General features: G+C 41.8%; 51 protein-coding genes and 1 pseudogene (1 of these 52 running past the window's edge). 23 read left to right on the top strand and 29 right to left on the bottom strand.

Annotated features, from left to right (window positions below; genetic code table 11):
• Positions 1-172 precede the first annotated feature (172 nt).
• From NWP22_RS16050 to NWP22_RS16090, 9 genes are all read right to left on the bottom strand, one after another.
• Positions 173-373 (bottom strand): hypothetical protein, encoded by a 201-nt coding sequence (locus NWP22_RS16050; protein WP_280802100.1) that lies wholly within the window; start codon positions 371-373, stop codon positions 173-175.
• 750 nt (positions 374-1,123) lie between these two features.
• Positions 1,124-2,251, bottom strand: a complete 1,128-nt coding sequence (gene rffA / locus NWP22_RS16055; RefSeq protein ID WP_280802101.1) for a dTDP-4-amino-4,6-dideoxygalactose transaminase — start codon at positions 2,249-2,251, stop codon at positions 1,124-1,126.
• Between the two features lie 3 nt (positions 2,252-2,254).
• Positions 2,255-3,121, bottom strand: a complete 867-nt coding sequence (locus NWP22_RS16060; protein ID WP_271734830.1) for a class I SAM-dependent methyltransferase — start codon at positions 3,119-3,121, stop codon at positions 2,255-2,257.
• A 42-nt stretch (positions 3,122-3,163) separates the two neighbouring features.
• On the bottom strand, positions 3,164-3,793 hold the full coding sequence (locus tag NWP22_RS16065; protein ID WP_271734831.1) for a class I SAM-dependent methyltransferase: 630 nt from the start codon (positions 3,791-3,793) through the stop codon (positions 3,164-3,166).
• A 35-nt stretch (positions 3,794-3,828) separates the two neighbouring features.
• Positions 3,829-4,191, bottom strand: coding sequence for an EamA family transporter (locus tag NWP22_RS16070; RefSeq protein WP_271734833.1), 363 nt, complete (start codon positions 4,189-4,191; stop codon positions 3,829-3,831).
• 57 nt (positions 4,192-4,248) lie between these two features.
• A complete protein-coding gene (locus NWP22_RS16075) occupies positions 4,249-4,935 on the bottom strand; it encodes a GNAT family N-acetyltransferase (RefSeq protein ID WP_271734834.1) in 687 nt (228 codons plus the stop codon).
• Positions 4,928-5,905, bottom strand: a complete 978-nt coding sequence (locus tag NWP22_RS16080; RefSeq protein ID WP_280802102.1) for a glycosyltransferase family 2 protein — start codon at positions 5,903-5,905, stop codon at positions 4,928-4,930. Before NWP22_RS16080 ends, NWP22_RS16075 begins: the two co-directional genes overlap by 8 nt.
• Positions 5,906-5,959: 54 nt before the next feature.
• On the bottom strand, positions 5,960-8,107 hold the full coding sequence (locus NWP22_RS16085) for a hypothetical protein (protein WP_271734836.1): 2,148 nt from the start codon (positions 8,105-8,107) through the stop codon (positions 5,960-5,962).
• Positions 8,108-8,202: 95 nt separating this feature from the next.
• Complete coding sequence (locus tag NWP22_RS16090; RefSeq protein WP_280802103.1) at positions 8,203-9,348, bottom strand: cysteine desulfurase family protein; 1,146 nt, start codon at positions 9,346-9,348, stop codon at positions 8,203-8,205.
• A gap of 526 nt (positions 9,349-9,874) precedes the next feature.
• On the opposite strand from NWP22_RS16090, the gene NWP22_RS16095 reads away from it, so the two are divergent.
• The 3 genes from NWP22_RS16095 to atpC all read left to right on the top strand — a co-directional run bounded on the left by NWP22_RS16095 (position 9,875) and on the right by atpC (position 13,770).
• The gene (locus tag NWP22_RS16095; protein ID WP_280802104.1) at positions 9,875-11,503 is read left to right on the top strand and encodes a phospholipase D-like domain-containing protein; all 1,629 of its coding nucleotides are present in this window, start codon (positions 9,875-9,877) and stop codon (positions 11,501-11,503) included.
• Positions 11,504-11,819: 316 nt separating this feature from the next.
• Entirely contained in the window at positions 11,820-13,268 is a 1,449-nt protein-coding gene (gene atpD, locus NWP22_RS16100) for a F0F1 ATP synthase subunit beta (protein ID WP_271734842.1), read from the top strand.
• Positions 13,269-13,356: 88 nt separating this feature from the next.
• Positions 13,357-13,770, top strand: coding sequence for an ATP synthase F1 subunit epsilon (gene atpC / locus NWP22_RS16105; RefSeq protein WP_271734843.1), 414 nt, complete (start codon positions 13,357-13,359; stop codon positions 13,768-13,770).
• Between the two features lie 117 nt (positions 13,771-13,887).
• Here the strand turns inward: atpC and NWP22_RS16110 are convergent, their stop codons facing one another.
• On the bottom strand, positions 13,888-15,108 hold the full coding sequence (locus NWP22_RS16110; protein ID WP_271734844.1) for an acetate kinase: 1,221 nt from the start codon (positions 15,106-15,108) through the stop codon (positions 13,888-13,890).
• Between the two features lie 101 nt (positions 15,109-15,209).
• Between NWP22_RS16110 and NWP22_RS16115 the strand changes: the two genes are divergently transcribed.
• Entirely contained in the window at positions 15,210-15,530 is a 321-nt protein-coding gene (locus tag NWP22_RS16115; RefSeq protein ID WP_271734846.1) for a hypothetical protein, read from the top strand.
• Positions 15,531-15,574: 44 nt separating this feature from the next.
• On the opposite strand, the gene NWP22_RS16120 is transcribed toward NWP22_RS16115, so the two are convergent.
• The 6 genes and pseudogenes from NWP22_RS16120 to NWP22_RS16145 form a co-directional block, all read right to left on the bottom strand.
• On the bottom strand, positions 15,575-16,579 hold the full coding sequence (locus NWP22_RS16120; protein WP_271734847.1) for a transaldolase: 1,005 nt from the start codon (positions 16,577-16,579) through the stop codon (positions 15,575-15,577).
• A 235-nt stretch (positions 16,580-16,814) separates the two neighbouring features.
• Complete coding sequence (gene gap / locus NWP22_RS16125; RefSeq protein ID WP_280791897.1) at positions 16,815-17,831, bottom strand: type I glyceraldehyde-3-phosphate dehydrogenase; 1,017 nt, start codon at positions 17,829-17,831, stop codon at positions 16,815-16,817.
• Positions 17,832-18,043: 212 nt separating this feature from the next.
• Positions 18,044-18,289, bottom strand: coding sequence for a DUF7219 family protein (locus NWP22_RS16130; protein ID WP_271734849.1), 246 nt, complete (start codon positions 18,287-18,289; stop codon positions 18,044-18,046).
• A 12-nt stretch (positions 18,290-18,301) separates the two neighbouring features.
• The gene (locus NWP22_RS16135; protein WP_271734851.1) at positions 18,302-19,069 is read right to left on the bottom strand and encodes an alpha/beta fold hydrolase; all 768 of its coding nucleotides are present in this window, start codon (positions 19,067-19,069) and stop codon (positions 18,302-18,304) included.
• Positions 19,070-19,160: 91 nt separating this feature from the next.
• Entirely contained in the window at positions 19,161-19,673 is a 513-nt protein-coding gene (gene fldA, locus NWP22_RS16140) for a flavodoxin FldA (protein ID WP_271734852.1), read from the bottom strand.
• 412 nt (positions 19,674-20,085) lie between these two features.
• Positions 20,086-20,312, bottom strand: a pseudogene (locus NWP22_RS16145) (hypothetical protein).
• Positions 20,313-20,489: 177 nt separating this feature from the next.
• Here NWP22_RS16145 and NWP22_RS16150 point away from each other — a divergent pair.
• The 12 genes from NWP22_RS16150 (at position 20,490) to alaS (ending at position 33,840) form a co-directional block, all read left to right on the top strand.
• Positions 20,490-20,864 carry a DUF4870 domain-containing protein gene (locus tag NWP22_RS16150; RefSeq protein WP_271734854.1) on the top strand — a complete coding sequence of 125 codons (375 nt, stop codon included), beginning with the start codon at positions 20,490-20,492 and terminating at the stop codon, positions 20,862-20,864.
• A 251-nt stretch (positions 20,865-21,115) separates the two neighbouring features.
• Positions 21,116-21,958, top strand: a complete 843-nt coding sequence (locus NWP22_RS16155) for a DUF2382 domain-containing protein (protein ID WP_271734855.1) — start codon at positions 21,116-21,118, stop codon at positions 21,956-21,958.
• A 223-nt stretch (positions 21,959-22,181) separates the two neighbouring features.
• Positions 22,182-22,997, top strand: a complete 816-nt coding sequence (locus NWP22_RS16160) for a DUF2382 domain-containing protein (protein WP_271734857.1) — start codon at positions 22,182-22,184, stop codon at positions 22,995-22,997.
• Positions 22,998-23,168: 171 nt separating this feature from the next.
• A complete protein-coding gene (locus NWP22_RS16165) occupies positions 23,169-23,726 on the top strand; it encodes a DUF2382 domain-containing protein (RefSeq protein WP_271734858.1) in 558 nt (185 codons plus the stop codon).
• A gap of 94 nt (positions 23,727-23,820) precedes the next feature.
• The gene (locus NWP22_RS16170; RefSeq protein WP_271734860.1) at positions 23,821-25,476 is read left to right on the top strand and encodes an alpha/beta hydrolase; all 1,656 of its coding nucleotides are present in this window, start codon (positions 23,821-23,823) and stop codon (positions 25,474-25,476) included.
• A 263-nt stretch (positions 25,477-25,739) separates the two neighbouring features.
• On the top strand, positions 25,740-27,176 hold the full coding sequence (locus NWP22_RS16175) for a phosphoglucomutase/phosphomannomutase family protein (protein ID WP_271734861.1): 1,437 nt from the start codon (positions 25,740-25,742) through the stop codon (positions 27,174-27,176).
• Between the two features lie 16 nt (positions 27,177-27,192).
• A complete protein-coding gene (rdgB, locus tag NWP22_RS16180; RefSeq protein ID WP_271734862.1) occupies positions 27,193-27,771 on the top strand; it encodes an RdgB/HAM1 family non-canonical purine NTP pyrophosphatase in 579 nt (192 codons plus the stop codon).
• Positions 27,772-27,850: 79 nt separating this feature from the next.
• A complete protein-coding gene (locus tag NWP22_RS16185; protein WP_271734864.1) occupies positions 27,851-28,186 on the top strand; it encodes a hypothetical protein in 336 nt (111 codons plus the stop codon).
• A gap of 52 nt (positions 28,187-28,238) precedes the next feature.
• Entirely contained in the window at positions 28,239-29,822 is a 1,584-nt protein-coding gene (locus NWP22_RS16190) for a phytoene desaturase family protein (protein ID WP_271734866.1), read from the top strand.
• 37 nt (positions 29,823-29,859) lie between these two features.
• Positions 29,860-30,339, top strand: coding sequence for a hypothetical protein (locus NWP22_RS16195; RefSeq protein ID WP_271734867.1), 480 nt, complete (start codon positions 29,860-29,862; stop codon positions 30,337-30,339).
• Positions 30,336-31,031, top strand: a complete 696-nt coding sequence (locus NWP22_RS16200) for an ATP-dependent Zn protease (RefSeq protein ID WP_271734868.1) — start codon at positions 30,336-30,338, stop codon at positions 31,029-31,031. Before NWP22_RS16195 ends, NWP22_RS16200 begins: the two co-directional genes overlap by 4 nt.
• Positions 31,032-31,197: 166 nt before the next feature.
• Positions 31,198-33,840, top strand: coding sequence for an alanine--tRNA ligase (alaS, locus tag NWP22_RS16205; protein WP_271734869.1), 2,643 nt, complete (start codon positions 31,198-31,200; stop codon positions 33,838-33,840).
• A 184-nt stretch (positions 33,841-34,024) separates the two neighbouring features.
• Here the strand turns inward: alaS and NWP22_RS16210 are convergent, their stop codons facing one another.
• Positions 34,025-34,801, bottom strand: coding sequence for a Uma2 family endonuclease (locus NWP22_RS16210; protein ID WP_271734870.1), 777 nt, complete (start codon positions 34,799-34,801; stop codon positions 34,025-34,027).
• A 251-nt stretch (positions 34,802-35,052) separates the two neighbouring features.
• Here NWP22_RS16210 and NWP22_RS16215 point away from each other — a divergent pair, with 251 nt between their 5' ends.
• Positions 35,053-38,484: a DNA methyltransferase gene (locus NWP22_RS16215; RefSeq protein WP_280802105.1), complete on the top strand. Its 3,432-nt coding sequence runs from the start codon at positions 35,053-35,055 to the stop codon at positions 38,482-38,484.
• Here NWP22_RS16215 and NWP22_RS16220 read toward each other — a convergent pair.
• The 10 genes from NWP22_RS16220 to bicA form a co-directional block, all read right to left on the bottom strand.
• Positions 38,457-39,521 (bottom strand): L-histidine N(alpha)-methyltransferase, encoded by a 1,065-nt coding sequence (locus NWP22_RS16220; protein ID WP_280802106.1) that lies wholly within the window; start codon positions 39,519-39,521, stop codon positions 38,457-38,459. The genes NWP22_RS16215 and NWP22_RS16220 overlap by 28 nt on opposite strands.
• Before the next feature lie 215 nt (positions 39,522-39,736).
• Positions 39,737-40,399 (bottom strand): Na(+)/H(+) antiporter subunit B, encoded by a 663-nt coding sequence (locus NWP22_RS16225; protein ID WP_280802107.1) that lies wholly within the window; start codon positions 40,397-40,399, stop codon positions 39,737-39,739.
• Positions 40,400-40,412: 13 nt separating this feature from the next.
• Positions 40,413-40,943, bottom strand: a complete 531-nt coding sequence (locus NWP22_RS16230; RefSeq protein ID WP_280802108.1) for a DUF4040 domain-containing protein — start codon at positions 40,941-40,943, stop codon at positions 40,413-40,415.
• Positions 40,936-41,214, bottom strand: coding sequence for a monovalent cation/H(+) antiporter subunit G (locus NWP22_RS16235; RefSeq protein WP_271734875.1), 279 nt, complete (start codon positions 41,212-41,214; stop codon positions 40,936-40,938). The genes NWP22_RS16230 and NWP22_RS16235 overlap by 8 nt, the downstream gene beginning before the upstream one ends.
• A complete protein-coding gene (locus NWP22_RS16240; protein ID WP_271734876.1) occupies positions 41,211-41,462 on the bottom strand; it encodes a hypothetical protein in 252 nt (83 codons plus the stop codon). The genes NWP22_RS16235 and NWP22_RS16240 overlap by 4 nt, the downstream gene beginning before the upstream one ends.
• Positions 41,459-41,851 carry a Na+/H+ antiporter subunit E gene (locus NWP22_RS16245; RefSeq protein ID WP_271734878.1) on the bottom strand — a complete coding sequence of 131 codons (393 nt, stop codon included), beginning with the start codon at positions 41,849-41,851 and terminating at the stop codon, positions 41,459-41,461. The genes NWP22_RS16240 and NWP22_RS16245 overlap by 4 nt, the downstream gene beginning before the upstream one ends.
• Positions 41,848-43,275, bottom strand: coding sequence for a cation:proton antiporter (locus NWP22_RS16250; RefSeq protein ID WP_271734880.1), 1,428 nt, complete (start codon positions 43,273-43,275; stop codon positions 41,848-41,850). Before NWP22_RS16250 ends, NWP22_RS16245 begins: the two co-directional genes overlap by 4 nt.
• A complete protein-coding gene (locus tag NWP22_RS16255; RefSeq protein WP_271734882.1) occupies positions 43,272-43,607 on the bottom strand; it encodes a cation:proton antiporter subunit C in 336 nt (111 codons plus the stop codon). The genes NWP22_RS16250 and NWP22_RS16255 overlap by 4 nt, the downstream gene beginning before the upstream one ends.
• A gap of 38 nt (positions 43,608-43,645) precedes the next feature.
• Positions 43,646-45,031, bottom strand: coding sequence for a cation:proton antiporter (locus NWP22_RS16260; RefSeq protein ID WP_271734883.1), 1,386 nt, complete (start codon positions 45,029-45,031; stop codon positions 43,646-43,648).
• A 115-nt stretch (positions 45,032-45,146) separates the two neighbouring features.
• Positions 45,147-46,835, bottom strand: coding sequence for a bicarbonate transporter BicA (bicA, locus tag NWP22_RS16265; RefSeq protein WP_280802112.1), 1,689 nt, complete (start codon positions 46,833-46,835; stop codon positions 45,147-45,149).
• A 722-nt stretch (positions 46,836-47,557) separates the two neighbouring features.
• Here bicA and NWP22_RS16270 point away from each other — a divergent pair.
• Entirely contained in the window at positions 47,558-49,447 is a 1,890-nt protein-coding gene (locus tag NWP22_RS16270) for a transketolase (RefSeq protein ID WP_271734884.1), read from the top strand.
• Between the two features lie 88 nt (positions 49,448-49,535).
• Positions 49,536-49,769, top strand: coding sequence for a hypothetical protein (locus NWP22_RS16275; RefSeq protein ID WP_271734886.1), 234 nt, complete (start codon positions 49,536-49,538; stop codon positions 49,767-49,769).
• A 65-nt stretch (positions 49,770-49,834) separates the two neighbouring features.
• Here the strand turns inward: NWP22_RS16275 and galE are convergent, their stop codons facing one another.
• Both galE and NWP22_RS16285 read right to left on the bottom strand, forming a co-directional pair.
• Positions 49,835-50,839: a UDP-glucose 4-epimerase GalE gene (gene galE / locus NWP22_RS16280; protein WP_271734887.1), complete on the bottom strand. Its 1,005-nt coding sequence runs from the start codon at positions 50,837-50,839 to the stop codon at positions 49,835-49,837.
• Positions 50,836-52,227 carry a sugar transferase gene (locus NWP22_RS16285; RefSeq protein ID WP_271734888.1) on the bottom strand — a complete coding sequence of 464 codons (1,392 nt, stop codon included), beginning with the start codon at positions 52,225-52,227 and terminating at the stop codon, positions 50,836-50,838. Before NWP22_RS16285 ends, galE begins: the two co-directional genes overlap by 4 nt.
• Before the next feature lie 572 nt (positions 52,228-52,799).
• Between NWP22_RS16285 and NWP22_RS16290 the strand changes: the two genes are divergently transcribed.
• The 4 genes from NWP22_RS16290 to NWP22_RS16305 all read left to right on the top strand — a co-directional run.
• Complete coding sequence (locus tag NWP22_RS16290) at positions 52,800-54,995, top strand: GumC family protein (protein WP_271734889.1); 2,196 nt, start codon at positions 52,800-52,802, stop codon at positions 54,993-54,995.
• Positions 54,996-55,192: 197 nt separating this feature from the next.
• A complete protein-coding gene (locus tag NWP22_RS16295) occupies positions 55,193-55,582 on the top strand; it encodes a hypothetical protein (RefSeq protein WP_271734890.1) in 390 nt (129 codons plus the stop codon).
• A 90-nt stretch (positions 55,583-55,672) separates the two neighbouring features.
• Positions 55,673-56,989, top strand: a complete 1,317-nt coding sequence (locus NWP22_RS16300) for a flippase (RefSeq protein WP_271734892.1) — start codon at positions 55,673-55,675, stop codon at positions 56,987-56,989.
• Between the two features lie 28 nt (positions 56,990-57,017).
• Positions 57,018-57,671: the 5' portion of a polysaccharide pyruvyl transferase family protein gene (locus NWP22_RS16305; protein WP_271734893.1), read on the top strand. The gene runs 432 nt beyond the window's last position; the window shows 654 of its 1,086 coding nt (coding positions 1-654); the start codon lies at positions 57,018-57,020; the stop codon falls past the right edge of the window.

Genomic DNA, 57,671 nt, shown 5'->3' on the forward strand with positions numbered 1-57,671 from the left:
AAAAGCTTACCGTATAAGGGAAATAATGTTGGTTATTGAAGAAAATGCCTGAATATTCCTTCTTAATCTCTGTTCCCTGTTCCCTGTTCCCTGTTCCCTCGAACCAGTTGTTAAATTAGCATAACAAGTACGGTAGAGCCATAATTATTTGATAAAATAGGTAAATTGCTGGTCAAATTAATCGGACAATTCCATTATTCAGGGCGATCGCCCTGGGTGCGGGTGTATCCGGGTTGTATATATTATTGCATAGGGAGCCAGGGAATAAATTCCCTGTCTGAAAGCTCAAGTCGGTTAAAAACCGACTGGTTTTGGGGTGGGGTGGAGGTTGTTCTAAAAGTGGCTTAATTACCTTTGTGAGCGATCGCCCCACGATTACCGCTATGCTAGGGATTGAAAATCGCCTGTCCCGAATAAATTACCTACCAAAAACGGTGGATTACCCCAGAGCAACTAGCTGCGATCGCAGATCAATACGCCAAAAATAGTTATGGTGAATATTTATGTAAGTTATTAGGACAAATCCCTTGACCCTTTGATTTCGGTGGTTGAGCGAAGTCGAAACCACAATCCCGCCAATACCCCCTGATATTCCTTCGACTTCGCTGACGGGAACGTATTGATTTCGGTTTCGATCTTACTATCGAATATTATTATTTTACCCCACCCTAACCCTCCCCTTGTAAGGGGAGGGGACTGGATTTGATTGTTTTTTGTGTGTTCGGTGTGTTCCCCAATCCTTCAGTGTTCCCTGTTCCCTGTTCCCTTTACTCTGTATAGGACTATTATTTGATTCTTGAACAAGACTATGATTATATTATTGCCATAAAGCCATAATTAAATTGATAAATTAAATTAACAAATCACACGAAAATCCTGACACCCCTCCCTAGTCGGTTTTCAACCGACTTAAGCTTTTAGACAGGGAATTTATTCCCTGGCTCCCGTGTGGATAACTATAAATTATGGCTCCCGTATGGATAACTATAAATTATGGCTCCCGTATGGATAACTATAAATTATGGCTCCCGTGTGGATAACTATAAATTATGGCTCCCGTGTGGATAACTATAAATTATGGCTCCCGTGTGGATAACTATAAATTATGTCTCCCGTGTGGATATTAAAAACTCTTAACAGCCCCGACAATTATTTCTATTTGTGAACTTGTTAACTCTGGAAACATGGGTAGGCGCAATAAACAATCAGACAGAAGGTTAGTATGATCCATCTTCCCATTCACCCGTCCATAATGCTTACCAGCAGGAGAGCTATGTAAAGGTACATAGTGAAACACCGCATTAATACCCTGTTCTTTGAGGTATTTAATTAGCTGGGTACGGGTTTGTAAATCCTCTAGCAGGATATAGTACATATGTCCATTGTGCTGACACTCAGGGGGAATGATAGGACGGCGTAATTTACCGGATTTTTCTACAGGTTCTAGCAGTTGATGATAATGGTTCCATACTTTGAGGCGGTTGGTAATAATTTGTTGTGCTTCTTCAAGTTGCGCATAGAGAAAAGCGGCAATTAATTCTCCTGGTAAGTAACTAGAGCCTTTTTCTATCCAGGTATACTTATCTACCTGTCCCCGGAAGAATTGACTGCGGTTAGTGCCTTTTTCCCGAATGATTTCCGCTGATTCTGTGAATTGGGGATTATTGATAATTAAAGCACCGCCTTCACCGGCGATAATATTTTTGGTTTCATGGAAACTAAAGCAAGCCAAGTCACCAAAACTACCAAGGGGTTTTCCTTTATAGGATGACATCAGTCCCTGGGCTGCATCTTCAATTAACAATAGTTGATGTTTGGTGGCAATTTGTTGCAAGGTATCCATTTCACAACCAACCCCAGCATAATGGACGGGGACAATGGCGCGGGTGCGGTGTGTAATAGCTGTTTCTACTAGGGTTTCATCTAAATTGAGGGTGTCGGGGCGGATATCTACAAATACGGGAATAGCTCCCCTGAGAACAAAGGCGTTGGCGGTGGAAACGAAGGTATAACTGGGCATAATTACCTCGTCTCCTGGTTCCAAATCGGCTAAAATAGCTGACATTTCTAGGGCGGCGGTGCAGGAGTGAGTCAGGAGGGCTTTATGGGAGTGGGTATGGTTTTCTAGCCATTGATGGCATTTTTTGGTATAATTTCCATCCCCGGCGAGTTGTCCTGCGTGGTGAGCTTGGCTGATATACCATAGCTCTTTACCTGTCATGTAGGGTTTGTTAAAGGGTATTTTATTCATGGGTTATTGTTTGTAGGCAATTACTAACAAAGAGCCGCCCCAGGGAAAGGAAAAACCTAGTTTAATCAACCAGCGTTCTACATCTAAAATTTTCTCTAAGAGGTAATTTAAGCTGCCACTAATTTTTAACTCACTGGTGGGGTCATAATTCTTTGATGAGCGCTGATTGAGTCGAGAAAGTAGCATTAAGGGTAAGAGAAGAGAAACAAAAGAGGTAACTTTTACTACTTTAAATCCTGTTTGCTGTAACTTGGTGATTAAATCTTGTTTAATATAGCGCCGGACGTGGTGAGCGTAGGTATCAGCTTGACTCCATAACCAGGGATGTTGGGGGACAGTCAGTATTATACCCCCACTGAGTGGAATAGCTTGATACATTTGTATAAGTACATCTTCATCTTGTTCTATGTGTTCCAGAACGTCAAAAGCTCCAATAATATCAAATTCCTCGGCAAAGGGGATATTACGGGCATCCATTTGAAAAAGTGTTGTTTTACACAGGCGTTCTGTGGCAAATTGTAAGCCGGTAGTAAATATTTCACTACCGCAGGTGATGAGGTGGGGGAGGTGTTTTTCAATTCCCTGAAGGACAAAGCCAGTTCCGCAGCCGATTTCTAGGAAGGTTTGAGCGTGGGGGAAGTAATGTTTAATGGCGTAAATGATTAAGCGGTTGCGGGCGCGAAACCAGAAGTTTTTGGCTTCTAGTTTTGCTAGTATGGGGAAGGCTGAGTCCTCAAATCCTTCGCTAGCCGCTGCGAGTTGCGGTGCAAAGCTCTGGTGTCCATCTAATATTGGGGGTGTGTAACCACAGGCGGGACAATCCCAGTTAGGTTGGTTAAAATGATGGTGACATTGGGGGCAGATTTTCATCGAAAATTATTGTTTATTAAAAAAAATATGTGATTTTTCCGTTTAATCTGGTTTTATACATTCTATAATGATATGAGTATAGGGTATCCGTAATAAGTCATGACGAATGTTACAGGATGTATGTGGGGGGGGGAATAAATTATACCCTAGATTTAAGTAACCTTTTTCATCCCTTACATTTTGTCCCCGGTCTTTAGATATAATCCATCTGGCAATGGGGGATTGATTCTCTGTGTAGCAATTCTCGACAGCTACTAATCGGCCTCCGGGTTTCAAGGCAGTGTGAGCTAATTTAAACAGTTTTTCTGCTTCTATATCGTCAAGATGATGTAATACTCCAAACACTAGAACAATATCAAAATATTCCCTATATGTGAGGTTGTCAGATGTGACTAGTTGACAGATAAAGGTTCCCTGATTGCCATAACGCTTTTTGGCATCACTAATATACTTTTCACTGGCATCAAATCCTATATACTCCACTTGGGGTAAATAGGCTAATATATTAGCAGGTCCACAACCAATATCTAGTATGCGATCGCCGATACTGGGTCTGAGATAATTTTTAATCAGAATACTATAGACTCTATTCTGACCTAGGATTTTTTGAAATAAGCTATAAAAGAAAGGGATTGAAAGGATTGAGCGAATTCCTTGGGTAATTTGGGGCATATTAATTTTTTATGATTCTTTTGAGAAGTGGATTTCTACCCTTTGCTACCAATGATAATACCTAAGATAATGAATCCCAACCCCAGAGATTTGGGAATAGTTACGGGTTCTTTAAAGAAGATGGCGCTGAGGAAGAGGACTAGGACAAAGGCTAAACTCATGAATGGGTAAGCATAGCTGAGGTCAAATTTAGTCATGGCGGCCATCCAGCTAATTGCTGCTAGGAATGCACCAGCAAAGCCACTAATTACCCAGGGGTTGAGTAGTAGTTTAATGATGTATTCTAGTTTGGCTATATTGTCTGGGGGAAGTGCTCCCGCCAGTTGCACTTGCCATTTAATCACAATTTGTCCGTAGACTGTGAACAGGATGGTTAGGAGAATGTAAAGATGATTCATTAGTATTATTGAAAATTGTATGTAATTGGTATGTAATTGAGTTGAAATAGTAATTAATTATTCTACAAGTAAATGATATATATCTACCGGTTTTCTAAACCTAAATCCTAAAGATGAATAGAGATTTAGAACGGCCACATTAGATATAGATATTGAACTTGTTAATTCTTGATAACCTTTTTCTAATAATCTTTTACAAGCAATACTCCAAAAATATTTGGATAGTCCTTTTCCTCTATACCCTTTACTTAAAGCATGGAGTATAATTTTATTATCTGAATATGCCCAAAAACCTACTACAGAACCGTAAAACATTAAACTAAAAACTGTTTTGGACTGCCAAAGGTCTCTTAACCACAAATCATATCTTAGATCCGCAAGATTTTGATTTATATTAAAATCTCTATGGAAGCGACCATAAGTGAAAGCACCATAAACAATCTGACTTATTTCTTCTATGTTTAATGGTTCACAAATCTCTATACCCTCTCTTTTATATGTTAATAACCTCTCAGAAGTACAATAAGGTTCAATTAAGGTATCACAATAATAAAAACCGAACTCATGTAATGTTTTCTTTGGGGCTAATGGGTTAATTTTAATAGTATAGTGTCCCTCAGATTTTTGCTTTTTAATTTTCTCTAGCGTATTTCTTAGATCATTTTCAGATATATAGGGTATTTCAAATGTTTTGATTCCAAAAGCGCGAGAATCCCATGGAGTAAATACAATATCCTCAGACATATTCATCACATTTTTTTAGTTCATAACTGATATTTAAAGTTTCATGTACAGTATCAGTCTTATTCCTGACTAAATATAAAGGTCTTCTTTTTGTCTGATCAAAAGTTTTCCCTAAATAAATACCTAGTATTCCCAGAATAGAAATAATAATCCCACCTAGAAAATACAAAGACACAATCAGGCTACTCCAACCAGTTACAGGCGAACCATAAAACACAAACCTAACAGCAATATAAATACCATAAATAAATGACAAAGTGGAAATCAGAAAACCTAACTTAATAGACAGGCGTAGAGGCTTGTCTGAATAGGCGATAATTGTTTCACTAGCTAGTTTCCAGAGTTTAGCGAAAGTATAAGTGCTTTTACCCTCAAAACGCTGGTCATGGGTAATGTTAATACTAGCGGTGGGAAATCCCATCCAATCTACCAAACCACCAAAAAATCTCAGTTGTTCCCGCATTAAACAAAAGTTCTCGACAACTTGACGAGAGATAATGCGGAAGTTACCTACTTGTCCATCATATTGTAAATCTGTCAAGTAGTTAAAGATTTGATAAAACAACCATGAAGTAAGTCGCTTCAGCGGGGGATCTTTACGTTTACCTCTGCGAGCTAAGACAACATCATAACCCTGTTGAGCTTTGGCATACAGTCGGGGAATTTCTTCTGGTCTGTCTTGTAAATCACAATCCATAACAACTACCCAGTCAGCGTCACAATGATCTAACCCTGCTGTGATGCCATAATGTTGGCCAAAATTGCGACTAAATTGAATTCCTTTCACCCGTGGGTCAGTCTTACTTAACTCCACAATAATATCCCAAGAGCGATCGCCCCCACAATCCTCAACTAAAATGATTTCAAAATCCTGTGTAATCTCAGACAAGGAAACCTTAAGCCTCTCATAGAGAACATCAAGGCTTTTTTCTGCTTTATATACAGGGATGACAACGGATATATGAGACATTTGATGATGGTTGGAGTAAATGCAATTCTAGACTGGAGCTATCCCACAGAGAATTTACTTCTGGTCGAACCCCTGACAAGAATATAGTTGAATTTGTTTCCTGGTCACATTCAACACTTTGTCAAAACCTAATTTAGTGGACTTGGCGCAGATATCTTCCTGAGAAATTGGACGATTCCAAGACTCTGAACTATAGTCCTTCATACCAAAATCCTTAGTTAAATTACAGTTACTATTCTCACCTCTGACTCCATTCAGCAGGGGTAATCCGGTCATTGCAGGAACTACAAAAGATTTATCCCAACAACTTCTTGCACCACGGGGTTGCCAAAAGAATGGAAAGTCATGTGAAATATGAATAGCTAAGTTTTTGTCACCTGGTTCTAATTTCTTTGATTGAATTAATTGAGCAAGTCCGGTTTGGATGTAACCCAACTCTGTCTTGGTGTTGTAGATTTCCCAGTTAATACTGGGAGGAAAAAGTAACAAACCTAACTGACGTTGGAGTTTACTTAAACCTTTCAAATTAGTTAATGACTCTGAATCAGGTGATGAATTGGACTGAGCAGAAAACACATCTAGAGCAGTTACCAACTGATCAGCAAACCCGAACGCCCTATCCTTGTAGCTACCACGATAGACAATTCCCGTTCCACTGGACAATGAAAAAATTAAAACTAAGGCTATCAGTCCCCAACGAGTAGTTGGAGACAAGGGTTTGGTTTCATGGTCTAGGGGATCTACAATGAATAGAAAACCAGTTTTGCGGTTGACTGACCAATAGTCAGCTACAGCAGCCAAGGTAAACAATAAGGTGACTAACAGCGCTGGGTGCATAAAATGATATGCTGCGGTTCCGCCCATATCCAGTAAAGCTCCTGGTAGTTGAGATGCTAAAAATAGCACTGTGAGGATGATCACCTGCGATCGCCCCAGGAATTTTTCTTGATTCCTCTGCAACCAGGAAAATAGGACAATTAACGCTAAAAATACGATATTTGGCCAAATAAAATGAATTGTGTAGATGCGTGCAAAGTGAAAGGGATAGAAAATGTTAGTAAGATTTCCCCCACTAAAGCTAAAGGCTAAAGCTAAACATCCCACAAAAAAAGCGATCGCTAAAGCTAATAACAGTCCTACATATCGCCAATTCAGTTGATTTTTGTGCCAAATTTTAGGGATAAACCCACAGAGGATGAGAAACAAAGCCAGTATCACCCCGGTAGAAATCTTTGCAGCGCCACAAGCTAGGACTGCTACCACGGACAATGTTAGGGGTAAAGGGTCAACTGTGAACCAGCGATTACTTTCCCTAGCTTTGAACAACCATCTTTGCCCTACTGGTACCATGGCTATAAATATAGGAAGGCCAAAATTATAGGATTCACCGCCTAAAGCAGTCCAGATGCGAGTTCCGAACAACCATAAACCTAAAAAAGTAAACCCACAAGCCACTAGTGTAGAAAGTGGAGTTGATAGCAAACACATGAAGGCTAAAACTGTAGCAAAGAAAACCGCCGGTAGAAAAGCAACTTGTTGGCAAATACCTAATAGTAGAGGTACTTGTCCGCCTAAAATGTTGAAATTTGCCGCCACCCAACGATGTACGGCAACATGATAGCTTAAAGGTTGTACACCATCTAATCCTGTTGATGGTGTATTAAACTTAGCGATCATCTGCACAATAGCAGAATGAAACAGGGTATCTGGGTGAACAGTATTAGTATAAGCAGTGAGGTCTGCGAATATATTGGCATAACCATGACCATTGACCACAAAAAAATAAAATACCGCGAGAATCATTCCCGCCCCTGAAAGTTGCAGGGCTTTAATCACCGGTCGGTCTTGTTGGGATAAATATGTAAAGATAGTGGCGCTAATACCGAATATACCCAGAGGAATTAAACTCCATCCCCCTAGGAGGGTTACTAGAAATGGTAATCCCATAAACACCAGGGAACCTATTGGTAATATCCAGATGACATGGGAAACATATCGCCAAGCTAAAGCAACGCCACCAAATAATACACTGGGATAAACAAAGATACCCCACACCTGGCGAGTGATGGTAGGGTCCCAGGTGCGGAAGTGTAAAAATAATAGTGCGGTTACCAGAATATAAATAGTAAATAGCAAAGCTACTTCGCTAACTATTTTACTTTTGACGGCAAAATGTTCTACTCTAGGTTCGGACTGTGACATAGATGCTTATTTACCTGCGTACTATATGATTTTACATTAATAATGTATAATTAATGCAGTTGTATAATAAATTATTATAGTCAGCGAAGAATTTATCAGGAATAAATTCGGTGTAAAATTTGCTGAAATACCATGGCAGCCCAATCTACATCAGCAGGGGTAGTTTCACGCCCAAGGGTGAAACGTACCCCTCCTAAAGCTGCTGACTCTGAATACCCCATTGCTAAAAGTATGGGACTGGGACTAAGTTTACCACTATGACAGGCAGAACCAGCACTAATACCAATACCAGCCAGATTCATTTGTCTAACTAGGGCTTTACCACTGATTTTTTTACCATCCGCATCTTTTATACACAAACTCACATGGTGAGGTAACCGATTCACTAAATCACCCGTGGGGACTAAACCGGGAATATCTGCTAATTGGGCAAATAGGCGATCGCGCAACTTAATTAACCGGGGTATTTCTCTGGGTAATTCTACCGCTGCTAATTGTGCCGCAATTCCAAAACCCGCAATAGCGGGGACAGCTTGAGTACCGGAGCGTAAACCCATTTCTTGACCCCCACCACACAGTAGAGGAACTAATTCTATACCTGGACGCACATAGAGCGCCCCTGCTCCTTGGGGTCCATATATTTTATGACTAGAAATACTCAGTAAATCTATTGATAATTCTTGCACATTTATGGGTAAACGTCCCGCCGCTTGTACCGCGTCCGTGTGAAATAAAACCCCGTGTTCCCGCGTAATCTTTGCTAATTCTGCAATGGGTTGGACTGTACCAATCTCACTTTGTCCATAAATTACAGACACTAAAACAGTATTGTCTTGTAATGCTGCTTGCAACTCTTGGGGGTTAACTCTCCCCTTGCAATCTACACCCAAGCGGGTTACCTCCCAACCCCACTTTTCTAATAACCGCGCAGGTTCAGAAATAGCGGAATGTTCCACCTGAGAAATAATTATATGTTGGGGTAGATTATATAATCTGGCAATGCCAATGATAGCCAAATTATTGGACTCAGTACCACCAGCAGTAAAAACTATGGATTCTGGCGCACCATGAATTAATTCTGCGACTTGGATTCTTGCCTGTTCCACAATTGTAGCCGCCCGTTGTCCCCACTCATGTAAACTGGAAGGATTACCCCACTGTTGATTGAGGACTGCTTGCATCGCAGCCATGGCTTCAGGGCGAGTGGGAGTGGTGGCGCTGTAATCTAAATATATTTGCATATTAATAAATAGATAGGAAATACGGCGCTATGCGTCTGCTTCTCAAGGGTTTTCGGCATGATTGTTATAATGTGGCGTTAGAGGATGTCTGATAAGTTTTATAAGGTGATTTTAGACACTTCTTGATCCCCCCTAACCCCCCTTAAAAAGGGGGGAACTAGAGTCAAAGTCCCCCTTCTCAAGGGGGATTTAGGGGGATCTAAAAATATTAGATACACCATGAGGGACTTTCCAAACATCCTCTGAGGGAAGTCGAAGGAATATTAGGGGGAGGAAGTGAGGTTAAGAGAACCGCAAGAGATTTTAGAGATTATTGGGGGGATCGTGGTTTCGACTTCGCTCAACCACCGAAATCAATACAGACCACATATCGATTAAATCCAGTCCCCTCCCCTTACAAGGGGAGGGTTAGGGTGGGGTAAAACAATATTTGATACACTAATCATGACTTGACAAACATCCTCTTAGCCATAATTTTACCATATTGATTGTTGGTTTTTTCCCAATCCACTGTTAGTGAACTACCGTGCTGATTTTCCCACCACCAAAATACATCCTGATCTTTTTGCTGGTTTTGATGATCACGGCTTGTCAAAAACTACCAGATAAAACTCAGCTTTTACCAGCCCTACCACAAGACCCATTAGTTAAAGTTTACTTTAACCATTCCCCATCAGCAAAATATCCAGAACCCTATCGCCTACAAACTCGCCTGGGAGATAACTTAGAACAACAGATTATTGATACCATTTCTAGAGCCACATCTACTGTAGATGTAGCTATTCAAGAATTACGCCTACCGAAAATTGCCCAAGCATTAGTAGCAAGGCAAAAAGCCGGTGTACGGGTGCGGGTAATTTTAGAAAATAATTACAGTCGTCCTTGGAGTAGTTTAACACCGGCGGAGGTGCGGAAGTTAAGCCCCAGAGAACAAGCCCGTTATCAAGAATTTTATGATTTTGTAGACCAAAACCGAGATCATCGCCTCAGTGAGGAAGAAATTAATCAACGAGATGGGTTAATAATTTTACAAAATGCCCAAATTCCCTGGATAGATGACCGTGCTGATGGTTCTGCTGGGAGTAATTTGATGCATCATAAATTCTTGGTGGTAGATAATCGTTGGGTAATTGCCACCTCAGCAAATTTTACCCTCAGTGATATCCACGGTCAATATAACAACCCTAGCAGCTTAGGCAATGCTAATAATCTGTTACATATTGACAGTCCGGAATTAGCCAGTTTATTTACTCAAGAGTTTAACATTATGTGGGGGGATGGTCCGTTCGGGAAGCCAGATAGTAGATTTGGCTTGGGTAAACCCAGGCGATCGCCCCAAACTATTCAATTAGGTGAAACTGAAATTACTGTACATTTTTCCCCCACTTCCCGCGGCCAACCTTGGGACAAATCTAGTAATGGTTTAATTGGTCAAAACTTAGCTGAGTCTACCAAATCCATTGATATGGCCTTGTTTGTGTTTTCCGAGCAGCGTCTGTCACCGATTCTAGAAACCCGTCACCTGCAAAATGTGACTATCCGCGCTTTGGTAGATTCAGACTTTGCCTATCGTCACTATAGCGAAGCTTTAGACATGATGGGGGCGGCGCTGAGTTATAATTGTCAATACGAAATTGATAATCATCCTTGGCAAACCCCCCTGACTACTGTTGGTGTTCCCACTTTAGCTCCGGGGGATTTATTACATCATAAATTTGCCGTAATTGACCAAGAAACAGTAATTACAGGTTCTCACAACTGGTCACAGTCCGCCAATTATGGTAACGATGAGTCAGTATTAATAGTCAAAAATCCTACCATTGCTGCCCATTACGACCGGGAATTTACGCGGCTTTATGGGGGTGCGATATTGGGTATACCTCCATTAGTTCAGGAAAAAATCGCCGCACAAGCAGAAGAATGTCCCCAGATAATCACCCGCAAGTCCAGGGATAATCAGGAACTAACCACGGTCAACATTAATACAGCTACTATAGAAGAACTAATAACTCTTCCGGGGATAGGTGAGCGATTAGCGCAAAGAATCATTACTGCTCGTGAGGCGCAAAAATTTAGATCTAGAGAAGATTTAGCCAGAGTCTCAGGCATTAGCAGTAAAATGGTCAACAATTGGGGCGATCGCCTGAGTTGGTGACCATGGGTAAATAATGTTTTGGTTGATATAGCAGTAACCACAAGTGCTAGGACATTTCCCTGCTTGTTGTTCCCCATTCGCTGTTCCCTGTTCCCTGTTCCCTGTTCCCTTAAAACCACAATTATGATGTCCTAACGTGTATGCGTAGTGCTATAACAATTTACCTTGCGCCCCAACATCCAGTAATTGATCCCTTTTTTAAGGAATTACTAAGGTAGTTGTGTCCCCCTGCGGTGCTAGAGTGTAAGATGACATTGCATCATCTCAAGTCTTCTAAGACCCTACCTGAAATATAGTTTCAATTATTAGGTTCCCCATGGTCACCACAGCAGAAAAAACAAATATTGGCTACATTACCCAAATTATTGGCCCAGTTGTAGACGTTAAATTTCCCGGTGGAAAATTACCCAGCATCTACAACGCTTTGAAGATCACAGCCACCAACGAAGCAGGACAGGAAATCAACCTCACAGTTGAAGTACAACAGCTTCTAGGGGACAACCAAGTGCGATCCGTGGCGATGAGCTCCACTGAAGGCTTAGTGCGGGGTCTTGAAGTTGTTGATACAGGCGCTCCCATCAGCGTTCCAGTTGGGAAAGTTACCTTGGGACGGATTTTCAACGTCCTGGGTGAACCTGTAGACAATCAAGGGCCTGTAAATGTTCAGGAAACCCTACCAATTCACCGCCCCTCTCCTCAATTCACTGAACTGGAAACCAAACCTTCAGTATTTGAAACTGGGATTAAAGTTGTTGACCTCCTCACCCCCTATCGCCGTGGCGGCAAAATTGGTCTGTTCGGTGGTGCAGGTGTTGGTAAAACCGTCATCATGATGGAATTAATTAACAACATCGCTACCCAGCACGGTGGCGTGTCTGTGTTCGCTGGTGTAGGTGAACGCACCCGCGAAGGTAATGACCTCTACAACGAAATGATCGAATCTGGGGTAATTAACAAAGATAACCTCAATGATTCTAAAATTGCTCTAGTTTATGGTCAGATGAACGAACCACCCGGAGCCAGAATGCGGGTTGGTCTGTCAGGTTTAACTATGGCTGAGTATTTCCGTGATGTGAGTAAGCAGGACGTACTACTGTTTATTGACAACATCTTCCGGTTTGTACAAGCAGGTTCGGAAGTGTCAGCGCTTCTGGGTCGGATGCCTTCCGCGGTAGGATATCAGCCTACCCTGGGAACTGATGTGGGTGCTTTACAAGAGCGGATTACCTCCACCACAGAAGGTTCTATTACCTCTATTCAAGCGGTGTATGTACCTGCGGATGACTTAACCGACCCCGCTCCCGCAACCACTTTTGCTCACTTGGATGGAACTACAGTACTATCTCGTGGTTTAGCAGCTAAGGGTATTTATCCGGCGGTTGACCCTCTGGGTTCTACTTCTACTATGTTACAGCCTGATATTGTTGGTGCTGAACACTACAATACCGCTCGTGCTGTGCAAGCAACTTTACAACGTTACAAAGAACTTCAAGACATTATCGCTATTCTCGGTCTAGATGAATTGTCTGAAGAAGACCGTCTGATTGTAGCACGGGCGCGGAAGGTAGAGCGCTTCTTGTCTCAGCCTTTCTTTGTAGCTGAAGTATTTACCGGTTCTCCTGGTAAGTATGTGAAGTTGGAAGATACTATTAAGGGCTTCCAAATGATTTTGTCTGGCCAATTAGATGAATTACCAGAACAAGCTTTTTACTTGGTGGGCGATATTAACGAAGCGATCGCTAAGGCTGAAAAGCTCAAAGGTTAGTCATTAGTCATTAGTCATTAGTCATTAGTCGTAATCCTAATGGCTAGTGACAAATTAGGCAAAATTACAGACAAAGGACAAAGGACAAATGACTCTCACCGTTCGTGTAGTCGCACCAGATAAAACAGTCTGGGATGCTGTAGCTGAAGAGGTAGTTTTACCTAGTACTACCGGTCAGTTGGGTATCTTAACTGGACACGCCCCTATGTTGACAGCTCTGGATATAGGTGTAATGCGCGTCCGTGCTAGCAAAAATCAGGATTGGCAAGCCATCGCTCTTTTGGGTGGTTTTGCGGAAGTTGAAGAAGATGAAGTCACCATTCTGGTGAATGGTGCTGAACGTGGCGATAAGATTTCACTTGAAGATGCACGTACCGCTTTTAACCAAGCGCAAACCCGTCTAAATCAGGTGACACCAGGCGATCGCCAAGCACAAATCCAAGCCACCCAAGCTTTTAAACGCGCCCGCGCTCGTTTTCAAGCTGCTGGTGGTATGGTGTAATTTAATATTGGGGTCTATTGGCCTTCTCTGGGGTGGGTGGAAATGTCTCGTTGACCCCGCCCCTGGTTTTAAACGCCAAGGGTCGCAAAGTATTCGCAAAGGTACGCAAAGACTAAGTTATTTTTTTTGCATAATTTTCCAGCATTGTTGGGCGATCGCCCAGTCTTCTTGGGTTTTGATGACTAAGACCCTAATGGTTGAGTCTTCTGTGGCTATATCTTGATCAAGGGGCTGCTGTTGATTTTTGGCGGGGTCAATTTTTAGTCCCAGAAATCCAAAGGCTTCACAGGCTGCTTGGCGAATTCCTGGGGACTTTTCCCCTACCCCGGCGGTGAATACTAAAGCATCTAATCCTTCTAGACTGGCTAGCATGGAACCTATACCAGACCTTAATCGGTGTACGTACATATCCCAAGCGAGTTGGGCGCGATAATCTCCCTCGGCGATGGCTGCAATTACTTGGGGTAAGTCGCTGGATACTCCCGAAATTCCCCTTAAGCCAGAGGCTTTATTTAATACATAATCTAACCGCTCCGCTGAGTAATTTGATTGCCGCAATAAATGAATCAAAATCCCTGGGTCAATTGCACCGGAACGGCTCCCCATCATTAACCCATCCAGGGGTGTAAAGCCCATAGTGGTGTCAATACTGCGACCCTTTTTGATTGCTGCTAGGGAACAGCCGTTACCTAAATGACAGGTAATTAATTTCAGAGATGCTAAATCTCGGTTGAGAATTTGGGCAGCACGCCCAGAGCAGTATTGATGACTGATGCCATGAAAACCGTAGCGGCGAATACCTTGCTCTACCCACTCATAGGGACCGGGGTAAATGGCGGCAGCATCGGGGAGGGTGGCATGAAATCCGGTATCAAATACTGCCACTTGGGTGACATCCCCTAAGCTCTGTTCAATGGCTTCTATCCCTTCTAAGGCGGCTGGATTATGTGCCGGGGCTAGGCTGGATAAACTGGAGATTTTGCTTTTGACATCTTCGGTAATTATTACACTTTTTCTGTATTCCTGACCACCGTGGACTACACGATGCCCTACTACATTGATTTCTGAAAGCTGATCTATGACTTTAGTGGCTCCACGAGTCAAAGTGTAGAGGAGATAGGCTACGTGCGCCCGTCGGGAATCACCATAAATTGATTCTTGTAGTGTTTTACCCGTAGCTGTTTTAACTTCAATCTCTGCTACACCCCGGTCTTGAGTCCAGTTGACTTTGCCTTCCCACAGGGGTTGGGGGGTTTGATTAGGCATAGTATGATCGGGGATTTCATACAAACAACTTTTCTGGCTGCTGGAGCCAGCATTTAAAACTAGTACTTTCATTACTTTTACCGGTTGGGGGCTTGTGAACAGTTAACTGTATAGTTGCCAATTTTCAGCTATTAAATAAAGTCATTACCCATAATTTACCGCAAGGCAAAAACATGAAAGGTTTCCAGAAATTATACTCAGTTGGGATTCTGATGTTTGCCTTCATCTATCCCTCAGCTATGGCTGAAGCTAAAAATACTGATCTTAATTATGTTCTCTATCACCAAAATGCGGGAGTGGAGACAAGTTTCATGGGGGGAGATACTAACCCAGAAGTTTTACAGGCTCATAGATATAACAGAAGTCGTATTAGACGACACCACCATAACTATAGACCAAGAAGGTACTATAGTGCGGCACACTATCGTCATGGGCGTTGGCAGTTAGTTCGCGATCGCCATGGTAGATTAATCTATGACTGGCACAGATATTAAGGTACTGTCAACAAAGGGTGAGTATCTCCTCACCCTTTCTAGTATTAGCGGTTAGCTATTACTTCTTTTTCCAGGCGCTCTAGGCGTTGTGCTAATAGTTCTTCTAAAGAAATCAAAGCTTTGGTAAAGCCATCAATACCTTCTGCTAGTTTATCCGATGCCATGCGGTCAGCCTTGTGCATCTTCTCAAAAGTTGCCTTGTCAATAGACATCTTTTCGATTTCCATGGTTGCTACCCGAGCGGGATCAAGTTTCCGTGGTAGTTCCCCAATGGTGGCTTGCAATTCCGCCAACAGTGCGGGGGAAATGGTCAGCAAATCACAACCGGCTAATTCTGTGATTTCGCCAATGTTACGGAAGCTAGCCCCCATAACTTCGGTTTTGTAACCAAACTTTTTGTAGTAGTTGTAGATTGTGGTGACAGATAATACCCCAGGGTCTTCCGCGGATGGGTAACTATCTCTGCCAGTATCTTTTTTGTACCAGTCGAGAATGCGACCCACGAAAGGAGAAATTAAGGTAACACCGGCTTCGGCACAGGCGATCGCTTGATGCAGACCAAACAATAGAGTTAAATTACAATGAATACCTTCTTTCTCTAAAATTTCCGCAGCGCGAATCCCTTCCCAAGTCGAGGCAATTTTAATTAGTACCCGTGAGCGGTCAATCCCAGCCGCCTTATATTGGGCAATTAATTCTCTGGCTTTGGTAACGGTAGCTTCAGTATCAAAAGACAAGCGAGCATCTACCTCTGTAGAAACCCGACCCGGAATAATTTGTAGAATCTTTAACCCAAAAGACACTGCTAAACGGTCAAAGGCCAGAGTCACAATATCCCCTTGGCTAGCAGCCGCACCGGCATCTTTTTTAGCTTGGAGCAAAGTTTGATCAACAATTTCCTGATATTCTGGCATTTGTGCTGCGGCTGTAATCAGGGAAGGATTAGTAGTAGCATCTTGGGGTGTAAACTTCTCAATGGCTTTAATGTCCCCTGTATCTGCAACCACAACCGTCATTTGACGTAATTGTTCTAGTAAACTTTTAGACATATTTCTCTCCATGAGTTGTGCTAGTTTAGGACTTTCTTGATTCCCTTGTTCGGTGCCCCATCCTTTTACTGACAATTACTAACTAGGCAATTTTACTGAAATTTTGCCTGATTTACTGGCAGTTTTGTGCCTCAGCCCTATTCTAAGTGCTTTCTACCCAAATTGGCTGTCCAATAGAATGCACTTTAATTAAACTTGTTGTTCTTAGCTGACTAATTCACAAACCAGAAGTAATTTATTCTTTCTGTGACATGGACAACATTAAATCCACCACGCGATTTGAGTAACCCCACTCGTTGTCATACCAAGCAACCACTTTAAAGAAATGGGAATTTAATTCAATCCCCGCGCCAGCATCAAAAATACTCGAATGGCTATCACCTTGAAAATCAGTCGAAACTACTTCTTCATCAGTATATCCCAATATACCATTTAATTCACCCCCGGCAGCGCGCTCCATTGCCGTGCAGATATCTTGGTAACTCGTAGCTTGGGCAGTTTTAAAAGTTAAATCAACCACAGAAACATCGGGAGTCGGAACCCGGAAAGCCATACCAGTTAACTTACCTTTTAATTCTGGCAAAACCAAGGCCACTGCTTTAGCAGCACCGGTGGAGGAGGGGATAATATTTTGTGCCGCACCGCGACCACCCCGCCAGTCTTTTTTGCTCGGCCCATCTACAGTGGGTTGAGTTGCGGTCATCGCGTGAACCGTGGTCATCAACCCTTCGGTCAGTCCAAAATTATCATTGATGACTTTAGCTATGGGAGCTAGGCAGTTGGTGGTACAACTGGCGTTAGAGACAATTAAATCTTTAGCTGGGTCAAATAGGTGATGATTTACACCCATTAACAGTGTCTTCACTCTCTCTGGATCTTTCGTGGGAGCAGAAATCACCACTCGCTTGGCACCAGCTTGTAAGTGTTTACTGGCGCTTTCGTAATCGCTGAACAGTCCAGTGGATTCTACAATATAATCTGCTCCCAATTTGCCCCAAGGTAATTCAGCCGGATTCCTCACGGACATACAAGGGATAAAATGCCCATCAATCAAGATACCGTCTTGTTTGGCCTCAATTTTACTGTTTAACTTGCCATGGGTGGAGTCGTATTTCAGCAGATAAGCCAGGTTGTCTGGTGGTACTAGGTCATTAATGCCCACAAACTCAAGACTGGGATGATTCAAACCGGCGCGTAATACTAGTCTTCCAATCCGACCAAAGCCGTTGATGCCAACTTTTAACTTAGTCAAGATTAAACCTCCTGTGGGACTTTTACTGTTTACCTTATGATCCTGACAGTCTTCACTAGTTAAGCTATATTTACTTGGCATCTTTTAAGGTTTTCACCTTCTGGCTAGTTCTTCAGCCTATGGGACAAAACTCAATTGCGCCTGAATGGTCATACCATTCAGGCGGTGCTGGCAAATCTCAATTAGTGTTTCGTACACAATCAAAAATACACTTAGCTGATCCCTAAGTCTTGTTTACTACTTTTTAACTGTTTCCAAAGAATCTGAATTTGCTTGTACGCTTCCTGTGGGGACAACTTACCACCAGTTTGTAAACTACAAATGTAGTTGACTCGTTGAGAAAAGTCTTGCAGTTTAGCATTAAAAACCAAATGCTCTGGTTTAAACTCTCCGGAATATGGACTGCGAGGATAAAGAAAATCACTTAATTCACAGAGGATATCTGTTTGCGGATTCATAGATGTTAAGATTTATAGTCTTTTTTCATCGGCTTTTGATGCACATGACTGTATGCAATATATGGGCTGCGATCGCCTGTTATGATCTGCCCAAAAATTCAGAATTTGCTCACCCACCTGTTGAGGATGAAAGTAGTGAAAGAAATGATACCCTTGGGGAAATTCCCACATTCTATCTTCTGGTTTGAACCAATTGCGCCAGTCATGTAATGCCGGTGGATTGACTACACAATCAGTCTTGCTACCGCATACCATCATGGGCATAGCAACCCCTCCCTTGGGTAAATATACCAACTTAAACAGAGAATGGGGCGACGGTGATTGCTCTAAGTCTTTATCTAAGGCAGCGATTAACTTCTTTGTGGTATGACTAGGTTGTTTGCCAAACAGGCTACGAACAATATTTACCAGAACTTGCTCCCGGCTAATGCTGAACAACTGTCGTTGAAAGTAATAATGGGCGTGCCAAGTATTAGCAGGTTGGGACGCTACAGCTAAGAGCGTTAGCGATCGCACTTTTTGGGGGTAGCGACGAGCATAACTTAAGGCGATCGCACCACTGATACCATGACCAGCTAAATGGACTGTATCAGGGCAAGAATCTAAAAAATTACCCAGCAACAGCACAGCTTCATCCACAGAACTGGCTTCATCTCGTGTTTGTTGATATTCCCACTGAGCAATATTCATATACCTAGACAGGTATTGAAGTAATGGTTGATCAAAACGCTTCAACGCTGAACTACTATTTAACCAAACAACATCCAATAAGTCAGACATAAATAACCGTAATTGTGCTGTGTAAGGGGTGATAAGTTTAGCAGCCACGGACTCTTGAAAAGGTACATAGGCGATGCCGGGCTGCTATTTTCTACAAGCTAAACTCAGTCTTCAACTGAGTCACCCAAGTTTGAATGCGCTCATCTGTGAGATCAGATTGATTATCATCATCCAGAGCTAAACCACAAAACTTACCATTGCGCACAGCTTTAGAAGCGCCAAAATCATAGCCATCAGTAGGCCAATAGCCCACAGTTTTACCACCCTGTTGGGAAATCTTTTCTTCCAAAATCCCCATAGCATCTTGGAAGTTATCAGCATAACCAATCTGGTCTCCAGTACCAAAATAAGCCACCATCTTACCAGTAAAATCAACCTCGTCTAAATCAGGATAAATACCCTCCCAATCGCTTTGGAGTTCCCCAATATTCCAAGTTGGGGAACCAATAATCAGATATTCATACTCAGCAAGATCAGCAATATCCGCCTGAGAAATATCGTGTAAAGTCACAACATCACCACCAAAGGCATCACGAATGATTTCCGCCGCAGATTCAGTTTTCCCAGTTTGAGTACCGTAGAACAAACCAATTTTTTTTGACATTTTGACACCTGATAAATAGTTTTAAATGCAGTTGGAGGGTTGAAATTTTACCCTGAGATATCTACCCAGTTTAATGAATATATATCTCAATAAGCTCTGAAGATATCTTAGCAGAGTTATTGCCATACTTTATCAGTAATTTAGTGTAAATTTTCGTAAACAGACAGATATATAACCTCTGAAAAGCCTATAAATATTAGGTTTTAACCATTTTGGTAGTTGAAACTTTTATAAAAATCAGAAAATTTTTTCTCTAAAATGCTAGTAAATCTCAATAAGACTGTGGTAGAGTGCAAACAGCTCACACAATGTTAATAAACTTTCCACATTTATTAGGCTGAATCCTGTTTTGAGATTTGCACAACAAAACAGGAATTTGGCCATTTTGTCCAGGAGTACGTAAATTAAACTATCAGGTATGAAGGTTGGCTTGTTCTTGTAACCACGGATCTACAGGCTGTCCATCTTTACGCCGTAGTTCAATTTCTACCACCATAACTTCTAGGAAGGGGGCGCAGGCTGTTGATGGAAAATAATATCATCATCTCAGGGGTTATGTTTGCGTTCTTTGAGCCAGTCCTGTACCTTGATTGTAGCAAAAAATGATTGCCCCTGGTCAAACAGCCGGGTAATCTGCATTTGTAATGTATGGGGATTAATGCGACCCTTTTTTTAAATCCTCTGTGGATTAAACCTTATTCCTAGTTTATGTCACAGGCAGTAAAAACAACTTCTAGAGTACGGTAAACTGTCATACCCAACCGATGATGTATTCGTTAGAATGAAAATGACCAACCTACTTGAGAGAACACCAGGATGGAAGTTGGATACAATGCTGATAAACGTAAATTGCTGTCATCTGTGTGTCACGGGGCAATTTTCTTTAGTACGACATTATTCTCTATTGGGGTTCCCATTGTCATTAACTTAATTTCCGATGACCCAGTGGTGAAGAGTAATGCTAAAGAATCCATTAATTTTCACTTTAATGTTTGGTTTTGGGGAACCGTAATTGGAGTACCAATTGGGGTTATATCTTTTCTCACATTTGGATTGGGGGGAATTTTGTTCTTTCCTGTGGTTGCATTGGGTTTTGCACTGCATTGGGGATTGACAATTTGGGCGCTGTTGCACTGTTTCAGTCAGCCAGATGAACCATTGCGGTATCCTTTTATTTTCCGAGTTTTCTAATGGTGTTTCATTCGATATTTTTCTCACAGAAGAGGAATACAGGTTAATATCCCTGTTCATTTTCCCATGAGATGGTTAAAATAATTGCTGTGTCTGACTTAGGACTGACGCAAGTTGGACACGAAATTAAATTATAATTTTATCATCTATAAATCATCAAATATATTCCCTCAATTCAGCCGCCAGTAAGAGGAAGATAATCATCAGAATTTTTATGCTGATAGGTATAAATATTCTACACCTGTAAGTATATGCCTCTTTACAAACTTGAAGAATTTGACCCTAACTACCGAGAAACATTTGGCGGTGATGACGTGAAAACCTTAGACCTTTACACTGAAGGCGGAGTTAGAGTTGGTTCAGTAGCTGATGCTTTAGTTGACCAAGAGGGACGTTTTCGGTATTTAGTTATTGACACCAGCTTCGACTCTGTGAGTAAGAAGATATTACTACCAATTGGGCTTTCTCACATTAATTATCCCGCCCAACGTGTTTATGTTGACGGACTGAGTAAAGAACAAGTTGAGTATTTACCTGAATACCAAGAAACTATCAATGTTGATGAGGATTATGAAAAAGAGGTGCGCCTTGTTTTTCGCCCTGAAAGTAGAGATATCTCTGAACAACAGGATATATCCCTTTACGAAAGAGAGCCAGATTTATATAACTTAAATGAACAATATCATCAAACTCTCAGGCTATATGAAGAACGTTTGATTGCTAATAAGCATCGGGTCAAGACTGGGGAGGTAAAAGTTGGTAAGCACGTTGAAACACAAATTGCACAGGTGACAGTACCTGTGAAGAAAGAACGTGTTTTGATTGAGCGCGTTCTTCCCACAGAAATAGGAACAGTGGTAGACCCAAAAGCTCTTAAATTTCAAGAGGGGGAAATAGCACGGATAGAATTGTACGAAGAAAGGCCGGAAATTCGCAAAGAAGCCTTTGTACGGGAAGAAATTAGAGTTAAGAAGGTTGTAGACCGCCACACGGTAGAAGCACAAGACACCATTCGGCGAGAACAGTTAGATATTGATACTACAGGGGAATTACATATGGATGCAGCTAGTAGAAACCCTGAACAAGCCTTTTGAGTAGCTAATTAGGGAATGTAATTTGGTGATTCATATCAAAGGTAGGTAGGGGAAATTTCGCCTCTACCTCTACTTTTATTGTGAATTTAACAGAAATATCAGAAATATATAACTTTTGATGTGATGTCAATGTATTAATTCAGTCAATAGTAAGAGGGAAAATAGCTAATTAACCTTTATGTTATTCATTAACAGATGGTATCAAAACTCAAAGGTAAATGTCATGGCTCTTCACAGATTGGCAGATGTGGCTCCAAATTATCGTGAAACTATTCAAGGTAATGATATTCAAGGCTTAGGTGTCTACACCGACAGGACTGATGAAAAGATTGGGACAGTAAGTGATGTTTTAGTCGATGAAGAGGGACATTTTCGTTATCTAGTTGTTGATTTAGGTTTTTGGATATTTGGTAAAAAAGTACTACTACCCGTTGGACGTTCCCGCATTGACTATGATGCTGCTCGCGTCTACGCCATTGGTATGACTAGGGAACAGGCGGAAAATTTACCGGAGTTTGAAGAAGGTAGAACACTTGATTATGACTATGAAGAACAGGTAAGGGGGGTTTATCGTGATACCACCCCCCATACTTATAACCGTGATACTTACACTTATGAACATGAACCTTCTTTGTACGAGCTAAATCAGCAAGACCATCAAACTCTACGATTGTATGAAGAACGGTTAATTGCTGACAAAGTTCGCCAAAAAACTGGAGAAGTAGTCATTGGTAAGCACGTTGAAAGTGAAACTGTCAAGGTTTCCGTTCCCATAGAAAAAGAGCATGTTGTCATTGAACGTGTGACTCCAACAGATGTGGGTCAGGTTGTTCCTCCTAGCGAAGCTAACTTCCGTGAGGGGGAAGTCGCTCGTATAGAAATCCATGAAGAGACTCCTGAAGTTCGCAAAGAGGCTTTTTTACGGGAAGAAATTAAAATCGATAAGGTTGTAGAGCAAGAAACAATTGAGACTCAAGACACTGTGCGCCACGAAGAGTTAGATGTTAATGCTCCTAATCTTCGCGTTGAGGAGCGCTAATCAGTAATTACAACTAATAACCAATTAAAGAGCAAGTGCGGGTGTGCCTTTTTTAATAGTTACTAGGTTGAACTACTTCACTATCGATTCTCAGGCTATGGTGGTTTAAATACTCTACCATAAGCCTGATAACGGTGATGTAATCAAAACATTTTATCAAGAGTAGAGCTTATGTCTGAATATTTAAAACTGCAAAAAGCAGATGGTCAAAAAACAGTAGATAAATTAACTGAACTAAAAACGCTGAATAACAAGATGATTAAAAGTCAAACTGAAGTTGAGGAAGAAGATACTTTTCGTTTAATAGAAGAACGATTGATAGCTGATCATAAAAAATCCAAACTTGGTGATGTTATTATTCGCAAAGAAATTGAAACTCAAATAATACAAGTACCTGTGAGGCGTGAAAAATTAATTGTGGAGCAAGTTAGTCCAGAGAATAAACGACTGGCAGAAATTGACTTGACACAGGGTGAGATTTCTGGTCTTGAGTTCATCGAGGATGATAGACCATTAGGAACGGTTCTAAATACCCATGTAAATGTGAGTGGTGAATTCAGTTCGCCGAAAATTGCTAGTTTACTTTTAAATGCGATCGCTCAGGAAAAAAATCACGGCTGTGAGCAGGTAAAAATTACAATTGCTGTGACAAATGAGTCCCTACAGAAGAAATATCAGGAGTGGTTTGCTCGTTGTTCTAAAGGCGAGAAACCCCTGGGAGCAAAATAAGCGGATCAACTTGATAAACTTTATGTAATGTCCGACCATTCATACATAATAATAAACAGTTTGTACTGATTTTATTGAGTTTGATTAAACGGACATGATTTTATTGAAAAAATTTTGGCAATCTTCAATTTTAGGGCTGCTATGGACTTTGATAACTGCTACCCCTGGAATGGGAGCTGAACGGATTAGCTTTTTTTACCCTCCTTTTGGGGAATTCTCCCTGAGTCTGGACTCATTAGCAATATTTGCTCAAAAAGGGAAAATCACTGATGAATTTTCCTTTTATGCACGGCGGGTTAATCCCCAGCAACTGGCTCAATTACGAGAAGTGCTACAGCAGGAATTTAATGTTACTCCTACTCTTGTATCTCAGGTGAGTTACTCACCTATAGGCGAAGACCTCATAGACCGTTTAGGGGGCTTAATCCGCACGGAATCAAGGCAAAATGGCTTTTACGCCATCAGAGGTGCTTTAATACTAGCTGCTGCTTCTCCAGAAGGCTTAACAGTGGTGAATTTTCTGCGTCACTTTCCCTCCCCCACAGTACGGTTAAATTTTACAGAGGGGCTAAAGTTGGTTGATGATTTATCGCAGGTATTAGAGAAAAGGGATGAGGTTGTAACTTGGATTCAACAAGAAGCGATCGCCCATGGTGCGCCCATTAATTGGAAGCAACGGCCGGATTTAGCTGCATCTGGTCCGTTTACTTGGCGACGAACCGAATTGATACTCCGGGATAGGTCCCGCGATGTTCTTCGCATCATACCCACAGATATTTATCTACCACAAGGAACAGCGCCGCCTTTTCCTCTGATTGTGATTTCTCATGGTATTGCTTCTGACCGTTCTTCTTTTGCTTATTTGGCTGAACATTTAGCATCCCACGGTTTTGCTGTAGCGGTATTAGAACACCCGGGGAGTAATGCGGAACGTGTTCGGCGCTACTTGACGGGTTTGGCTGGGCCATTAGAAGCCGAAGAATTTATTAACCGACCTTTAGATATTAAGTTTCTCCTGGATGAACTTGAGCGCAGAGAAAAATCAGATCCTAACCTCCAAGGACTCAACTTTGAGCAAGTCGGAGCCATGGGACATTCTTTTGGTGGTTACACTGTGTTAAGTTTGGCAGGAGCCAAGATTAATTTTGACCAACTGCAACAAGATTGTAGTCCGAATATTTCCTCTTTTAATTTGTCGCTGTTTTTACAGTGTCAAGTTACGCAGTTAGAAGTTAAAGATTATGCACTCCAAGATGACCGCATTAAAGCTGTATTGGCTATTAATCCTGTATCTAGTTCAATTTTTGGTGAAAGTCAAATCGGCCAAATTCGAGTTCCTGTGATGCTGGTGGCGAATAGTCAGGATATTGCTACCCCTATGGTGTCTGAGCAGGTTCGGCCTTTTACCTGGTTGACTACTCCTAATAAGTATTTGGTATTAATTGAAAATGCTACTCATTTCAGTGCGATCGCCCAAATAGATCCAGAAAATAATGTGTTACCTATACCACCGGCTTTACTCGGTCCAAATCCTGCGCCAGCTTATTCTTACCTTCGGGCTTTGAATCTGGCCTTTTGGCAAACACACCTTGTCAATCGCCCCGAATATGCTTCTTATTTACGACCCTCTTATGCTCAATATCTCAGTCGATATCCTCTCAATCTCAGTCTGTTAAATTCTTCCTCGGCGGATTCATTGAGTCAAGCATTGCAAGAATTCACTCTTCGATTATCGAAAAAATGGTTTTAAAACCCCGTTGTTCTACGACGGCTTTTCTTGATTCTTGGCAAAAAACTTGCCTAAAAAACAACAAAAAGCTAAAATGCAATAGTCGGCATGGGGCATCGGCACGACTTTAAATGGACAGGGAGTGACTATAAGACTGCTTCGGCAGCGAGTTACTGTGAACTGTCAAGAATCACCGATAGCGTAGCGTGGCGTAAGCCATACTTCAAGATCGGTGAGTATGTCAAAAATGCTAAAATCCTCTCGTAAACAGTGAGGATAACTTAATGCCAGTTGCTGCTAACTCTATTAAGTTTGGTACAGACGGTTGGCGGGGGGTGATTGCTGATGAGTTCACCTTTGAACGCCTAGCATTAGTGGCACCAGTTGCCGCTCAAGTCTTATATAATACATATAATTCTACAGTTGGCAGCAAAACTATTATTGTCGGCTATGATCGCCGCTTTATGGCCGAGGACTTTGCTCGCACTGTGGCTGATACTGTCTGCGCTGTCGGCTTTGATGTTTTACTCAGCGAAACCTACGGCCCAACTCCGGCTTTTAGTTGGGCGGCTAAAGAACTTAATGCTTTGGGGGCGCTAGTTATTACAGCCAGTCATAACCCCGGTACATATTTAGGTCTAAAAGTCAAGGGTCATTTTGGGGGTTCAGTACCGCCAGAAGTGACAAAAGAAATTGAAACTTTATTATCTGCGGGTGTACCACCAGCAGCTAAACCCGGGAAACAAGATATATTTAACCCCTGGCCTAGTTACATCACAGCCTTAAAAGGTAAAGTGAATATTGCCAAGATTCAAGAGGCGATCGCCTGTGGTAAACTGACATTATTCGCCGATGTCATGCATGGTGCGGCAGCTGGGGGATTGGGAAAATTACTCAAACATGGGGTTCAAGAAATCAACAGCAACCGCGATCCTTTATTTGCAGGAGGAGCGCCAGAACCTTTACCAAAATACCTATCTGGTTTATTCTCAGTCATCAAAAGCCACCGCCAAACAGACACATCAGGTTTAACGGTGGGGTTAGTATTTGACGGGGACTGCGATCGCATCGGCGCAGTAGATGGAAAAGCTAACTTTTTGAGTTCCCAAATCTTAATACCTATATTAATCGACCACCTTACCCAAAGGCGGGGTTTTACAGGTGAAATTGTTAAAACTGTCAGTGGTTCAGATTTAATTCCCCGGGTAGCAGCACTGCATAATTTACCAGTTTTTGAAACAGCAGTGGGATATAAGTACATCGCTGATAGAATGTTAGCAGCACAGGTGTTGTTAGGTGGTGAAGAGTCGGGAGGAATCGGCTATGGTAGTCATATTCCCGAACGTGATGCACTGCTATCAGCATTGTATGTTTTAGAAGCTATTGTATCATCTGGTCTCGATTTAAGCGATTATTACCGGGATTTACAACAGAAAACAGGTTTCACCTCCGCTTATGACCGCATTGATTTACCTTTAGCTAGTATGGCAGTGCGATCGCGTCTTTTACAACAACTGGAAACCGAACCATTAAGGGAAATTGCGCTCAAAGCAGTAGTTGATTGTCAAACCATAGACGGTTATAAATACCGGTTAGCTGATGACAGCTGGTTAATGATTCGGTTTAGCGGTACTGAACCGGTGTTACGTCTGTATTGTGAAGCAGCAACACTTGAGGAAGTACATCAAACCTTGGCTTGGGCAAAAAATTGGGCGACCTAAACTTTTAAATGAATATATGACTAAAACAATGGTAGTAGCTACGGGTAACCCCGGTAAGCTCCGGGAACTACAAGCTTATCTCGCTCATTCTGGTTGGGAATTAACCCTCAAACCACCAGAATTAGAAGTTGCAGAAACCGGTACAACTTTTGCAGACAATGCTTGTCTCAAGGCCTCCCAAATTGCTCAAGCTACAGGACAATGGGCGATCGGTGATGATTCTGGGTTACAAGTAGATGCTTTAAATGGCGCACCAGGGGTTTATTCTGCACGTTATGGTCAAAGCGACTCAGGTCGCATTGCTAGGTTATTACAAGAGTTAGGTAACTCAGAAAATCGCCAAGCTCAGTTTGTCTGTGCAGTGGCGATCGCTCGTCCTGATGGTAAAATAGTTTTACAATCCACAGGGGTATGTCGCGGCGAAATTCTCCATACACCCAGGGGTGAGGGTGGTTTTGGCTACGACCCTATATTTTACGTTCCTGAGCAGCAATTGACTTTTGCGCAAATGTCACGGGAGATCAAAGGGTCAATTAGCCATCGGGGTCTTGCTCTCCAGGCTTTAATTCCTCAGTTGGCAGATTTGGAAGCATAAATTAAATTAAATGTTTCCCCCTCTTGGGAAATCTGACTGAAGATTGTAGCGGTTCTAACTTGAGTAGGATAACTAGATTTTGACGATTGTTGAAAATGAAGTTAAAACTTATTCAGGTAAAGATATGAAGTCTTTGGCCAAAGTCGCTTTTATGCTACTATTTAGCAGTATGGCTGTTACTGCTTTCAATCCCATATCTCAGGTTTTAGCTCAAGAAGGGGAAACCTCCCCACAGCAACCCGGTCTTAGTCAAGAGTCAGACCAACCAGAGTCAAGCACATCTACCCCTGAAGCTACTGTTAATCAACAGCTAGATATTAAAGTAGAAGCAGAAAATGAAATTGAAACAGAATCCGCACCTCCCGCACATATGATGAATACCCCAGATGGTGGGGGTGAATCTGGTTCTGAGTAAGTATTACGTTGTCTGGGTCTAGAAAAATTATCAAGCAAAAGGGGACAGCCAGATGCACAATTTTGATTATGTCATTCTGGGGGCTGGATTAGGTGGACTTTCCGCCGCAGCTTGTTTAACCAAGCAAGGATACAGGGTGGCTGTTTTAGAAAAACATTACCTACCTGGCGGGTGTTGTCACACTTTTGATTATGGTGACTATAGTTTTTGCGCTAATGTCCATTATATATCTCAATGCGCACCTAGTCAAACTATTGGGCAATTTCTCAACTACATTCAGCGCCATGTCCCCTTTAATAGCCTTGACCCAGACTGCATAGACCGGATAATTACACCGGAGGTAGATTTTAAAATTCCTCTAGGATGGGAAAACTTGCGATCGCGGTTACTCTCCACCTTTCCGGATCAGACAACTGCTATTAATGGCTACTGTGACACAATTGCGCAGATACATAGGGAAATGCGTAGCCTAGGGGGGGAAATACGTTGGTATAATCAGAATTTGTCAGACTGGTTGAAGTTACCTAAATATTTCCATTTATTTAGAAAGCGCAACTGGACTTTACAAGACTTATATGACCATGTGGGTTTATCACCCAAATTACAAGCAGTACTAGGGGGACAAAGTGGTGATTATGCACTACCACCTCATGAAATCGCCTTACTGATCCACACTTCCCTAGTTTGGGATTACTCAGAAGGCGCTTACTATCCTCAATACCATTTTAAGCAGTTTGTAGATAGTATTACAGATGCGATCACCGAAGGGGGAGGTGTAATTAAATATTCAACTCCTGTCCAGCATATTGAAGTTAATCAACAGCAAGTACAATGGGTAACTGCTGGTGATCAAACCTACCAAGCTAGTAAGGGCTATATTAGCGACCTTGACCCCAAATTAACAGTAGAGTTAATACACGACACCACAGCTTTGAGCTTAAGGGAACGTCAACGCCTTACCAATTACGAATACTCAACTAGTGCATTTAATATTTACCTGGGTTTAGATAGTCGCTTTCAACCAGAAAATTATAGGATTGGTAACTGGAATATTTGGTATTATCCCACAGGAGACTTAAACAGGGAATATCAACGCCAATTTCAGGGAGACCTCAGCCAACCTTGGATTTTCCTATCTTGTCCCACGATGAAATCTAGAGATAACGCCGGAATAGCTCCACCAGGTCATCATATCTTAGAAATTGCCACTGTCTGCCCTTACGAACCATTTAAGCATCTGCAAGACACCGACCACCAAGGCTATAAAGCCAAGAAACGGGAAGTTTACCAGCAGATCATGACCAGTGTTCGAGATTTAATTCCCGATGTAGACCAGTACGCGCGCATGAAGGTTTCTGGTACACCCACCACCAGTGAATTTTATCTCGGACAACCCCAAGGTAATATTTATGGTGCAAAGTTAGTACCTGAACAAGTGGGGTTAAATCGGTTAGGATATATTACAGAGTTGCCTAACTTGTTTCTTGTGGGGGCTACTGCTGGCTATCCTAGTGTACCAGGGGTAATTGGTAATGGTATGGATGTTGTGGAACTGATGACAGGACAAGGAGTTAGGGGAGAGGTTCCGGCTTTGTTTTCGCCGAAAATCAGCAATATTCAGCATAGCCGGGAATGATAATATATTCTAGTTAATGCCATAATTCCCGCATTCAATGAACAAGGCACTGGATGAAACGCTGTCAATGGAAGTTGCGCAAAATATTAAAAGTAAGGCTCGTCAGCCCTTTGATAATGCTTATAGGGCGCTGTTAGTCACAGATCAGGCGAACTATGTCCAGGGGTTTTTGGCTATAGGGGGTAAACCTTACCAACCTATTGAACATGGTTGGCTAGAGTTGGCTGATACCTCTGGGGAGGATTCTCTAATTAAGATTATAGATCCCAGTCTACCACACCTAAACAAAAAAACTCAAGAACTTTGGTACTTTGCCGCCCAAAGTTTTACCAGGAAACAATTAAAAGCGATTATTGAGGAATCACAGGAAGATTATCCCGAGGATGACCCATTACCGGTTTATGGGGATGCACCCTATGAGTATTATGGTAATGTGATGTTGGGTGGTGGCGAATATTTAGCGGCTTACCAAGCTGCACAGGCTAAGTGTCAAGAACTCAGAGAATCCCTGGAATGAGTCAAACTGGTTTAAATTTATTAGCAATATCTATATTTCTCATGACCCTATCAGTCTTGTTAGGGCCATTAATTCATTTGTCCCCCGCAGTACCTGCGATCGCCACCTTTAGTATTTTGGGAATAGTCACTTTTGACAGTTTTAGTTTACAAGGGCGGGGTGGTACTATAATTTTAGATTGGATTGCTAGTTTTTCTCCCCAACACCGCGATCGCATCATCCACCACGAAGCTGGTCATTTTCTGGCTGCACATCTGCTGAATATCCCTGTGACTGGTTATACTCTCACTGCTTGGGATGCTTGGAAACAAGGACAACCAGGACAGGGGGGTGTGACATTTGATGATGGGGAATTAGCATCCCAATTAGAACGGGGAACAATTAGCGCTCAAATCCTTGACCGTTATTGTACAGTCTGGATGGCGGGCATTGTCGCCGAAACTTTAGTTTTCAATGATGCACAAGGCGGTACTGACGATAAAAGCAAGTTAGCGGGAGTTTTAGCAGGTTTGGGTTTTTCTGCTTCCGCTAGTGAACAGAAACAACGATTTCATCTGCTACAAGCAAAGACTTTATTACAAGCAAATTGGTCTAGTTACCAAGCCTTAGTTAAATCGATGGAACAGGGCGCATCTGTCAGGGATTGTCAGCGGATAATTGCCACAGCTGAATCATCATCACCTATACTATAGATGCTCCTGGTGATAGCGCCAGCACTGCTAAAAGCAGATCGCTGTGGGTGAGAAACAGTAGAATAAATACCTGTCGGTGGGCTGTTAGTCACTTATGGCGTAGATACTCTATCCTGGGGCATATTTTTTTGTGTAAAAACAAGTATTAAGACGACTTTTTCAACCCATGGCTTCCACTCCCCAGAAACTTAGCGGTAATGCAATTCGCGATTCATTCCTTGACTTCTTCGCCCAACGAGGACACAAAATCTTACCCAGCGCCTCCCTCGTTCCCGAAGACCCCACCGTACTGCTAACTATTGCGGGGATGCTACCATTTAAACCCATATTCCTGGGACAGCGCACACCGGAATTTAACCGCGCTACCACATCTCAAAAGTGTATCAGGACTAACGATATTGAAAATGTTGGTCGCACTAAACGCCATCATACATTTTTTGAGATGTTGGGTAACTTTAGCTTTGGTGACTATTTTAAACCACAGGCGATCGCTTGGGGGTGGGAGCTATCCACAAAAATCTTTGGTTTACCACCAGAGCGCCTAGTGGTTAGCGTCTTTCAAGAAGATGACGAAGCCTATAATATCTGGCGCGATGACATCGGCGTACCAGTAGCTAGAATTAAGCGCATGGGTGAAGAAGATAACTTTTGGGTATCTGGTCCTACGGGTCCTTGTGGTCCTTGTTCAGAAATTTATTATGATTTTCACCCAGAACGGGGAGATGAAAATATTGACTTAGAAGACGATACCCGGTTTATCGAATTTTACAACCTGGTGTTTATGCAATATAACCGGGATGCATCGGGTAATTTAACCCCACTGCAAAATAAAAACATTGACACCGGTATGGGTTTGGAAAGGATGGCGCAAATCCTGCAACAAGTCCCCAATAACTACGAAACTGATTTAATTTTCCCGATTATTGAAACCGCTGCTCAGATAGCTAAAATATCATACCACAGCAGCGACGAGAAAACCCAAGTTTCCCTCAAAGTCATTGGTGACCATGTGCGATCTGTAGTCCACATGATTGCTGATGAAATTCGCGCTGCTAATGTGGGACGTGGTTATGTCCTACGGCGCTTAATTCGCCGGGTAGTCCGTCATGGGCGGTTAATTGGTATTAATGGGGAATTTATCACCCAAGTGGCAGAAACCGCAATTTCTCTTTCAGAATCAGCTTACCCCAATGTGCGTCAACGGGAAGCAGCAATTAAAGCCGAACTGCAACGAGAAGAAGCCAATTTCCTTAAAACTCTAGATAGAGGGGAAAAACTGCTCGCGGAAATTATTCAAGAGGTGAAAGCCCAAGGTAAAACTCAAATTAGCGGCGAAAGTGCTTTTACTTTATATGATACCTTTGGTTTCCCCTTAGAACTTACCCAAGAAATCGCCGCCGAAAATCATCTGACTGTGGATGAAGCTGGTTTTGATGCTGAAATGCAAAAACAGGTAGAACGAGCTAAAGCTGCTCACGAAACCATTGATTTAACTGTGCAAGGTTCTTTAGACAAGTTAGCTGAACATATCCACGCTACGGAATTTCTAGGTTATAGTCAACCCGCTTCCACTGCTAAAGTAGAAGCCATATTAATAGATGGTATTGCCCAAGAGGAAGCAGAAGCAGGGACAGAAGTTCAAATTGTCCTCAATCAAACCCCATTTTATGCCGAATCTGGGGGACAAATTGGCGATCGCGGTTATGTCTCCGGTGATGGTGTGTTGGTGCGGGTTACAGATGTGAAAAAAGAATCTGACTTTTTTATCCACTTTGGCCGCATAGAACGCGGTACAATCCGAGTAGGAGATACTGTCACCGCTCAAATTGATCGCGCTTGTCGTCGTCGCGCTCAAGCTAATCATACCGCTACACATTTACTGCAAGCGGCTCTTAAGAAAATTGTTGATGATGGTATATCTCAAGCTGGTTCCCTGGTCTCCTTTGACAGGTTGCGGTTTGACTTTAACTGTCCCCGCGCTTTGACATCAGAGGAAATTCAACAAATTGAAGAACAGGTAAATACCTGGATTGCCGAAGCACATCCAGCTAACATAGAAGTGTTACCTTTAGCAGAAGCCAAGGCTAGAGGTGCCGTGGCTATGTTTGGGGAAAAATACGGCGAACAAGTGCGGGTAATTGACTTTCCCAGTGTCTCTATGGAACTGTGCGGCGGTACTCATGTCAGTAATACTGCGGAAATAGGCAGCTTTAAAATTATCTCAGAGGCGGGTGTGGCTTCTGGGGTGCGGCGCATTGAGGCGGTTTCTGGTCCGGCTATTTTGGATTATCTCAATGTTCGTGATACAGTGGTTAGGGATTTAAGCGATCGCTTTAAGGTTAAACCCGAAGAATTACCGGAGCGGATCACCACACTGCAAACTGAACTGCGCAACGCTGAGAAACAACTAGCAACCCTGAAATCACAGCTGGCGATCGCAAAATCTGACAGTCTACTGCAAACAGTAGAATCTGTAGGGGATTATCAGGTATTGGTAGCGCAGATGGAAGAGGTTGACCCAGAATCATTAAAAACTGCTGCTGAAAGATTACTACAAAAGATTACTCGTGGTGCGGTAGTATTGGGTTCTATTCCTGAAGCTGGTAAAGTCAGTATAGTTGCAGCCTTCAGCCCCGAAGTTAATCAAAAAGGACTCCAAGCAGGTAAATTCGTCGGCGCTATAGCCAAAATTTGCGGTGGTGGTGGTGGTGGAAGACCAAATCTAGCTCAAGCTGGGGGACGGGACACCAATAAATTACCAGAAGCTTTAGCTGAAGCCAAAAGTGATTTAAAATCAGCCTTGAGTTAATTTCTGAGGTCACCCACTGCGGTGCGATCGATGTCAGGAATATATATTAAATTACCAGCATACCAATGGGGAGATTAACAGTAAAAACCTTTTATTGTAGGCATTTACCAGCCCTATTCTCCCTTATCTTCTAACAATCATGTAACAAAACCTGAGTTTAACTCAGGGTTTTTACTCCACCCCATTACTGGTCTGGTTCGATTCCCAGAGCTTTCAATTGTGCTTCCAATTGGGCTGCGCGTTCCTTGGCTGCGATCGCCTCCTGTTGAGCTAATTGAGCTTGTTCCCTAGCTAATTGAGCTTGTTCCCTAGCTAACTGAGCTTGTTCCCTAGCTAACTGAGCGCTTTCTGTCCCAGTGGGTAGCACATCCCCATTTTGATCACACCACCGTAACCAAATATCCTCTTTACCTTCAAACACCCCCGACCATAAAGTTAAGCCTATACCAATTTCTGCAAACCAGAAATTATGCATTTCTAAATACTGTCTAATATTCAGTTGATAAGCGCGCAGTGGTTGCTCCCCGAGCATTTGCAAAGGGTCAAACACTGCGTAGTAGGGAACCCCCATTCTGGCGTAATCTTTCAATTTAGAGCCTAATTCGTTTCCTTCCCGGTTAGAAACTATTTCTATAACCACATCTGGAGTTTTGCCAAATTGCCAAACAAAATAACTGCGGTTCTTTTTTTCTCCCCAATCCGAAGGCATGGTAACATCAATACTGAGGAACACATCAGAGACCAGGGGAGGTAAACCAATACTGTAAAACACCCCGACATTAGCAGCAGCTATAAAATTTTCTGTTTCTGCGGGTGGAACCCAACCGTTGTACAATACCTCTGTTAATAAGCGCTGTTGTTTTTCTGACAGGAAATTATCCACTGGTGTATCATCTTCAGTAACAATATGGGTGATATCTGGTTCAGGTGCAAGCTCAGTTGAGAATATTTCTTTTACCATGATGTCTGCTACCTTCATCTACGGGGCTATTGATGAGAATTAACTGGCTGTTTCAGGTGGCGCAAAGGCGCAAAGAATGGCGGTTAGGTAAGTTGATTTTGGCTCATCTTCAAATTCAGCAACTCCGGGTATTTATATAGCAGTGTTAGCTTTAATGATAATGTTATATATAGTATAGCATCAATTAACTAAGGTTTTGTATTCGGTCATCTTGATATTTATTGACAAAAATACCTGTTTTCACCAGTAACATGAAGGAACTTGATCAACAAAGAGTTGAGATTTTTTTAGATAAATGGCAAGGATCTAGTGGTAATGAAATAGCTAACAAAGACTCATTTTGTTTAGATTTATGTACGGCTTTAGGTGTCCCACCTCCACCCCCTCAAGGTAGGGTTCCCGGTGACCCATATTGTCTGGAAAAAAATGTTAAAATGCCCCAGTCTACAGGAAACATCAAACAGGGGCGCATTGATTTTTATAAACAGGGACATTTTATCTTAGAAGCCAAACAGGGAACTATAAAATCTGGGAATAGTACACCCAAACGCGGCACAAGGGCTTATGATCAATATATGCAAAAAGCATTTATTCAAGCCACTGCTTATGCACCCCATTTACCGGTCAAGCCACCATTTTTATTAACTTGTGATATTGGTGACCATTTTGAGTTGTGGATGGGATTTAGTGGTGATTATGGTGGTTATGGAGCCAGACAAATTATTAAACTAAATGATTTATTAAAACCTGATATTTTTGACTTATTTGTTGATATTTTCACTCAACCCCAAAAGCGCAACCCAGAGAAAATTAGAGCCAAAGTAACACGAGATGTGGCGGGTGATTTAGCTCAGTTAGCCTATTGGTTAGAAAAACAGCAACATCACCCCCAAGAAGTGGCTAATTTTTTGATGCGTTGTATATTTACCATGTTTGCTGAAGATGTGCAACTACTCAAAAGAGGGGTATTTACTGAAGCATTAACCCAAAGATGGCTATGTCAACCCAGCAGCTTTAAGCCAGAGATTGAAACTTTATGGCGCACCATGGACGAAGGGGGAACTTTTGGTTTTGATAGTATATTAAGATTTAATGGTAGTTTGTTTACAAATGCCACAGCTTTTGATTTACCAAAGTCCCAATTAGAGGTATTATTACAAGCAGCTAAAAGAGATTGGAGCCGGGTAGAACCGGCAATTTTTGGAACTTTATTAGAAAGGGCTTTGGATACCAAAGAACGCAGTAAGTTGGGCGCACATTATACGCCGCGTTCTTATGTGGAAAGGTTAGTGCGTCCAGTGGTGATAGAACCGTTACGCCAAGACTGGTTAGAAACAGAAATTGTGGTAGACCAGTTATTAAAAGTTCCAGGAGACTTAGAACCAACGGCGACCCAGAAAAAGAAAGCGGTAGAATTAATCAGAGAATTTCTGCAAAAGTTGAGAACTATTAAAATTCTTGACCCTGCTTGTGGTTCTGGTAACTTTTTGTATGTCACCTTGGATTTACTAAAAACTCTGGAAGCGGAGGTTATTCGCCGCATAGCTGATATTACCGGACAATATCAATCTAGTGTTTTAGATCAAGTTAATGTTTCTCAGTTTTTAGGTATTGAAGTAAATCCCAGATCTGCTAGTATTGCCGAATTAGTCATCTGGATTGGTTATTTACAATGGTATTTTAAACAATTTGGCAACACTTCCCCACCGGAACCAGTGTTACAGAAATTTAATAATATTGAATATCGAGATGCGGTGTTAGCTTGGGATAGCAAAAAACCCGCCATTGACCCCACCACTCACCCCACCACTCACCAAACCCGCACCCGGTGGGGTGGACGTACTATGAAGCACCCAGTCACGGGGGAAGATATCCCAGACCCTCAAGACCAAATCCCTATTTATAGTTATAGTAATCCGCGGATGGCAATATGGCCAGAGGCTGATTATATTGTCTCCAACCCGCCGTTTATTGGTAATGCCAGAATGCGGGAATTATTGGGTGATGGTTATACTGAAACTTTGCGTCAAGTATATCAAGATGTACCGGATACTGTTGATTTTGTCATGTATTGGTGGCACAAAGCCGCAGATTTAGTCAGAAAGGGTCAGGTAAAGCGCTTTGGTTTGATTACGACTAATACTATTAGTCAGGTGCGGTTAAGGAGTGTGATAGAATATCATTTAAAAGCAAAGCACCCCATTAAGTTAATTTTTGCCATTCCTGACCACCCTTGGACTGATGACGGTGCTGCGGTGCGAATTGCTATGACTGCGGCGGAGTTGGAAGGTTCCCCAGGGTCTCAGGTGGTAGAATTGGGGGAGGTAATCTTGAAGGGGGAGGGAGAAACCCCAGAAGATACGGCAGATTTAATTGATATTGCATGGCAAAATGTCGGGGTGATTTTTAGTAATCTCCGAAGCGGTGCTAATCTTACTAATATCCAACCTCTCAAAGCAAATGATCAACTTTCCAGCCGCGGTATGATGCTTTTTGGTTCTGGGTTTATTATAGAACCAGTTGATTTTACTAAAATTGAGTCAGAAATATTATTTACTTACACTAATGGGAGAGATATATTGCAACGCTCTCGCCATGTCAAGATTATTGATTTCTTTGGTCTGAGTGTAACCGAAGCTGAAAAACTTTATCCTCAAGCATATCAATGGGTTTTAGAGAAAGTCAAACCAGAACGAGATGCTAATCGTGATCAAAATTTACGCAAAAACTGGTGGGTATTTGGTCGCCCTAGACCTGAACTTAGGCTAGCATTGCAAGATATACAGCGATATATTGTCACTGTAGAAACAGCTAAACACCGGGTGTTTATATTTTTAGATCAAGGTGTTATTCCCGATAATAAACTAATTGCGATCGCTCTTGATGATGCCTACTTTTTAGGTGTTCTTTCCAGTAAGATTCATGTTACTTGGGCTTTAGCAGCAGGTGGGACATTAGGGATGGGTGGAGTTTATGTTAAAACAAAATGCTTCGACTCCTTCCCTTTCCCCGAACCCACCGCAGAACAAAAACAAAAAATCCGCGACTTAGGGGAAAAACTTGACGCACACCGCAAACAAGTACAAAGCCAACATCCTGATGTCACAATTACCGGGATGTATAACCTTCTAGAAAAATTACGCACGGGGGAACCCTTCACAGATACCGATAGAAAATATAATGATCAAGCCTTAGTGTCCATCCTCAAATCAATTCACGACCAAGTAGACGCGGCGGTTTTTGCTGCTTACGGATGGTCACCGAATATCAGTGATGAGCAAATTCTCAGCCAATTAGTCGCCCTCAATGCTGAACGCGCTGGGGAAGAACGAAATAATTTAATTCGGTGGTTGCGTCCGGAGTATCAAGCACCCCATGAAGTGAATACCCAAGTAGCCATTGCAGGTATCACCACAATCCCAGAAACTACAATTACACCCGCACAGCAGCAACCATTCCCCAAAAAATCAAAAGAACAACTTGCAGCCATTCGGGATTTATTACGCACTCACGGCGGTGATTGGACTCTAGAACAAATCATTAAACAGTTTAAACTTACGCCGGGACAAAAGCAAGTCATTGGCGACCATTTAGAAAGTTTAGAATGGTTCAACATTCTAGTTACCTCCCATGACCATGGCGTGACACGCTGGCGCTATGTAGAAACAGACTTAGCAACTTGACAAATCACCATAATATGTGATAGGTACTTATTACAACTATAATGAACAATCTCTAATCCTGCCGTTGCCAACTCCTCCATCAGTTCCGGTATCTGATGTTTATGGTGTCTCCAAATAGTCACCTCTTCATCTGCCAAAATTTCCACAGTTTTATCTATACCTAACTCCCTGAAGTTTATAGTATAGTGGCGATGAAACTTAATATTAGCTGTAACGCTATCTGTTTTTATATCATACTTTCTTACAAGTTGGCAATCCTCCGCAGCTATGCCTAACTTGTCAGTCACCCATCTGTATATTCCGTCTACATGATACTTCAAACCACCCCGAGCTATTCCATCCCATTGGGAATTAGCACCAATTTCGTTAGTGAACACCAGCAAATCATTTTGGTTCATGCTGTGTCGGAAGTTTTGTAAGGCTTTACTTCTGTCTTGATGATTGCCAATAGTTACACCTAAATGTAAAAATATCTTAGGTATATCCTCACTCCCTAAAATCTCCGGGGAAATAGAAGTATTTTCTATATCAACAGTGTAACTCTCAAAGTGAACTTGGGGAAACCATTTAGTGAAGTTGGCTTTTGAAACACTCAAAAGTTCCTGGCTAATATCCAAGGCAATATATTTATTTATCCTACCTAATTTAACCAGTCGGGAAATCAATTTTTTCACTGGGTAAGAATTACCAGCACCTACATCTATAATATTTATCCTCTGGTAATTCTCAGAGCTATCGCTTGAGGTTAGCCATTGAGAATTAATATAGTCAAAATTGTCCTGTAATAAATCAATCTCTACGTTTTTAGGTTGAAACCATTGAGGGATAAGATATTTTTCATAAAAACTATGCCATATTTTACCACCTGGACCTTTGTAACCATACTTTAAAGGTATTTCCCGTTTGAGTTCTAATGAGTGAACTAACTCTGAAAGTTCTCCATGGGAGAAAATAGAGTTTAACTCTAGACTTGGCTCTACTAAACGAGTTGTCTCTGGGAAAGCTTGGGAATTACTATAACTTTTTTTAGGTATCATTAGTGATAAGAATTTGAGGAGCTAAATTAAGACTATAACTATAGAGGTTACGACTGCCAAAGTTAAATATCATATCATGACCGGGTAATTACTGATAATAAAATCTATCAACTATGTTTAATGTCGTGTGTTACGGTGAATTATCACTTTCTCCTGGTCATCCCAACCCGGTTAGTGGTAACACACCCTACTGAATATTGACTGTTTGACAGCAATCAAAATAATCCCCGATAGTGAATAAAAACCACAATTGCAGACCAAGATCCCAAGGTAACTTTTATTGCTACTAATAAATTAAGCAAGGGAATCGCGCCACCACTAAAAAGAGTTCCTAATTCTCCGTGGGGTAATTCAAATCCACTCAATGTTATCACTGCTAAGACAATAAAAACCAGCACCGAAATCTTCTCCCACATAGTAGCCTTCCAGCGCTTGTAAATCCCTTGCATCCATTCGGGTGAGGAGGTAATGGCTACTAAGCCGATCGCTGTTCCCCCCGCTACCCCAGCGGCGAAACCACCACCGGGGCTTAGGTGTCCTCTAATTGCTAGTTCGATACCTACTAACGCAGAAATAGTTGCACCCAAACGCGCCAGAACAATTGATGGTTGGTCTTGTAACTGAGAAATTTCTGATAAAGGTTTCTCATCAGCTAACAGATACCGCGCCCCCATGATGGCGATGGTAAATACTACTACTTCAAAGATTGTGTCATAAAGGCGATTTCTGAGAATAATCCCGGTGACTGCATTGGGTATACCACTATCTTTGACAATGGATGCAACTACAGACATATCTCCTAAATCCTTGAGGGAATTGGGGATAATCAACAGGATACAGTAAAAGGCTATGCCAGCGGCAATGTAAACCCATTTCATAGCTAGTTGTCCTCTATTTTGGTAAATTTACATAGGATATAGTTGTCAATGGTGACGAAATCTCAGCCTTGATGATTTCATAGATGCGTTGAATTCTAGTCACAGTGTGATAGGGTTGGCTTTGCTCGCCAGTCTCATCTCCTTGGTCACAGGTGGCATGAATTTCTTTATCTATAAGAGCTTTGTGTAATTCTTTGCTATTAATATAAGTAATTACCTCAATACGCATATAGTGTTTACGGAAAATTCGGCGTAATTCCTCCATCAATGGCTGAAAATGGTCTTCCCCGTCTGCGATTACCCCCAGACGCAAAACCAAAGATGAACGCACGGCGATCGCATATAGAGTAACAGCTAGGAAAGTCCCCATTAAAGCTTGGGTCAGAGCCACATCTGCTGCGCCCAAAACAGCAAACACCAAAGCCGCCACAGCGCCCAATATTCCCTGAACAACCAAAGCATTGTATGGGTTGACCTGAAGTACCACCATCAAGGCGGATAAGGGTAACAGGGCGGTAATTATATAGATATAATTATCATTCATAGTCAGCCTCGCTGGTAGAGCAGTATGCCAACACATAGCCCAAGACTGTATTCCAAATTGCCAAGGAGATAAGACCCAAAAGCAGCAAAGGCCATTCACTGGGTATTTTCAGCAGCAGTCCGAAAATAATACTCATAGAGCCGAGGGTATCCGCCACCGAAAGACTATGGAGCTTAAATAATACCGAGCGATGACCCAAGAGGGGGAAGGTTCCCCAAAACCAAAAGGCGATGCCTAAACCTATGCAAATATAACTAATTATCTCTATCATAAATTACCCATGCGCTTCAGTAGATGTGCCAATAACATTAATCCCGCATTACCCACACTCAGGATAATAATCCCCACCACGCCAATCATCCAATCATCACGTAAGACGGATACCATCAGAATCATAATTGATGTTTTGGTGGCAATACTGGCAAAAGCTAACATTTTTTGCCAAATATCATCATCTTGCCAAGCCTCATACATGGGTATGAACAAAGCCAAAATCATCGCAATCATTACCGGATTCATCCCTGTGGCCTCCGTCTTCGGACTCGGTGTACTTCATACCACCCCTGTTCATGATATTTTAATACAATAGTTTTAGGTGTAAAAGTAATCAAGAAAATATCCAGAAAAATCAGCCCTGGGGTGCGTTGGGGTTTAACTCTTTCAATAATTACATCTTCGTGATTATGGGGACGGAAAATTATTTCCACCGCCTCAAAATACGCCTGGGGAATGGCCACAAGCACCTCACCCAGAACACGCAACCAATCCCTTAATGCTTCTGGTACTCTCTGACGACCAGGTAATAACAGTGCAACGGTAACACCAATAATGATATTTGCCACACTCAAATCCGAGGTGAGCAAAAACCAAATAGTCAGTCGCAATATCAGATTTAAATGCCCAATCATGCTAGTATCATCCCCAACAATAGGAGCAACATCAGACTCATGAAACCAATTAGATGTTCAAATTGCTCAAGTACACGTGGCAAAGTCAGTACTGACTGTTGAAAAATCCAAAAATGCTCGAACCAGGCAATGCCGATGATTCCCAGAGATTTGATGATATTCTGTACTGTGTATGCATCGTCATATATCCGCATCCCCCCAATAATTCCCCCTGTTAATATGATTATCGGTAGCCATAAACCGGAGGGAATGTCCGCTTCTTTCTTGTGGGGTAGAAAAATGAATTTGGCATAAACTATAGCCGTTCCCACAGCCCCAATATTCATTAATATCTCTTGCCAAGGTAGGACATTTTTCAATGTCAACATCTTAGCCCCAAAACCTACCAAGAAGGGAAAGCCAGAAATTGACAAGCTACCAATAACTAAGGGAATCCAGATCCTAGTATTCATGGGCTGCGATCGCAGTTCCTGGAAATTACGGCTGGGTAAGTTCCCTGCAATCAGGAACAACAAAGACTTGACCAGCCCATGGCCTAAGGCATAAACACCCCCCACCGCCGGCGCTGCTAGAATCCACCCCAATTGGGAAACAGTACTAAATGCCAGGGTGCGCTTGGTATCCTTTTCAAATAAAGCATAGATTACCCCCAGTAGGGCTGTCCCCACTCCAAATATCCTAACAATGGGTTCAACCTCACTCACCATTAATGCACAGCGCACTAAGGCAAAAACACCAGTTTTAACCACCACTCCTGATAACATAGCTGATACCGGTGTTTCTGATTCTGAGTGGGTCAAGGGTAACCACAGTCCTGATACAAAGATGCCCCCTTTTGTCAATAGTCCGAGAAAAATCAGGGCGATCGCTGTGTTAGGTGCTGTACTCAACCCAGCAAAACTAAAGGAACGATTGGCTTGATAAACCAAAGCAGCGCCCACCAGATAAAACAGCATTGCCGTGTTACTGACAAACAAATAACGCAACGCCACCCAAATAGAGCGTTGACTACGGGGATAGGAAATCAGAAGAAAGGCTGCAATACCCACCACCTCAAGGGCTACATATAAACTGATGAAATCCGCACAGATAAACGCCGCATTAACGCTACCATGTAAGATGATAGCCTGAGTATAAAAAAAAGCCGTCTTCTGTTTCCCCCAACAGTAGAGGATCACTGCTGCCGTCACCAGAGCATTAGTTAATATCAAGTAGGCACTTAACTGATCAACCAGTAATGTCACCCCGAAATTATCCAGTAATTCCAGTGTTAACGGCGAATCCTGTACAAAAACCTGGAAGGCATATACAGCGGAAATTACGGTGACACCTAAGGACACATATCGATCAAGTTGGGGGAGAAGATAAATAACGAACCCCAAAAAAAATGGTAGTGCAATCCAGGTGATGGTGATGGTATTCATGGGGTATTGTTCTTCTCGATTTCGTTACTTTCCAAAGTGGGATTATCCCGCGCCAGCTTCATCACACATACCAGCATTAAAGACTGAATGGAAAATCCGATCACAATTGCTGTTAAAATCACCGCCTGGGGAACCGGGTCGGCGTAGGTGGGATTTTCCCCAGGAGAAACAATGGGTGTGAATAAGCCAGCCCGTGATGCAATTAGCACATAATAGGCGATTACCCCAGTACTCATAACATCCATAGAGATGATCTTCATCACCAGGTTCTTTTTCAAAATTATGCCTAAAAATCCGCACAATATGGTAAACAAGATAGATGCATCTAACACGGGAACTGTCTGTTTAGTAGTGGTAATAAGTAGCTAGCCTATGAAACATTGGCTTCCTCTAAAGATTGTTTTTCTGCCGGTGGTTGTTTAAATGCAAACCGCAATAAAGGTGGTGCTAAGAAGGTTGTTAAAATCACCATGATAATAATCGCAGCCTGTAGTGGTTTATCCAGAGTACCACTAGCAGCACCAATCCCCGCAAATACTAACCCGACTTCACCACGGGGAATCATCCCTACACCAACTGCTAATCGGTTAATTTTAGCTTGGCCAAAAACTGACCAACCAGTGACAACTTTGCCAATGATTGCGACCACAATTAAGAAGGTAGCAATGATTAAACCCTCACGATTTCCCGGAACTAGAGGATTAAGAACACCTAAATCAACTTTGGCACCAACTGCAACAAAGAAAACTGGGACTAAAATATCAGCAATCGGTTTGACCTGCTCATCTAGCTCTTTGCGTTTATCCGTTTCATCCAAAACTAAGCCAGCTGCAAATGCCCCTAAGATCGCCTCTAAATGAATAGCATTAGCCAAAAAAGCCATCAAGAACGCAAATATCAATGCTGGTATAATTAAGTTGCCGCGCGTTTGCAATTTATCAGCAATGACCACAAAACTTTGATTGAAATATTTACCCAGCAAAATTGAGCCGACGAGAAAAACTGTAGCGCTGACAATTAAATAGATGACATTTAAGATATCAACTTCCCCTGTTTTGGCTAAACTCGCCACTACTGCCAAGACAATAATGCCTAAGATATCATCAATGACAGCCGCACCGACAATGATTTGCCCCTCACGAGATTTTAACTGCCCAAGTTCCGACAAAACTTTTGAGGTAATACCAATACTAGTAGCTGTCAGTGCCGCACCTGCAAAAATTGCCGGAATTAAGGGAGCATGAAATAAGAACAGCAGTCCTGCTGTCCCAGCCGCAAAGGGAACAGCTACCCCGACACAAGCTACAACTGTTGCTTGATAACCGACTTTTGTCAGTTCTTTTAAGTCTGATTCCAAACCAATTTCAAATAACAGAATGATCACACCCAGTTCCGCCAGGACGGAAATGATTTCACTTTGGCTGTGAAAAATTTCTGTTACTGCTTCGGGGCTGATGTTGTTAATCAATTGCAGGACACTTATAATGGCGGAGTCGGCAGCTGCTGCTCCACTCTCAGTAAATACCACTAAATGTAGAGCCGAAGCACCTACCAACACGCCGCCCAGTAATTCACCTAAAACAGGAGGCAAATCTATGACTCTAGACAACTCACCGCCAATTTTACTGGCAAGATAAATAACTACTAAACTGAGTAATACACCAGCCAAGACAATGGGGGCATTTTCAGCTTCGTTCGTGGTGGCCAGAAAAGGACTTTGCCAAAAGGAGTTAACTATCAATTCCGAAAAAATCATGTTACTTATCTGTGATCTTGATTAATTATCCTGTTAAATAAATTACTGCAAGAAACAGTAATTTACACATCTAGTTAAATAATGAACCTTCATACTTGCAGCCATTAACCTCAGATCAGGAGTGATATTTGGTAGGGTTGCTCTCCCTGACTGCATAGGTATCTACTAAAGCCAAGGCTCTGCTAAGTGCTTCGGCACGATTCATAAACCAATGCTCCCGGGAGACGAAATTCAACACACCCAGCTTTTCTAAGCGGCGTTTCACTTTCCCAGAGGCACCAACAATTAAGATTTTACGACCTTGCTCATAAGCATCTTTAATGGCATTTTCAATGGCTAAAGATGCGGTTACACCCAACATTGGCACATCGCTGATATCTAAAATCAATACGTCGGAGTCGGCCATTGCTGAATGTTCCCGGGCGATCGCTTTAGAAACTCCAAAGATCATCGGTCCACTGAGGTAGAATAAGACCACCCGCCCATTGGCTTGATCAAATAATGCCTTCTCTTCATCGTTCAAGACAATGGCATCATCAGCATCGGTAATGGTTTTAACATCCTGAGCTTGTAACTGCGAAAGACGTTCAATGGTTAAAATGTTGGCAATGAAGACTCCCACACCCACAGCAATAATTAAGTCAACAAATACGGTTAAGAACATGACACCGTACATAATCACCGCCCCTTTGAGGGACACCTGATGAGCGCGTTTTAAAAAGCTCCAGTCGAGAATGTCAATCCCCACTTTAAGCGCAATACCCGCCAACACTGCCATGGGGATGCTTTGAGTTAAACTAGATGCCCACAAAACTACCACCAGTAAAATCAAGGCGCGAGTTATACCAGATAAAGCTGTTCTAGCACCGGTTTGGATATTCACCACTGTTCCCATGGTAGCACCCGCCCCAGGCAGCCCACCACATAAACCAGATACTATGTTACCAATACCTTGACCAATTAACTCCTTATCAGATTTGTGTTCGGTACGAGTCAAACTATCAGCAATTACCGCAGTTAACAAAGTATCAATACATCCGAGCATCCCCAACATTACCCCATTAATCAGCATCACAGTAATTTGTGATCCATTGAAGGTAGGCATTTGTAATGTTGGTAATCCCATGGGAATTTCCCCAATTCTTCTGATGTTATCATCGCCGAAAAATACCAGGGAAACTATTGTGACTACTACTAAAGCAACTAATTGTGGTGGGGCAAAACGCTTGTATTTAGATGGTATTAAGAAAATAATTGCCAAGGTCATGCATCCCAAGGAGGTTTCCACAGGATTAATCTTGCTCAACAGTTCTGGCAAAGCTTGCACCATTCCTAAAACCCCACCTTTAGGACTAGGTTGTCCCAAAAAGGGGGCAATTTGTAGCAGAATTAAGATCACGCCAATGCCAGACATGAAACCAGAAATGACGCTGTAGGGCATGAGGGTAATATATTTACCCAGCTTGAATACTCCGAATAAGATTTGAAATATCCCAGCCAGCATCACTACTGTAAATGCCATTGCCAGGCCAACCTGCTCTCCGTTACTCGCTATCATCGAACTGACAATAGCAGTCATGACCACGGTCATCGGCCCGGTAGGTTCAGAAATCAGAGTTGGAGTTCCACCAAATAAGGCGGCGAAAAAGCCCACGCAAACCGCACCATAAAGACCAGCCACAGGACCGGCGCCAGAGGCGACACCGAATGCCAGTGCTAGAGGTAAGGAAACGATGGCGGCAGTTAGGCCGCCAAATAAATCCCCTTGTAAGTTTCTAAAATGTATAGTATTCGTCAATTGCATATTAAAGGTATAATTTGTTGCAGAAAATTTACCTTTCCTACGACGAATCACTAAATAGTCATCGCCCATAGAGAAGGCTTGGGTCACAGGGAGTAACAATTAATTACCTGAAAAACTTATATGAGTTATGAGTTACCCTTAAAGATAGTCTACAGGTTTATCAACCAATTACAAGCCAGAATTTTAAATAAATATTAAATAAATTAAATTCTTTCCATAGATATAAAGCTATGGTTAGTAGGAAATACATAGAAAATAATCAAATATATAAGCAGAAACTATATTAATTTATATGTCAATTCTAAAAAAGAATGCAGATATCTGGTATTTAAGGTATCGCTTTAATGTTTTAGTACCTATTAATTGCAATACTGTTAAGGTAAAGCTCTGTGCAAGTATATATGTATAGCTTGCGGTAGATTGTGAAAACCGGTATTTATTCCCTGAGAAAGTAGTTATGACATCTGGGACTGTGTATAGTGAACCCAGGAGAAGTGCAGTATGGTGATTGACCACTACAGAAAATTAAAGATTACATAACAGTGGCAAAACTATGTTGCGAGTAAGTTAGGGAGTTTAGTCAAAAATTGGGCGAATTTTAGTAACTATAGTCATCCTATTTGAGTTGAGAAATTATCAGTGAGGAAAGGGAACAAGGAACAGAAATTGTTCAGAAATCAAATAGGAGTCCGATACCTGTATTTTCATTTAGGAAAACTACTATGACCACACACGAGGAACAGCACCAATGGCATGAATTAGCACAACAATTGCGGGTTGATAGTATTCGCAGTACCACCATTGCTGGTTCAGGTCATCCTACCTCGTCCATGTCGCCGGCGGATCTGATGGCGATTTTACTGTCTAAGTATCTGCGCTATGACTTCGATCACCCAGGAAATCCCAATAATGACCGCTTGATTTTCTCCAAAGGTCATGCAGCACCATTACTATATAGTATGTATAAGGCAGCGGGAGTAATCAGCGATGAAGAACTGCGATCGCTACGGCATTTTGGCAGTCGTTTAGAAGGTCATCCCACACCTGCTTTACCTTGGGTAGATGTAGCGACAGGTTCTTTAGGACAAGGATTAGCCATTGGTGTTGGCATAGCTTTAGCAGGTAAATATTTAGATCAACTTCCCTATCATACATGGGTGCTACTGGGTGATAGTGAAAGCGCCGAAGGGTCAGTTTGGGAGGCCTTTGATCATGCGGCACACTATACCTTAGACAATCTCATTGCCATTATTGATGTCAATCGCCTCGGTCAAAGGGGTCAAACCGAATTAGGATGGAATACACAAGCTTATGCCAACCGTGCTAGAGCCTTTGGCTGGCAAGCCATTGAAATTGACGGTCATAATTTAACCGAGATAGATCAAGCATATAGCGCCGCTGTAACTGTGAATGATCGCCCCACCGTAATTATTGCCCGTACCATCAAAGGTAAAGGAGTAGCCTCCCTAGAAGACTTAGGTGGGTGGCATGGCAAAGCCCTAAAACCTGATGCTCAAACCCAGGCCATTGCCGAGTTAGGTGGAGAACGGCAGATAATCATTGAGGTAGATAAACCAGAAGAACAAAGACAACCAGCCAGCATTGGTAAAGCCATACCATTGCAACTCCCCACATATAACAAAGGTGCAAAAGTTGCTACAAGACGAGCCTATGGTGATGCGTTATTAGCATTAGGAGCCGCCCAACCGAATGTTATTGCCCTTGATGCAGAGGTGAGTAATTCCACTTATGCCGAAGACTTCGCCGAAGCCTATCCTGAGCGGTACTTTGAGATGTACATTGCTGAACAGCAAATGGTAGCAGCTGCTGTGGGCTTGCAGGTGAGAAAATACAAACCCTTCGCTTCTACCTTCGCCGCCTTCTTGACTCGTGCCTACGACTTTATCAGGATGGCCGCTGTTTCTCGTGCCAACATTAAATTAGTCGGTTCCCATGCAGGGGTATCCATTGGTCAAGATGGGGCTTCACAGATGGCCTTGGAAGATTTAGCAGCATTCCGAGCCGTGTGGAGTAGTACCGTACTGTATCCCAGTGATGCCAATCAGACAGCCAAATTAGTGGCACAAATGAGCGATCGCCATGGTATTGTTTACCTGCGCACCACCAGAGAAAGTACACCAGTCATCTATGATACTAACCAACAATTCCCCATTGGTGGTAGCAAAACCATTCACAGTTCACCGGGCGACCAAGCAACAGTCATTGGTGCGGGTATCACAGTACATGAAGCCATTAAAGCCTATGACAGACTGAAAAAAGAAGGCATCACAATTCGCGTCATCGATGCTTATTCAGTCAAACCCATAGATGTGCAGACACTACATCAAGCAGCACGGGATACCAGAGGTAATTTAGTCGTTGTCGAAGATCACTGGATAGAAGGCGGATTAGGTGCTGGAGTCCTGGATGCCTTTGCTGGTACTAGTAATACTCCCTTTTATCATGGGCCACAACTGCGATTAATTAAATTAGCGGTGCGGGATATGCCAGGTTCAGGTACACCAGAAGAACTACTTCATGCTGCCGAAATAGATGCCGATGCCATTGTAGAAGCGGTGAAATCCCAAGTTAGACAGCCAGTAGGAGTATAAGCAGCAAAATATAACTCTTTCCTTCGATAGGAGTTAACAGTAAAACCCACAGTTATCTTAGAAACTACTTTAACCAGGAGTTAAGAAAATGCCCGACAAGTATCATACAGGAACCAAAGACGAACACTTTAACCTCATCAGCGTATTATATCACGCTCTCAAGTGTTCCGCCTGCTGTGAAACATATATCAAAGATGCCGAACAAGCAGGCGATCGCGAACTCGTCCAATTCTTCCAAAATATCAAACAGGAAAACCAGAGAACAGCGCAGACAGCCAAGCAAATGCTAGCCAAGCGCACAGAGCAACTAGTAGCACATTAGACAACCCAGAACAAGGAATAGACAATATCTATTGTCTATTCCCCAGCTCCTTGAAAAAACCCATATCAACCAACACCAACCACCGAAATCAAATCCCGACGACACCTTTCCCAAGCCAGAGTAGTAGAAATAATTTCATCCAGGTCATTATATTTTGGTTGCCAACCCAGTAACCTACCAATTTTATCAGCACTAGCAATCACACAAGCCGGGTCACCGAGGCGACGTTCTGCCTCCACAACAGGAAAATCCACCCCAGAAATCTCCTTCACCCGTTCAATAACCTCACGGACACTGTATCCTTGTCCATAACCACAATTGAGAACCTGGCTATCGTGACCTTGCTCCAGATAAGTCAAAGCATTTAAATGTGCAGCTGCTAAGTCTTCCACATGAATATAATCTCTAATTGCCGTTCCATCTGGTGTAGAAAAATCCGTACCAAAAATTTGCACCCCTGATCTGCGTTGCAATGCAGCATCACAGGTAACGCGAATCAAATGAGATGCATCTTTTAACATCTGCCCCAATCGTCCACCAGGTTCTGATCCTGCCACATTAAAGTATCGTAAAATTACGTAACGTAAATCAGAAGCCTTGGCATAGTCACGAATCAGCCACTCACAAGCAAGCTTAGAACGTCCATAGGGATTAATCGGTTCAGTGGGCGTAGATTCAGTTACGGGAACTGTTGCAGGTTGTCCATAGACAGCGGCTGTACTAGAAAAGATAATTTGCTTTACACCCATGTTGTGGCAACAACGGAGTAAATTCAGGGTATTACGAGTATTGTTAGCGTAATAGTCTAGGGGATAACAAACAGATTCGGGTACACTCAGACTGGCAGCAAAGTGTAAAACCGCAGTAAATTGGTGCTGAGAAAATACCCGCCACAGGTGTTCTGAATCTTTTAAATCACCAATAATTAACTCACCATGTAATACTGCTTGAGGTGAACCCGTAGAACAATTGTCATAGACGACAACATCATAACCTGCTTCTCCCAACTGACGAACTACATGAGAGCCAATGTATCCTGCTCCCCCAGTGACTAAGACTTTTTGATTCATCTGCCTTTACCTAGTAGTACTACACGAATGGTTTTGAAAAAGATTGCTAAATCTAAAGCCAGAGAATAATTCTTGATGTAGTAGAGGTCATAAGCTAGTTTTTCCCTAGCATCCTCCACTGATGCGCCGTAGGGGTACATCACCTGGGCCCAGCCTGTAATTCCCGGTTTGACAACGTAACGTAAGTCATAGTAAGGAATTTCTTCTCGCAGCTTGACATCGAATTCTGGTCGTTCTGGACGCGGGCCAATCAGGCTCATTTCTCCGCGCAGAACGTTTAAAATTTGTGGTAGTTCATCGATTCTGATCAGGCGTAACCAGCGTCCTACTCTAGTAATTCGCGGATCTTGCTCGTTAGCCCACTGCGCTCCCCGTTTTTCCGCATCCTCATACATAGAGCGGAATTTGTACACTCTAAAGGGCTTTCCATCCAGACCAGCTCGCATCTGTGTGTAGAACACTGGCCCTGGACTATCTAACTTAATCGCTACTATTACTAGCAACATCAGTGGAGATAACAACCCCAGTAATGACCATGCCAGAATAATGTCTAATAGCCGCTTGAGTTTTTGGCTAATACTGTCAGCTACTAAATTAAAACCATTACCAAAAGCCAGCCAGTTGTCCTGAAGCACAGATGAGGGAAGTTTATACCACAAAGTTTCACAAATATCGGGAATACCGTAGATGGAGACACCAGACAAACGTAACTGGATTAACTGCTGTGTATGTACATCAGATAATTCTGTTGCTACTATTACCCCTGACCAAGATTGTTGACTCCATTGGGGTAGGTCATTGAGGCTCCCGGTAGACACTCGATTACTTTTCCCTAACTCATTAATGTTCTGCTCGGCGGTTGTTAGTACAACCAAGCGACCTAAGGAATTGTGTTCTAAAAAAGTTTCACCAAATAAAATGGCTTTTTTAGTTGCACCTAAAATTAGCCAACGGCTTTGTTGAGCTTGCGATCGCGCCCAGTTTGAAGACCATATTCTTAATCCTATAGCCCAGAGGGTAAATATGCCTAAACTAGGGAGCAAGATCCCTCGTTGTAAAACTAGATATTGTCCCCAAACACCAGTACAGTAAATCAGAGAGGCCACCATACAGCCCACAACCGCATTACTGACCAAAACCCGGTAGGGAGAACGTAAACCTGATATTTGGGTCTCTGGATGGTAAGTATTTGCTAAATACAACCCGGCGAGAATTAGGCAGAAAAATAAATAAATTATAGGTTCAAATTTACCCCCTTGCCACCAGATGCAAAGGGATAAACTTAAGGATAAACCCACAATATCCCCTAATAACAGTAGGACACTGAGGATATTATCTATGTGATATAAATTCTTAGTTTTTCTGCCAATACTAAAAGTCGTATTCATATGTATAAATCAGTAATAATTCGAGACGGAACTGGCAAAATATCTCAGAAAAACACATCATGCCTCCTCAAAAACCAAGACACGATTTACAGGAATACACAACTGAATCTCATCAGATTGATTAGAAAAAATAGTCTCGGTTTTTCTCTCCGCTATTTTTGTATTGATGGTTATTGAGTGTCATGGAGAACTTAATATATTTGGATTCCTCACTTCTACGTCAAAATCACTTAAGTTTAAAAATTCAGTAAAATCACCTTAGTTTGTTATGGACTAAGGATAAAAAATCAGTATTATTGCGGTTAGGGTAAATTCAGTAAAATCACCTCAATCATTTGTAAGATATAATATAAATTCAGTAATGTCTGCTATAGCGTGAAACGGGTAAAATTACGTTTGTTATCAACACTAAAAATCTTAGATAATTCATAATGTTGTTGATCAATTATCAGAGGATATGATGTGATTTGAACTATAGTCATCTTCTACTGCATCTTTAAATATCACTACAAATAAGGCAATAAATTTCTAAAATTTCTATTAGTGTCAATATATAGAGTATTAACTGATGTATGCCTTACTATCAAGAAGAACAAGACCAGATCAATTTACAAAAGTATTGGCTAACTGTAAAAAGACGTTGGTTACTGATAGCAACCATTATCGGGTCTGTTTTTGGACTGACCGCCTTCGTGACTTTTAGTCAAAAGCCGATTTATGAAGCCGAAGGTCAGTTGCTTTTTGATAAGCAAAATAGTATTTCTTCTCTAACGGGTGTGACTGAACAGCTCGGACAACTAAGTGGTGTGGGAACTGGCTCCAACCCTTTGGACACCCAAGCTGAAATTATTCGCTCCCACCCCCTAATTCAAAAAACTATTTCTGAGTTACAGTTAAAAAATCAAGATGGACAACCTTTAGGAATCAACACTTTCAGGAGTAAATTAAAAGTGGAAACTGTTCGAGGGACTGATGTTTTGCAGCTTTCCTACCGTAGTGTTGACCCTGAAGAAGCCAAAGCGATTGTGAATCAATTGATGTCTGCTTATCTGGAGAATAATGTACTGACCAACCGTTCTCAAGCTACCGCGGCACGGGAATTTTTAAGTAAAGAGTTACCCGTGGTTGAAGCACAGGTTGCAGCAGCAGAATTGGCACTACGTCAGTTTAAAGAAAAATACCAGGTTGTACTTTTAGAAGAAGAAGCTAAACAAGGAGTTGAAAGACTCTATGAAATATCTAACCAAATCACTCTGCTGCGGGCGCAGTTGGTAGATGCTAACAGCCGTTCTGGTGCTTTGCAAAATCAATTGGGATTGAATACACAGCAAGCCACAGCAATTAACACCTTGAGTCAGTCAACAGCAGTACAACAAGTGTTATCAGAATACCAAAAGGTTCAAGATCAGTTAGCTGTGGAAAGGTCTAGGTTAACAGATGAACATCCCACAGTTGTCAACTTATGGGAGAAAGAACAAGCTCTCAAAGCACAGTTAGAAGGAAGAGTCAGTCAAACCCTAGGTAGTTCACAGCCAATTCGAGAGCAAGATTTACAAATGGGACAACTCAAACAAGCCTTAACTGCTAATTTGGTGCAAGTAGAAGTAGAACGGTTGGGGTTGGAGAATCAAGTTAATGTATTGACCCAGGCTTTTGCAGCTGATGAAGCCCGTCTGAGAACCTTACCTAAGCTCGAACAACAACAACTACAGCTACAACGACAGCTACAAGTGGCAAGAGTTGTCTATGAACAAATGCTGACAAGATTCCAAGAAGTGCAAGTGGTGGAAAACCAGAATGTAGGTAATGCCAGAATTATTTCTGAGGCTTTATTGCCGGATAAATCGGTTTCTCCCCGTATTCAATTGAACCTAGCACTAGGTGGATTTTTAGGATTCTTCTTGGCTTTTGGAGCCGCTTTATTACTAGATGCTGTGGACAAGTCTGTGAAAACAGCCGAAGAAGCCCAGCAGTTGTTCGGTTATCCTTTGTTGGGTACCGTTCCTAGGCTATCTCGTGATCAGAATACAACAGAATTACCTGTACTCAATAACCCTTACTCATCGGTGAATGCAGCCTTTGAAATGCTGCAAATCAACCTTGGTTTTAGCCTTTCCGACCAGGAACTCAAGCTAATTGTAGTCAGCAGTTGTCTACCAGGTGAGGGTAAGTCTTTTGTGGCGGCTAATTTGGCAGTGGCTACTGCCCAGATGGGAAGGCGAGTACTATTAATTGATGCAGATATGCGCCGTCCCCGTCAACATGAACTGTGGAAACAACCTAACTTGATGGGGTTAAGTAATATTTTAGTGGGGCAGGCAGCCCTGGCACAAACCACTCACGAAGTCATGGTAAATCTAAACTTAGTTACTGCGGGAACCATACCCCCTAACGCAGCCGCCCTATTAGACTCACAGCGGATGCAGCAGTTACTGCAACAGGCTTCCCAAGATTATGATTGCGTGATTATTGACACGCCACCTTTGAGATTTATTGCTGATGCGTCAATTGTCGGGAAAATGGCAGATGGAGTACTATTAGTTGCCCGTCCTGGTGTGGTTAATTCTGATGCTATTATCACTACAAAGACACTGTTAGAAAATTCGCGGTTGTCCGTGTTGGGCATGGTGGTAAATGCCGTATCTAATAACAGTACTTACTCTTACAATCATTATTATAACTATCATTCTAAAAACGGTTATAGGAAAAACCATACTATTGAGGCTCAATTTAAAGAAATCACCGGCAAATGGTTCAATAAATCCTAATTATTATTATGTCATGCTCCTCGAAAACCTTACCTAGTAATAGCATCAGTGGAAATACGTTTTCTAAAATTCGATGAAATTACCTATTGTTTTTTTGTGGAGAAGGCATAAGATATGAAAATTGCTGAACTTAAGCCTTTTTATAGGATGCAAGCATTGAATTATTAACAATCTGTACACTAGTATAGGAGGTCAAATTGTCCAGAAGGTGCGATCGCAATCGGAACCGTTCAAAACGTAGAGCTATTTACTGTCCTATTCATGGATGTTATCTTGATAGCGTTAGTCAAAAATATAGAATTTATGCAGATAAATTAGGTCAGTTATACCAACGGTTTTCAAGTCAGCGTAATGCGTCTTTATTAATAGGCAAATATACAACAGTTCCCCTCAAAGCAGAGTGGTTAGAGGCTTTTTGGTGTCAAGAGTGTCAGCAAAGAAACTGGTATTATATCCGTCACTTTGATGATGGGAGATACGAGATTTCTTTAGCTCCCAGGGAACTATGGCAACAAGTAACAAAGCTGATTGATTCTCAAGTTAATGGTTCTATGGGTGACTTTACGCGGATGAACGCCAGACTTTAGCAGTTCCTGATTAGAAAAAGTAATACTCTTGTAGATTAAATTTAATTTTCGGGTTAATTTTCGGGTTAATTTTCGGGAGACTGAAGCCAAATGCTAGACAAATATACAAAAAGTCTGTTCTCATGGCAGGAAAAAGCCTCTGGAAAATTAGCAATTCTTCAAAATGTAGCGTGGCTATTTTTTGATCGCATTCTGCGCATGGGGGTGGGGTTATTTGTGGGTGTTTGGGTGGCGCGTTATTTAGGAGTAGAAAAGTTTGGCATCTTTAACTATGCTACTGCTATTGTTGCCTTATTCAATCCCTTAACAAAGCTGGGTTTAGATGGCTTAATAATCCGTTCTATTGTGCGTGAGCCGGGAATTAAAGACCAAATTTTAGGGACAACTTTTTGGCTCAAGTTAGCTGGTGCAATAGCATCTATATTCTTAGCAGTTAGCTCTATTTTTGTATTGCATCACGATGACCAGTTAACTGTAGGGATAGTGGCAATTTTGGCAACGGCGGGAATTTTTCAAGCCTTTGATGCAATTGACTATTGGTTTCAGTCTCAAATACAGTCTAAATATACTGTAGTTGCCAGGAATACGGCATTTATTATTACAGCACTGGTGAAAGTTGCTTTGATTAAAATGCAAGCGCCGTTAGTTGCTTTTGCTTGGGCTACATTAGCAGAAGTTGCACTGGGTACCGTAGGTTTAATAATTGCTTATAGCTTTAAGGGTTATTCAATATTCTGGCGTTGGAGTCTGACACTTGCTAAGACTTTATTGAAAGAAAGTTGGCCTTTGATGTTATCTGGTTTAACCATCATGATTTATATGAAAATTGACCAGATTATGTTGGGGGAAATGGTTGATACTACCGCTGTGGGTTTGTATTCAGCAGCCACCCGTATTTCTGAAGTTTGGTATTTCATTCCGATGGCGATCGCTTCTTCGGTTGGTCCAAGAATTTATGCGGCTAAGGACATAAGCGAAGAAGTTTATTATCAAAAAATTAAACAATTACTGCGGTTACTACTGGTAATTTCTATTATTATTGCTGTACCTATGACATTTCTGTCGAACAGAATAATTACAATACTTTTTGGTAGTAGCTATTTAGCAGCAGGTTCAATATTAGCAATTCATATCTGGGCTGCTGTATTTGTATCTATGGGAATCGCTACAGGAATTTGGTTTGTAGCCGAGGGTTTTACCCATTTGGCTTTCCAGAGAAACTTGATTGGGGCAGTTACCAATATATTTTTAAATCTCTTTTTAATTCCAGCTTATGCTGGAGTAGGTGCGGCGATCGCCACTGTAATTTCTTATGCAATTGCTAGTTTTTTATCTCATAGCATTAATCTCAAAACGAGAAAAATATTTAAATTACAAATTCAAGCATTCTACTTTTTTCATAAATAGATAAATCAGATTTACATTAGGAGTTACTATGTCAATTAAAATTGGAATCATCACCTATCATCATACAATTAACTATGGAGCAATCTTACAGACATATGCCATATTTAAATTTTTACAAAACAAGGGATATGAAGTAGAAGTAATTGATTATCGACCAGAATCAGTTAGCTGGGAAGAAAAAAGATATTTATACTTATCTAAATATTTTCTTTTAAATCCCCTAGGCGGAATAAAAAGAAAATGGAATATGAATAAGTTCATAGATAAATATATTAAATTGAGTCCGGGCAGATTTTATAATATTGATAGCTTGACTCAATATAATCATGCATATGATTATATGATTTGTGGTAGTGATGAGATTTGGAATATCAATTTAAGAGGGTTAGACAAAGCCTATTTCCTAGACTTTGTAAGTAATCAACAAACTCTTAAATTCAGTTATGCTGCGAGTTTTGGATCTACAAAAGTTTTGGGCATTGATCAGCCAAAAATATCTGAGATATTTAAACAATTTCATGCTATTTCAGTCAGAGATACTAATAGCGTAAAATTAGTTAAACAATGTGGTTTTCATGCAGACAAAGTTATTGATCCAACCTTTCTAATCAATTATCAAGATGTTATAATTTACCCTAAAATCAAGAATAAATATTTACTTGTCTATGGTTCCTTAACGATA

The sequence above is a fragment of the Anabaenopsis tanganyikae CS-531 genome, assembly GCF_029891675.1.
GTDB classification, from domain to species: domain Bacteria; phylum Cyanobacteriota; class Cyanobacteriia; order Cyanobacteriales; family Nostocaceae; genus Anabaenopsis; species Anabaenopsis arnoldii.

Coding starts and splice junctions, on each gene's coding strand:
- rffA (WP_280802101.1), bottom strand. CDS start 2,251: ATGAATAAAATACCCTTTAACAAACCCTACATGACAGGTAAAGAGCTA.
- NWP22_RS16060 (WP_271734830.1), bottom strand. CDS start 3,121: ATGAAAATCTGCCCCCAATGTCACCATCATTTTAACCAACCTAACTGG.
- NWP22_RS16065 (WP_271734831.1), bottom strand. CDS start 3,793: ATGCCCCAAATTACCCAAGGAATTCGCTCAATCCTTTCAATCCCTTTC.
- NWP22_RS16070 (WP_271734833.1), bottom strand. CDS start 4,191: ATGAATCATCTTTACATTCTCCTAACCATCCTGTTCACAGTCTACGGA.
- NWP22_RS16075 (WP_271734834.1), bottom strand. CDS start 4,935: ATGTCTGAGGATATTGTATTTACTCCATGGGATTCTCGCGCTTTTGGA.
- NWP22_RS16080 (WP_280802102.1), bottom strand. CDS start 5,905: ATGTCTCATATATCCGTTGTCATCCCTGTATATAAAGCAGAAAAAAGC.
- NWP22_RS16085 (WP_271734836.1), bottom strand. CDS start 8,107: ATGTCACAGTCCGAACCTAGAGTAGAACATTTTGCCGTCAAAAGTAAA.
- NWP22_RS16090 (WP_280802103.1), bottom strand. CDS start 9,348: ATGCAAATATATTTAGATTACAGCGCCACCACTCCCACTCGCCCTGAA.
- atpD (WP_271734842.1), top strand. CDS start 11,820: ATGGTCACCACAGCAGAAAAAACAAATATTGGCTACATTACCCAAATT.
- atpC (WP_271734843.1), top strand. CDS start 13,357: ATGACTCTCACCGTTCGTGTAGTCGCACCAGATAAAACAGTCTGGGAT.
- NWP22_RS16110 (WP_271734844.1), bottom strand. CDS start 15,108: ATGAAAGTACTAGTTTTAAATGCTGGCTCCAGCAGCCAGAAAAGTTGT.
- NWP22_RS16115 (WP_271734846.1), top strand. CDS start 15,210: ATGAAAGGTTTCCAGAAATTATACTCAGTTGGGATTCTGATGTTTGCC.
- NWP22_RS16120 (WP_271734847.1), bottom strand. CDS start 16,579: ATGTCTAAAAGTTTACTAGAACAATTACGTCAAATGACGGTTGTGGTT.
- NWP22_RS16130 (WP_271734849.1), bottom strand. CDS start 18,289: ATGAATCCGCAAACAGATATCCTCTGTGAATTAAGTGATTTTCTTTAT.
- NWP22_RS16135 (WP_271734851.1), bottom strand. CDS start 19,069: ATGTCTGACTTATTGGATGTTGTTTGGTTAAATAGTAGTTCAGCGTTG.
- fldA (WP_271734852.1), bottom strand. CDS start 19,673: ATGTCAAAAAAAATTGGTTTGTTCTACGGTACTCAAACTGGGAAAACT.
- NWP22_RS16150 (WP_271734854.1), top strand. CDS start 20,490: ATGGAAGTTGGATACAATGCTGATAAACGTAAATTGCTGTCATCTGTG.
- NWP22_RS16155 (WP_271734855.1), top strand. CDS start 21,116: ATGCCTCTTTACAAACTTGAAGAATTTGACCCTAACTACCGAGAAACA.
- NWP22_RS16160 (WP_271734857.1), top strand. CDS start 22,182: ATGGCTCTTCACAGATTGGCAGATGTGGCTCCAAATTATCGTGAAACT.
- NWP22_RS16165 (WP_271734858.1), top strand. CDS start 23,169: ATGTCTGAATATTTAAAACTGCAAAAAGCAGATGGTCAAAAAACAGTA.
- NWP22_RS16170 (WP_271734860.1), top strand. CDS start 23,821: ATGATTTTATTGAAAAAATTTTGGCAATCTTCAATTTTAGGGCTGCTA.
- NWP22_RS16175 (WP_271734861.1), top strand. CDS start 25,740: ATGCCAGTTGCTGCTAACTCTATTAAGTTTGGTACAGACGGTTGGCGG.
- rdgB (WP_271734862.1), top strand. CDS start 27,193: ATGACTAAAACAATGGTAGTAGCTACGGGTAACCCCGGTAAGCTCCGG.
- NWP22_RS16190 (WP_271734866.1), top strand. CDS start 28,239: ATGCACAATTTTGATTATGTCATTCTGGGGGCTGGATTAGGTGGACTT.
- NWP22_RS16195 (WP_271734867.1), top strand. CDS start 29,860: ATGAACAAGGCACTGGATGAAACGCTGTCAATGGAAGTTGCGCAAAAT.
- NWP22_RS16200 (WP_271734868.1), top strand. CDS start 30,336: ATGAGTCAAACTGGTTTAAATTTATTAGCAATATCTATATTTCTCATG.
- alaS (WP_271734869.1), top strand. CDS start 31,198: ATGGCTTCCACTCCCCAGAAACTTAGCGGTAATGCAATTCGCGATTCA.
- NWP22_RS16210 (WP_271734870.1), bottom strand. CDS start 34,801: ATGGTAAAAGAAATATTCTCAACTGAGCTTGCACCTGAACCAGATATC.
- NWP22_RS16215 (WP_280802105.1), top strand. CDS start 35,053: ATGAAGGAACTTGATCAACAAAGAGTTGAGATTTTTTTAGATAAATGG.
- NWP22_RS16220 (WP_280802106.1), bottom strand. CDS start 39,521: ATGATACCTAAAAAAAGTTATAGTAATTCCCAAGCTTTCCCAGAGACA.
- NWP22_RS16225 (WP_280802107.1), bottom strand. CDS start 40,399: ATGAAATGGGTTTACATTGCCGCTGGCATAGCCTTTTACTGTATCCTG.
- NWP22_RS16230 (WP_280802108.1), bottom strand. CDS start 40,943: ATGAATGATAATTATATCTATATAATTACCGCCCTGTTACCCTTATCC.
- NWP22_RS16235 (WP_271734875.1), bottom strand. CDS start 41,214: ATGATAGAGATAATTAGTTATATTTGCATAGGTTTAGGCATCGCCTTT.
- NWP22_RS16240 (WP_271734876.1), bottom strand. CDS start 41,462: ATGAATCCGGTAATGATTGCGATGATTTTGGCTTTGTTCATACCCATG.
- NWP22_RS16245 (WP_271734878.1), bottom strand. CDS start 41,851: ATGATTGGGCATTTAAATCTGATATTGCGACTGACTATTTGGTTTTTG.
- NWP22_RS16250 (WP_271734880.1), bottom strand. CDS start 43,275: ATGAATACCATCACCATCACCTGGATTGCACTACCATTTTTTTTGGGG.
- NWP22_RS16260 (WP_271734883.1), bottom strand. CDS start 45,031: ATGATTTTTTCGGAATTGATAGTTAACTCCTTTTGGCAAAGTCCTTTT.
- bicA (WP_280802112.1), bottom strand. CDS start 46,835: ATGCAATTGACGAATACTATACATTTTAGAAACTTACAAGGGGATTTA.
- NWP22_RS16270 (WP_271734884.1), top strand. CDS start 47,558: ATGACCACACACGAGGAACAGCACCAATGGCATGAATTAGCACAACAA.
- NWP22_RS16275 (WP_271734886.1), top strand. CDS start 49,536: ATGCCCGACAAGTATCATACAGGAACCAAAGACGAACACTTTAACCTC.
- galE (WP_271734887.1), bottom strand. CDS start 50,839: ATGAATCAAAAAGTCTTAGTCACTGGGGGAGCAGGATACATTGGCTCT.
- NWP22_RS16285 (WP_271734888.1), bottom strand. CDS start 52,227: ATGAATACGACTTTTAGTATTGGCAGAAAAACTAAGAATTTATATCAC.
- NWP22_RS16290 (WP_271734889.1), top strand. CDS start 52,800: ATGCCTTACTATCAAGAAGAACAAGACCAGATCAATTTACAAAAGTAT.
- NWP22_RS16300 (WP_271734892.1), top strand. CDS start 55,673: ATGCTAGACAAATATACAAAAAGTCTGTTCTCATGGCAGGAAAAAGCC.